The sequence below is a fragment of the Dinghuibacter sp. genome, from assembly GCF_035492835.1.
Classification (GTDB): Bacteria; Bacteroidota; Bacteroidia; order Chitinophagales; family Chitinophagaceae; genus Dinghuibacter.
In genome coordinates this window covers 1-45,935 of sequence record NZ_DATJIY010000165.1, presented here as the reverse complement: position 1 = coordinate 45,935, position 45,935 = coordinate 1, and the positions used below count along the sequence as shown (strand labels likewise).

Annotated in this window: 33 protein-coding genes; 15 read left to right on the top strand and 18 right to left on the bottom strand. The window is 57.9% G+C overall.

Annotated features, from left to right (window positions below; genetic code table 11):
• From galA to VL547_RS15610, 10 genes are all read right to left on the bottom strand, one after another.
• Positions 1-2,639, bottom strand: a 2,639-nt coding sequence (galA, locus tag VL547_RS15655) for a beta-galactosidase GalA (RefSeq protein WP_325579468.1), incomplete at its 3' end; no start/stop codon positions are given.
• Between the two features lie 5 nt (positions 2,640-2,644).
• Positions 2,645-5,116, bottom strand: a complete 2,472-nt coding sequence (locus tag VL547_RS15650) for a membrane or secreted protein (RefSeq protein WP_325579466.1) — start codon at positions 5,114-5,116, stop codon at positions 2,645-2,647.
• A 1-nt stretch (position 5,117) separates the two neighbouring features.
• Complete coding sequence (locus VL547_RS15645) at positions 5,118-6,650, bottom strand: RagB/SusD family nutrient uptake outer membrane protein (RefSeq protein ID WP_325579464.1); 1,533 nt, start codon at positions 6,648-6,650, stop codon at positions 5,118-5,120.
• 10 nt (positions 6,651-6,660) lie between these two features.
• Positions 6,661-9,747: a SusC/RagA family TonB-linked outer membrane protein gene (locus tag VL547_RS15640; protein WP_325579462.1), complete on the bottom strand. Its 3,087-nt coding sequence runs from the start codon at positions 9,745-9,747 to the stop codon at positions 6,661-6,663.
• Positions 9,748-9,910: 163 nt separating this feature from the next.
• Positions 9,911-10,750 (bottom strand): nucleotidyl transferase AbiEii/AbiGii toxin family protein, encoded by an 840-nt coding sequence (locus VL547_RS15635; protein ID WP_325579460.1) that lies wholly within the window; start codon positions 10,748-10,750, stop codon positions 9,911-9,913.
• An 11-nt stretch (positions 10,751-10,761) separates the two neighbouring features.
• On the bottom strand, positions 10,762-11,400 hold the full coding sequence (locus VL547_RS15630; protein WP_325579458.1) for a hypothetical protein: 639 nt from the start codon (positions 11,398-11,400) through the stop codon (positions 10,762-10,764).
• Positions 11,401-11,487: 87 nt separating this feature from the next.
• Positions 11,488-12,915, bottom strand: coding sequence for a RagB/SusD family nutrient uptake outer membrane protein (locus VL547_RS15625; protein WP_325579456.1), 1,428 nt, complete (start codon positions 12,913-12,915; stop codon positions 11,488-11,490).
• Positions 12,916-12,925: 10 nt separating this feature from the next.
• Positions 12,926-16,003, bottom strand: coding sequence for a TonB-dependent receptor (locus VL547_RS15620; protein WP_325579454.1), 3,078 nt, complete (start codon positions 16,001-16,003; stop codon positions 12,926-12,928).
• A gap of 22 nt (positions 16,004-16,025) precedes the next feature.
• A complete protein-coding gene (locus VL547_RS15615) occupies positions 16,026-17,198 on the bottom strand; it encodes an alginate lyase family protein (protein ID WP_325579452.1) in 1,173 nt (390 codons plus the stop codon).
• Positions 17,199-17,221: 23 nt separating this feature from the next.
• Positions 17,222-17,569: a cupin domain-containing protein gene (locus VL547_RS15610; protein ID WP_325579449.1), complete on the bottom strand. Its 348-nt coding sequence runs from the start codon at positions 17,567-17,569 to the stop codon at positions 17,222-17,224.
• A 176-nt stretch (positions 17,570-17,745) separates the two neighbouring features.
• Here VL547_RS15610 and VL547_RS15605 point away from each other — a divergent pair, with 176 nt between their 5' ends.
• From VL547_RS15605 to VL547_RS15565, 9 genes are all read left to right on the top strand, one after another.
• A complete protein-coding gene (locus VL547_RS15605; protein ID WP_325579447.1) occupies positions 17,746-18,759 on the top strand; it encodes a LacI family DNA-binding transcriptional regulator in 1,014 nt (337 codons plus the stop codon).
• A gap of 2 nt (positions 18,760-18,761) precedes the next feature.
• Positions 18,762-19,328 (top strand): hypothetical protein, encoded by a 567-nt coding sequence (locus tag VL547_RS15600; protein WP_325579445.1) that lies wholly within the window; start codon positions 18,762-18,764, stop codon positions 19,326-19,328.
• 90 nt (positions 19,329-19,418) lie between these two features.
• Positions 19,419-19,730, top strand: a complete 312-nt coding sequence (locus VL547_RS15595) for a hypothetical protein (protein WP_325579443.1) — start codon at positions 19,419-19,421, stop codon at positions 19,728-19,730.
• Positions 19,731-19,764: 34 nt separating this feature from the next.
• Positions 19,765-21,909, top strand: coding sequence for an ATP-binding protein (locus tag VL547_RS15590; protein WP_325579441.1), 2,145 nt, complete (start codon positions 19,765-19,767; stop codon positions 21,907-21,909).
• A gap of 9 nt (positions 21,910-21,918) precedes the next feature.
• Entirely contained in the window at positions 21,919-22,614 is a 696-nt protein-coding gene (locus VL547_RS15585) for a LytTR family DNA-binding domain-containing protein (RefSeq protein WP_325579439.1), read from the top strand.
• A 72-nt stretch (positions 22,615-22,686) separates the two neighbouring features.
• Positions 22,687-24,075: a TolC family protein gene (locus VL547_RS15580; RefSeq protein WP_325579437.1), complete on the top strand. Its 1,389-nt coding sequence runs from the start codon at positions 22,687-22,689 to the stop codon at positions 24,073-24,075.
• A gap of 10 nt (positions 24,076-24,085) precedes the next feature.
• Positions 24,086-27,238 (top strand): efflux RND transporter permease subunit, encoded by a 3,153-nt coding sequence (locus VL547_RS15575; RefSeq protein WP_325579434.1) that lies wholly within the window; start codon positions 24,086-24,088, stop codon positions 27,236-27,238.
• Position 27,239: 1 nt separating this feature from the next.
• On the top strand, positions 27,240-28,307 hold the full coding sequence (locus VL547_RS15570; protein ID WP_325579432.1) for an efflux RND transporter periplasmic adaptor subunit: 1,068 nt from the start codon (positions 27,240-27,242) through the stop codon (positions 28,305-28,307).
• A 9-nt stretch (positions 28,308-28,316) separates the two neighbouring features.
• The gene (locus VL547_RS15565; RefSeq protein WP_325579430.1) at positions 28,317-28,760 is read left to right on the top strand and encodes a hypothetical protein; all 444 of its coding nucleotides are present in this window, start codon (positions 28,317-28,319) and stop codon (positions 28,758-28,760) included.
• Here VL547_RS15565 and VL547_RS15560 read toward each other — a convergent pair.
• The 6 genes from VL547_RS15560 to VL547_RS15535 all read right to left on the bottom strand — a co-directional run bounded on the left by VL547_RS15560 (position 28,733) and on the right by VL547_RS15535 (position 35,398).
• A complete protein-coding gene (locus VL547_RS15560; protein WP_325579428.1) occupies positions 28,733-31,306 on the bottom strand; it encodes an alpha-L-rhamnosidase in 2,574 nt (857 codons plus the stop codon). The two genes, VL547_RS15565 and VL547_RS15560, sit on opposite strands and share 28 nt — an antisense overlap.
• Positions 31,307-31,640: 334 nt before the next feature.
• Positions 31,641-32,948 (bottom strand): DoxX family protein, encoded by a 1,308-nt coding sequence (locus tag VL547_RS15555; RefSeq protein ID WP_325579426.1) that lies wholly within the window; start codon positions 32,946-32,948, stop codon positions 31,641-31,643.
• Between the two features lie 136 nt (positions 32,949-33,084).
• Positions 33,085-33,348, bottom strand: a complete 264-nt coding sequence (locus VL547_RS15550) for a hypothetical protein (protein WP_325579424.1) — start codon at positions 33,346-33,348, stop codon at positions 33,085-33,087.
• A 43-nt stretch (positions 33,349-33,391) separates the two neighbouring features.
• Positions 33,392-34,264 carry a FecR family protein gene (locus VL547_RS15545; protein ID WP_325579422.1) on the bottom strand — a complete coding sequence of 291 codons (873 nt, stop codon included), beginning with the start codon at positions 34,262-34,264 and terminating at the stop codon, positions 33,392-33,394.
• A complete protein-coding gene (locus VL547_RS15540) occupies positions 34,257-34,844 on the bottom strand; it encodes an RNA polymerase sigma-70 factor (protein WP_325579421.1) in 588 nt (195 codons plus the stop codon). Before VL547_RS15540 ends, VL547_RS15545 begins: the two co-directional genes overlap by 8 nt.
• An 86-nt stretch (positions 34,845-34,930) precedes the next feature.
• Positions 34,931-35,398: a hypothetical protein gene (locus VL547_RS15535; RefSeq protein ID WP_325579419.1), complete on the bottom strand. Its 468-nt coding sequence runs from the start codon at positions 35,396-35,398 to the stop codon at positions 34,931-34,933.
• 47 nt (positions 35,399-35,445) lie between these two features.
• Between VL547_RS15535 and VL547_RS15530 the strand changes: the two genes are divergently transcribed.
• The 6 genes from VL547_RS15530 to VL547_RS15505 are packed head-to-tail and all read left to right on the top strand — an operon-like array spanning position 35,446 to position 45,324.
• The gene (locus VL547_RS15530) at positions 35,446-36,012 is read left to right on the top strand and encodes an RNA polymerase sigma-70 factor (RefSeq protein ID WP_325579417.1); all 567 of its coding nucleotides are present in this window, start codon (positions 35,446-35,448) and stop codon (positions 36,010-36,012) included.
• A 33-nt stretch (positions 36,013-36,045) separates the two neighbouring features.
• The gene (locus VL547_RS15525; RefSeq protein WP_325579415.1) at positions 36,046-37,188 is read left to right on the top strand and encodes a FecR family protein; all 1,143 of its coding nucleotides are present in this window, start codon (positions 36,046-36,048) and stop codon (positions 37,186-37,188) included.
• 58 nt (positions 37,189-37,246) lie between these two features.
• Positions 37,247-40,483 carry a SusC/RagA family TonB-linked outer membrane protein gene (locus tag VL547_RS15520; protein WP_325579413.1) on the top strand — a complete coding sequence of 1,079 codons (3,237 nt, stop codon included), beginning with the start codon at positions 37,247-37,249 and terminating at the stop codon, positions 40,481-40,483.
• A 20-nt stretch (positions 40,484-40,503) separates the two neighbouring features.
• The gene (locus VL547_RS15515) at positions 40,504-42,234 is read left to right on the top strand and encodes a RagB/SusD family nutrient uptake outer membrane protein (RefSeq protein ID WP_325579411.1); all 1,731 of its coding nucleotides are present in this window, start codon (positions 40,504-40,506) and stop codon (positions 42,232-42,234) included.
• A complete protein-coding gene (locus tag VL547_RS15510; protein ID WP_325579408.1) occupies positions 42,234-44,756 on the top strand; it encodes a TIM-barrel domain-containing protein in 2,523 nt (840 codons plus the stop codon). Before VL547_RS15515 ends, VL547_RS15510 begins: the two co-directional genes overlap by 1 nt.
• 13 nt (positions 44,757-44,769) lie before the next feature.
• Positions 44,770-45,324 carry a dihydrofolate reductase family protein gene (locus VL547_RS15505; RefSeq protein ID WP_325579406.1) on the top strand — a complete coding sequence of 185 codons (555 nt, stop codon included), beginning with the start codon at positions 44,770-44,772 and terminating at the stop codon, positions 45,322-45,324.
• A 95-nt stretch (positions 45,325-45,419) separates the two neighbouring features.
• Here the strand turns inward: VL547_RS15505 and VL547_RS15500 are convergent, their stop codons facing one another.
• Both VL547_RS15500 and VL547_RS15495 read right to left on the bottom strand, forming a co-directional pair.
• Entirely contained in the window at positions 45,420-45,800 is a 381-nt protein-coding gene (locus VL547_RS15500; RefSeq protein ID WP_325579404.1) for a Type 1 glutamine amidotransferase-like domain-containing protein, read from the bottom strand.
• Between the two features lie 8 nt (positions 45,801-45,808).
• Positions 45,809-45,935, bottom strand: a 127-nt coding sequence (locus VL547_RS15495) for a helix-turn-helix domain-containing protein (protein WP_325579470.1), incomplete at its 5' end; no start/stop codon positions are given.

Here is a 45,935-nt window from a genome sequence, read left to right as displayed (position 1 = left end):
CCCGGCGAATAACCGCTGTCGCGGGCAGGGTCGTTGAAGATGCGCAGGCGGATATAGTTAAAGCCGTGGTCCTTGAGGATCAGGATAGGGTCCTTGTCGACACCCTTGTCGGAAAAGTGCATGCCACGGGCCTCGAGCTGGGGGAGGAAGGAGATGTCGGCCCCAAGGATTTTTTCGGTCGCGATGGCGGGCGCGGGGCTGCTGGATATATATCGCGGGTCAGTGGTCAGGGTAGCTACGCTCCCGGGTGAGACGGTGAGGATGTCCGTAGTACCGGCGAAGAGCCCCACGGCCCGCGCCTCGAACCTGATGGCGCCGGGGTCGCCGGTGGACTGGACGATGACCTGGCAGTGACCGTTAAAGAGGCTGCGTTGCCAGGCGCCGTCGGCGCACTTATCGGGCTCGTGGCTGCTGGGATCGCCGTTACCGACGCCAATGATCTTACCGGGGCCGCTGATGAAGAAACGGATCATGTTGTCCGCGTCGGGGACCACGCGGCCTTCCTTGTCGACGACGCTGATATTGAGGACGGCGGCGTCTTTGCCGTCGGCGAGCATGGTCGTTTTGTACGGGGTCAGGACGACTTCCACAGGAGGACCGGTCGTCTCAACGCTTGTGCTGAAGGTGCGGCCTTTTTTATGCGCGATGGCTTCGAGGGAACCGGGGGCATAGTTGACGGACCACACGAGGTGGCCATCCCGGGGCATGTCCTTTTCGCCCAAACTGACGCCATTGAGAAAGAGCTCGACACTGTCGGCGTTGCTGTTGACCCACACGTCGATGGGCTTGCCACGGCGGTAACCCCAGTTCCAGTGCGGGGAGATATGGAGCACGTCCTTGTCGGTCCACCAGGATTGGTAGTAGTAATATATGTTTTTCGGAAAACCGCAGACGTCCATGAGGCCGAAGTGCGAATTGATGTTGGGCCAGCGGAAAGGCGTAGGCTCCCCGCGGTAGTCGAAACCCGTCCAGACAAAGGCGCCGGACCAGTAGTCGTTCACGGCGGCGAGCTTCCACCAGGTTTCAGCGGTGCTTGCCCAATAGGGCGCCGTCATGTCTTCGTCGGGGAGGTACCCACGGATACTGTCGCGTTCGTAGATCCCCCTTGTAGTAACGGTGCTGCCCATCTCGGTACCGATAATGGGCTGGTGGGGATGGTCGCGGTGATAGTCGGCTACGCCGTATTGCCGGTAGTTAAAGCCGCGGATGGGAATGACCTCGTTGATACCGGGGAACCAGTTGGCCATGTCCGCGGCATAGGTGCTGGTCCGCGTCGGATCGAGCTCCTGTTGTTTGGCCAGCAGGGTCTGGGCAATGCGCTTGCCGTTGCCGTTCGCCTGTACCCAGCCTTCTTCGTTCCCGATGGACCAAAGAAAAACGGACGGGTGGTTCCGGTCGCGCAGGATCAACCGTTCGAACTGGTCCAGGTATTCGGGGCTGCTGTTGAGCAGGCGGTTCTCGTCGAGGACCAGCATACCGAGGCTGTCGCAGGCATCCAGCAGGGCTTCGGAGGGCGCGTTGTGGCTGGTCCGGTAGGCGTTAGCGCCCATGTTCTTTAGCGTCCGGATGCGGTAGTATTGCATATAATCGGGTAGCGCGCTGCCGAGGCCCGCGTGGTCCTGGTGGTTGTCGGTACCGAGGATCTTTACGTGTTTTCCATTCAGGAAAAAGCCCTTGTCCGCGTCGAACGCCAGCGTCCGGAAACCGAAGCGGGCGCCGCGGCTGTCGAGCGTCTTGTCGCCGGAGGCGACTACGGAATAAACGCGATAGAGGTAGGGGTCTTCGAGCGACCAAAGGCGCGGCGAAGCGACAGTAATGGTTTGGCGCACGGTCTGACGACCGTTGACGTCAAGTGTTACCGGTACTGCCTTGGTCCGGCCCAATACGCGGCCGTTACGGTCGGTAATATAGGAGGACACCGTCGCGCGCGAAGCCGAAAGTCCCTGGTTTTCGACGGTCGTCTCCACGGTGACCGCGTCGCCGGCCGTATGGACGAAGAGGCCCCCGTCGGGGATGTGGACGTTGTCGTATTCATTGAGCCAGACGTGGCGGTAAATGCCGGCGCCCTCGTAGAACCAGCCTTCGTATTGGGAGGCGTCGACGCGGACGACGATGACGTTGTCCTTGTCAAAACGCAGGTAATCGGTGATGTCGTAGGATACGCCGAGATAGCCGCTGAGGTTGTTACCGAGGTAAAAGCCATTGACCCAGACGCGCGCGTCGCGGAATATCCCGTCGAATTGCAGTTGAAAACGGCGTCCCGAATCCTGGGCGGGCACGCTGAAGTGCTTACGGTACCAGCCGATGCTGGTTTCGGGGAACAGGCCGCCCACGGGTTTGTAGCCATGGGATTCCACGTCGAAGCTGGCGCTGTTGGCAAAAGGCAGCTCCACGGCCCAGTCGTGGGGCAGGTCGAGCGTGCGCCAGGTACTGTCGTTGAAACGGGCGTCGACGGCGGTACCACGGGCGCCCCCGGTCTTGGAGAAAATCGTGGCAACACCATAGTTGAAGTCCCTGGACGGGTCGCCGGCATAGCCAAAGTGGAACTTCCAGCCACCGTCGATATCGCGGTGCACTCTTTGGGCGGAACATAGGGCCGTGGTAAACAGTAAGCAGGCCAAAACGAGGATTCTGTTCATAGCATTTATTTTTTCTCAAGCCAGATGGAGGCGATTTCGAGATTGCCGCCTTCCGTGGATATTTGAACCTTTTCCATGTTGGAGAGCGAGAAAGGTGGAAATGAGCCAGCGGCTTTGAACCAAAGGGGCTGGAAGCCGGGGTAAGGCCGGGGCATCAGCCAGCAGGAGTCGGGCTGCCAGTTTTGCGGGACGAGGTCTTGCATGTCGCTGCCGAGGGTGATGTCGGTTCCGTAGGAAAAGCCATCGCCGTCGGTGAGGACAACGTGCGCACGACCGGTGCCGCGCGCCCGGATGACGAGCTGATCGAGCGTGGAGAGGTCGGGGAGGCGGCCTGTCGTTTTCTTCAGGAAATCATATTGCAAGCCCATCGTATGCGTCCCGGCGAGTTGAAGCACCAGGTGTTCGGGGATCTCACCCGTAATATACGCCGTTTGAAAGCCTCGCGCGAACCCGGGATAAACCCAGGCGTTGTGATCGGTCGTGGGGTCGAAAAGGGTCAACCGGGCGCCGGGAGCGGCGACATAGGTCGTCCAGGCTTCGTCGTGATGGTACTGCCAGGCAAAGGGGTTGCCGGGAACGTCGCCGGGGAACGCGGCGTAGGCGTTGCCCTTTTGCAGGATGATCCGGTAGGTCAACGCGCCGGGCGTGACGAGGGACGCGGGGACGGTCGCTGTGTAGTGCGTGGCGGAGCGGCGCTCCATGGGTATCCACGACGGTTGGCGACCGCCCAGGCGGCCGATTACGAGATAGGCGTGACCGGTGTCGAGACCGGCGACGTCGGCGTCGATCGTGAAAGGGTTGCCCGCCGTTATGGTTTGGTAGGGGTCGTGGCGGAGGAAAAGCGACGTGTCGTGCGGCTGCGGGGCGTAAAACCCGCCCGATTCCGCGGTTAAGTCCTGAAGAGGGGCGCCATGGCGGATCAGGACGTATGCACCGGGACGGATGTTTATGGTTCCATCACTGGCGCCGGTCGTCCTCATGATCCCGGCGTCGACGAACTTATAGACGTCGAAGTCGCGATCCAAACCGGGAAGGTCGATCGATATCGCATTCTCGTCCCATTGAACACGTATAGCTTCCCGGTCGGGGGAAGGGGGCCCGAACGGGTCGCGGAGGCGGATGATGTCGGGCATGACCTCGAGCGACCATTCCCCCGGGCTGATCCTGTCGAGGAAGTAGGCGCCGCTGCCCGTGTAATGGATGATGGGCGAGCTCCCGACGCCGGCGATGTGTTCCAGCGTTTTGGGGGCGATCGGCTGGGTTGAGGTGTTGTTGGTGTAGTAAAACTTTTTGGCAGTGTTCATTTCGCTGAGGTCCTCCCGGTAGCTCACGTGGAAGGCGTCGAATACCGTGTCGGCCGGATAGGCCCCATAGCTTTTGCCCCTCGGCACGGTATGGAAGACCTCCGAAGCGATCAGCAGGCTGATGGCCTTGCCGGGCGTATAGGGCAGGCTGCAATAGTGGGTCTGGTATTCGGTATTGGCGTACGCCAGGGCCATCGGGTCGTAGGCGAACTGGGTGGCCCATTGAAAACCGGCGGTCCGGAAACTGCGGGCCACGGCGGGGTACATATAGGACTTGAGGACGTCGGCGGTTTCGAATTCATACACCATCCGCGCCTTGTTCCGGAATTCGGGTATGGTGTCGAAGGGCACCCGGTACGTATCTACGTTGGGCAGGAAGTTGCCGGTCAGCTCGGCGCCGGACACTAACCCGGTGGGGTACCACTGGAAGCTATGCCCATCGACGGCAGCTTTTGCCACGGCGTCGGCGTAATAAGGCGACTGGGAAATGTTGTAGAAGAGGGGCTTTGTCCACCCCACGCTCCGGATGGCCGCGGCCAGGCGGTCGATGTACGCGGTAACGCCGCTCTTCGGGCCGCTGTGGCTGGGCTCGTTGTTGAGCTCGACGGCGATGATGTTCTCGTCGTCGGTGTAGGTATGGTGGGTGTAGGGGTTGACGTGACGGAACAATTGCTTCAGGTAGTTCTCCTGGGCGCGGATGGCGGTGTCGTTGGCGGTGGCTTTTGACTTTCCGTATACCCGGGAGAACCCCGGGGTGCGCTCGTCCCGTTCCGGGTAGCCGTTGCCCCAAAACGCGATCGGCGTCATGATGGTCATGATGTGCCGTTTTTCCAACTCGGCTATAAGGAAGTCAAAAAGCCTCAGGTGCTCGTTTTCCAGCAGGTTACCCAGGGAGTCGGTGATCTCGGTGTCCCATACGTGGACGCGGAAGGCGTCGAGACCCAGACGCGCCATGTGGTAGACGTCCGCGCGGATGGCGGCTTCGGGGTCTATGCCCAGGGCCTTGTGGGCGCGATAGGAGTAGGCGAAGGGAACAGTGTAGTTGACGCCGAAGAAGGCGGCTTCCTGCTGGGTTTTGGTCCAACGCAGGATGCCGCTTTTATCGACGTATACAAGTTGTGCATGTAGTTGCGTGCACAGCAGGAGGGTCAAGAGGAGAGGCGCGCGCTTCATATTAGTTGGTATACCCGGGGTTTTGCTGGATGATCCCGCGGCCTTGTAAAATTACACTTTCGGGTATAGGAAAAAGAACGTCGTAAGGTTGCGCATTTTTGCCCGCGGCGACGGCGGTGGATATATAAACGCCGGCGCGGATCAGGTCCTGGCGGCGGAGGCCTTCGCAGTATAATTCACGGCCGCGTTCGTCGAGGATGGCCTGACGGAGCTGGACCTGGGTCATCCCGGCAAAATCGCTCACCCCTGCCCTTTCGCGGACCTGGTTGACATAAGCGTAGGCGCCGGCCGGACCGGTTTGCTCGTTGATCGCCTCGGCCATAGACAGCAGCACGTCTGCATAACGGAAGACGACGACGTCCAGGTTCTGGCCCACCAGACCGGGTTGGACGGCGGTATACTTCAGCGGTATGGCGCCGGGCATGCCGTTGGACTCGTTTTTGACGACCCCGCTGGTGTTGGTATAGCTGCTAAGGATGGTCGTGAGCCGTTGGTCGCCGGCGTCATATTTGTTGTAAAAAGCCCACGGCATGAACTGGGTGATCCAACCCACGGCCCTGGGCGCGACCATCGGCTCGGCGGAGGCGAAGTCCTGCGGGAAAACTTCCTGTGGCCAGAAGTTGGGGGACGACTGGTTCGCCGGTACGCCATAGATGACTTCGGGGTTCGAGCCGGAGCCGCCGGAGGTATTGAAAATGGCGGCATAGGAGCCGGGGCCGGTCATCAGGGAATATACGCCCATGCTGATGATGTCCTGGGCGGCCGCCTGGGCCTGGGGCCACATTTTTTTCATCATATAAATCTTCAGGAGCAGCATTTTGGCGACCCCCTGCGACATGCGTCCCCAGTTGGCGGCGTCGCCGTTATAATCGACGGCCAGGTTGGGCATGGCCTGGTTGAGGTCGCCGATCATCTGGTTGACATAGGCCGTATCGCTGGGGCGCGCGGTTTCGGCGGTATCGGTGAGGGTGGCTTCGTTGACCTTGACATTGACCGGACCATAAAAGTCATAGAGCACGTACATCAACCACGCCCGGAGCGCCTGGGCCTCGGCGATGTATTGCTTCTTAACGGCGTCGGGTACCGCGGAGGAAGCCCCTATGGCGGTCATGATGTCGGTGGCTTTGGCGACGTAGCTGATCTTGGAGTAGGTCGCCTCGGCCCCGCTGGCGAGCGTCCAGGTGCTCGGGCCCCAGGTGTAGTTGACCAGTGGGCCGGTGTTGCCGTCGGTGGCGGTATTGGTCACTTCGTCGGTACCGACTTCAGACTTGGAAAAGTAGGTCTTGATGTCCGCGTTGTACAGGCCCGCGTACCAGGTGGGACCGGAGGTACCGGGGTCGTCGTTGCCCCAGTTGCTGGTAAAGGGGACGTACAGGGTCATGAGGGCGGCGTTGGCGTCGCCGGTCGATTGGTAGAAATTCTCGGGCGTCAGGGCCGAGTATTCCTTGGTGTCGAGCGCCTTCTTGCAGGCGGGAGCCAGCAGGCACGCAACAAGCAGCGCGCCACAAGCCGGGATATATGTGAGGAGTTTCATGGTATATGTTTTAAAAGGTGACGTCTATGCCTATGGTGCTGGAAAGGGCCTGGGGATAAGGGTTCGGCGTGCCCTGGGCTGCCAGCTCGGGGTCGTAGCCCTTGTAGTTGGTCCATATCCCGAGGTTCTGCACGCCCGCGTATATCCTCGCGGCCTGGATCACCTTTCTGGCGTGGAGGGTGTAACCCAGCATGATGTTGCTAAAGCGGAGGTAGTTGACATTCTGGTAAAAAAAGTTGTTTACACCCGAGGGGTTGTTGCCGTCATACGGGTTCTGGGCCACGCCCGGGTAGATGCCGTTCGGATTGGCGGCGGTCCAGACGTTTTTGATTCCCTGCACGGAGTTCTGGGCGCTGGTAGTGGCCATGCGGCCGGCCAGGTAAAAGCCGTTCGCCGCATAGTCGCTTTGGAGGTACATCCCCAGCTTGCCGTACAAAAAGACCGAGAGGTCGAAATTGCCGTAGTTGAAACGGTTGGTCAACCCGAAGCTCCAGGCCGGGGCGGAGTGCCCGAGCTTGACCACGTCCTTCGAGTCCAGCGTTTTGTCGCCGTTGATGTCCTGGTAGATGATGTTGCCCACGGTGGCGTTGGGCATATAGTTGGGGACGTCGCCGGCGCTTTTGATGATCCCTGCTGTCTTCCAGCCGTAGACCTCGTCCGTCCGGTCGTTCACCTTCTGATAAGGTTCGAGCTGTACGTAGGGGTCGCGGCTCAGCCAGCGGTTGACATAGTTGGAGATGTTGAACGAGGTCTCCCAGCGGAAGGTGCGGGAGACGATGTTCTTGGACGTGATAGAAAACTCCACGCCCTGGCTGCGCTGGGAACCGATGTTGACGTTCAGGTAGCTGACCGCGTTGTTGGCGGGCAGGGGAACCGAGTTGAGGAGGTGGATGCGGTCGTTGCGGAACAGGTCCACCGTACCGGTGATGCGGTTGTTGAACAGACCGTAGTCCAGCCCCAGGTTGGTCGACCGGATGGTCTCCCAGGTGAGGTTGGGGTTGGCCAGCTGGGACACCGACACGCTCGGATAAAAGGTGGCCGCGTTCCCGCTCCCGATCAGGAAGCTGCCGCCATCCGTGGAATAGAGGCTGAGCGCGTTCAACCCGGCGTCGTCACCCACGGTCCCGTACCCCGCGCGGAGCTTGAGCTCGGAGACCACCTTGGAATGTGACAGGAACGACTCCTGGCTGATCCGCCAGGCGCCGGAGGCGCCCCCGAAGATGCCATATTTCTTGTTGACCGCGAAGTCGCTCGACCCGTCCCGGCGGCTGTTGATGGTCAGGATGTACTTCGATTTATAGGAATAGTTCAGGCGCAGGAATTGCGAAATCTTGACCAGGTCCGGCGAATGGTAGGATTGCTCATAATTCTGGGCGACGTTGGTCCCCAGGCCGATGTCGTTGTAACCCAGCGCGTCGGTAAAGAACCCGACACCCTGCATCGACGTGCTGGTGTTAAAGCTTTTGTAGTACCCGCCCCCGCCGACGAGCGAAAAGTTGTGGTCTCCAAAGCTCTTGTTGTAAGTGGCATATCCCTCCGCGCTATAATTCTGGATCGACTGCGTGGAGAGCTGGGCGAGCCCGGTGGGATACAGGAAGTTCTGCGCTTTGGAAGGCAGGAAGAATTGCCGGTTGGAGCTGGTCTTATCGATCCCGCCGACCAGGTCCACCTTCAGGTTATCGAGGATCTTTATATCCAGGCTGGGCGCCGCCAGCACGCGGCCGGTCTGCAGCTTGTCCGCTATCGTAAGGAAAGCCGCGGGGTTCATGATCTCGGTGTTGAGGGTGTGCGTAAAATTCCCGGCGTCGTCGTAGACTCCGACCGCCGGCGAATAGGCGTACGCCGCCTGGAGGGCGTTGTACTTTTCTCCCTGGCCGCCGGCCCCGGAAGAGGCGTTGTTGCTGTTGATCTGGCTAAAGGTCACGTCGACGCCCAGCTTTACCCAGCTGTTGAGTTTTTGCTCGATGTTCGCGCGGCCGGTGTACCGGACGAAGTTGGAATTTTTGAGCAACGCCTGGTTGTTGTAATAGTTGAAGGACGTGAACACACGCGTCATGTCGTTCCCGTAGGTAACCGAAAGGTTGTGTTGGTCGATGCTCCCATGCCGCATCAGCATCTTGAGCCAGTCGGTGCCGCTACCAGCCGTGTCTATCTGCGCCTGGCTGAAGACGGGATTAAAGGTAGGTCCGGATGTGTTGCTCCCATACGGTCCCATCTTGTTGTTGTACAGATACTGATCGTAGTTCAGAGCGTTGACCTGTTTCTCAAAATCGGTTGCGTTGAGCAGGTGGTAGTAAGGCTTGGCGGTTTGGAGGGTATACCCGCCCTGGTATTCCGTGGTCACCACGCCGTTGGTCTTCGCCCGTTTGGTGGTGATCAGGATGACGCCGTTGGCCGCCGCCGATCCGTAGATGGCGGTGGCGCTGGCGTCCTTCAGGATCTCGATGGATTCGATGTCGTTGGGGTTGATGTTCTCCAGGGGGTCCCGGTCGATACCGCCGCTAAAGCCCAGCTCGTTGGAGCTGCCCCCGCTGGTGATCGCGGGTTCCGCGGCCTGGTTGTTAAACAGGGGAACCCCGTCGATGACGTACAGGGGATACCCCTGGCCCCGGATATTGATGTTCAATCCGCCTCCCGGCTGGGCCGTCCGCTGGTCTACGTTGAGACCGGCGGCCTGGCCCTGCAGGAGGTTGTTGATGGAAGTGCTGGCGGTCTTTGGAAGGTTTTCGGCCTTGATGGCAACGGTAGACCCGGTAATTTCCTTTTGTCGCTGGGTTCCGTACCCGACGACCACCACGTCGCCGAGGCTCGCGGTCAGGGATTGGAGGGTGACGGACATGTTACCGGTGGCCTTTTGCTCCAGCGCGGTGTAGCCGATGGAAGTGAACACCAGGACGTCGCCGGGGGCGGTTTTTAGCGTGAAGTTGCCGTTTTCGTTGGTGGAAGTTCCTACGTTCCTGCCTTTGACGGTTACCGTGACCCCGGCAAGAGCATGGTTGTTGGCGTCCGTGACCTGGCCCGAGGTGGTGCGCTCCTGCGCTTGCATACGCAGACACCATAGTAATATGGCCATTAGGACAAGCAATCGTTTTTTCATTGTGGCAGTTTTTATGTAATCGTTTACTGCCTCAAAAGTAGATTGCTTGAAAATCAGCGAATTGTCGTGGCGTTCTTTATTTTAGTTCGTTCGTGCAAAAATCGGGTGTACAAATGGGCTAAAAGTGTACGATAGAGCAAAAGTCCCATATTCCGAATTAGAGCTACCCGATCACCAACCGGTCGGCCAGGTCATGAAAATAGCGTGTTGACCAGATTGCCAATACTTTCTGATCGGGGATAAACCGGCTTATATCCGCCTTTACCCTGGACATGTCGACCGTGTCGATGCGTTCATCCAGCAATTCCCGGAATTCCGCGGACGTCAGCGGCGCCGCGGGCGACCAATCGCCACTATCTATTGCTCTTTGTCGAAGATGTTCCAGATGGAGCGGGGTGCCCCTGCGGATATACCATTCCAAGTCGAACCAATCCCTGCCCTTGACGTTAGCGCCCCATTTCCTGAACAAAAAGGCGTGCATTTTACCGGCAAACAGGTCCGGTAAGGAGAAGCATTTTATATAACAGGAAAATGGTTTTAGTAAAAGTTGCTCGTCCGTGATAAATCCCGAGGGTGGGCGTGTATCAATTTCTATCTTTATTTTGATTTTTGCAACCTGATCCAAGCCATTTTGAGGAATGACGCCTTCCAGTATCAGCTCTCTCCAAAGGGTTTCCGATTTCAGGAAAGCCGATTCTATATTATTTTGTTTGGTTTTGGTTTTTTCGCCGACCGAGACCTCCATGCCCAGCGCGGCAAATTCTAGTTTGATAGCGGACAGGTAATGGTCCAATGAAAAATGCTCATCTGGTTGGAGCAACGAAAAGTCCAGGTCTTCTGAAAACCTCGGAAGGTTATAGAACACACGCAATGCCGTTCCCCCGTAGAAAGCCGCTTTCTCGAAGAATCCAGATCTCGAGAGCGCAGCCAGCGCGGTGTCCTGCATGATTTCCCTCAAGGCCTGCATGGCCTGATCCTGATTCCTGGGGTCGTATTCTTCCATCCATTCCCTAATCATAGCGAGGCTATTGTTTCTATCATTTTTTCAAGGCTGTCGCTTTTAGGAGCATCGGCAAGCCATTGGCGGATAGCCGGTATATCCAATGCCTTTAGCTCCTCCTCTCCCATCCGCATATTGGACAGCAGCCAATCTTTTGCAGCGCTTTTGCTCCGAAAGACGAGTCCGGAAGTGGTAATCACTTTATCACACAATGCCTTTTCAGGCGAAGCGCCCATGACGAATTGCCGGTCGGTCAGTTTCCATTGCTGTATGCCAAAGGCGTAATAGGGTAAGGGTAACCTTGTATATGAAAACACGCCAACAGGTGTGGAAAACCTACGGGAGGCCTTTACGGTTACAGATGCGATTTCAAAGACCTGTTCTGGGATAAGACCATGATGAGATAAGGCGCTCTCCAGGGAGACATAGCTTGGTCCAAGGATGTGGTTGGCCAGTAGAAATGGTTCCGGGTTGTCCGCATCGAGCGCCGGGCCAGCGATATAGATCCCCCTTTTTACCGGCTGAAGCCATTGCAGACGAACAAGATCAAGCACCTTGTCATTGGGACGCTTATAGTCCCTTAGGAGCGACATCAGCCATTGATGGGTTATGGGCTGAGTCGATTGGCTTGTCAAATTCTGCCTGATATCCATATATGCAAATGTATAATTTTAATAGGATAATCGGGAAAAAATCGATTAACTTATTAAAATTATACATTTTGGTCGAAAGGGCCCGGATTAGTATCCGGGATTCTGGGTCAGGTTCGGGTTGACGTCCAGCTCGCTTTGGGGAAGGGGTAACAGGAGATGGTTGTTGTCGATGGTATAGCCCTGGGCGGCCTTGATGGATTGGTAGCGGCCGAGGCGGATGAGGTCCCAGCGGCGTTGGCCTTCGGCGCCGAGCTCCCAGTTGCGTTCGTTGACGAGGGCGGTGACGAAGTCGTCGGGGCCGGGGGTGGTGGTAAAGCTGAGGAGCTTGTCTGCGAGACCGGCGCGGGTCCGGACCTGGTTGATGCCGTTGAACTTGGTGGGGTCGGTGGGGTTAATGTCGTTCAGGGCCTCGGACTGCATGAGCAGGACGTCTGCGTAGCGGAGGACGATCCAGTTGTTGCGGCCGCTGGCGCCGGCTTTTACGCCGGGGTCGCGGTACTTGGATATCCAATGGAAGCCGCCGGAGTTGGTGCCGATGTCGACGTTGCGCCGGAGGGTGTCTTCGGGGTCGAAGGAGCTGTAATAGGAGTTCAGGCCGACGAGCGAGCCGTAGCCGCCGAACTGGGGCAGCGTGGTCGGGTCGAACATCCGGTTGGTCAGGTTGACGGGGTTGGGGGCGGCGCCGAACTGGATGCTGAAAATGCACTCGGGGCCGTTCTTGGTACTGACGTTAAAGATGCTGGCGTAGCTGGGCACCAGGGTTAGGACGGTGGGGTTGGCCTGGGAATAGGCGATGACCTTGTTGCACTCGGCCAGGGCGTTCTGGTGGTCCTGGGGGTCGGCAAAGCTGGTGCTGCCGCGCTGGAGGTAGACGCGGGCGAGCATGGCGGAGGCGGCCTCGCTCGACACCATGCCTACCTGGGCGCTGGGTATCTGGCCGAGGTGGACGCAATTGGTTTCGGCGTTCTGGAGGTCGGCGATGATTTGCTGGTAGACCTGGGCGGAGGGGGTGCGTTTGGGGAAAAGCGACACCGAGTCGGAATTGGGCCCGAGCACGAGGGGTACGTCTCCATACGCGCGGACCAGGTCGAAATAGGCCATGCCCCTTAGGAAGGTGGCGTTACCGACGATGTTGTTGCGCGCGTTTACGTCCATATTGATCCCAGGGACATAGGCAATCACGTCATTGGCGTTCTTGACGAGCTTGTAGATATTGGTCCACCAGTTGGTGACTTCGCTGTTGGTCCCGGTGTAGGTGCCGGCGTACAGGTCTCCCCTATCTCCCGAGATCGGGTTGGGATACCAGGCGTCCATGGGCTCGGCGATGATATAGACCGTCCGTTGGTAATAGGTCTGCGCCTGGAGGGGCGAAAAGGCGCCGTTGAGAGCGGATTGGGCGTCGGCGGCGGTTTTGTAGAAGTTGGAGGGCGTCAGGAAGCTGTGCGGGGTTTCGATCAGCTGTTTGTTACAGGCGACGCAGGACAGCAGCGCGATATAAAGGATGGCTTGCTTCATGTTTATTATTTTAAAATCCAAAGTGAACGCCCAACAAGTAGGTGCGGTAGTTCGGATAAGCGTTATAATCGGTCCCCAGGGAAAGGGAGTTGCTCGTCGGGAAAGAGTTGACCTCGGGGTCGTAACCGGGATATTTCGTGATGGTCAGCAGGTTCTGCACCGTCGCGTAGATCGTGGCCGATTTGAATACCGTGGTCACCTTTGGCAGCGGCAGCTCGTAGGAGAGCGTCACCGTCTTGAAACGGAGGAAGCTGCCGTTCTTGATCACGTCGCTGGTGATGCCGGTGCTCCTCCTCAGCGTGCTGCTGACCCGCGGCAGGGTGTTGCTGGTACCGGGGCCGGTCCAGCTTTCCGTTCCGACGTAGGCCAGCCGGTTGAAATTCGGCGAGCCGTTTTCGACCTCGTAGAGGTTCTCGTCGAGGATGTCGTTCCCATAGACGCCTTGTATAAAGACATTGAGGGTAAAACGACCGTAGCTCACGGTATTGGTCATCCCATAGATGAACTTGGGTAGCGCGTGGCCGATGATGGCCCTGTCGGAGCCATTGAGCAGGCTGTCCCCGTTCAGGTCCTTATAGATCGGGTCTCCCGGCTTGACCGCCTGTTTGGTGCCGCTCTCGTTGATCTGTTGCTGGGTCTGCCAGACGCCGCCGAATTCGTACCCATAGAACGAGCCGATCGGCTGGCCGACGAGCAGTATACCCGATTTGAAAGTGGCCGAAGGGAAGACGCTGCCGCTGAGGTCGCCGGCGTAGATTTGTTTGTTGCTCCCGAGGTTGAGCACCTTGTTCTTGTTGGTGGAGAAGTTCAGGGACGTGGTCCACTTGACGCGCCGCGATTCGACGTTGCGGGTCGTGATACCCAGCTCGAAACCCTGGTTCTGGACCGCGCCCGCATTCTCCAGGATGCTGGAGTAGCCGGAGGTCGACGGTATGGTAACGTTTAACAGCAGGTTCGAGGTCTTCTTATGATAGAAATCGCCGGTAAACACCACCCGGTTGTTCCAGAGCCCCAGGTCGACGCCCGCGTCGAAGGAAGCCGTGGACTCCCAGCTGAGGCTGGGATTCGGGATCCGGCTGGGCGATATACCGACTACGGGCGTTGGATTGACGCCCAGGGAATACGTATTGGTAGAATAGCTCGACAACGACTGGTAGTCCCCGATCTCCTGGTTGCCCGTCACGCCATAGCTGGTACGCAGCTTCAGGTCGCTGACCGACGTCCAGCGCTGGGCGAATTTTTCCTGTGAAACCCTCCAGGCGAAAGCGCCCGAGGGGAAATAGCCCCACTTGTTGTTCACGCCAAAACGAGACGAGCCGTCGCCGCGGAGGGTTGCCGTAAAGAGGTATTTATCCATGAGCCGGTAGTTCAACCGGCCGAACCAGGAAGACAGGGCATTGTCCTGGTAGGACGAATTGGGCGTTCCCGGCGTACCGACCCCCAGGTTGTTGTAGCTCTCGGCGTTGGTGGAGAGGTTGGTGATGCCCTCTCCGAAGCTCTTTTGATACCAGTGCTGCAAGGTAAAACCGCCTACGACGTTGACGGCGTGGATGCGGTGGAAGGTGCGGTCGTACGTCAGCGTATTTTCATTCAACCAGGAATAGTTCTGGCTGGAGCTTTGCGACGCCGAGCCGCCGTTGGCTGAAGCGACGTAGAGGTCTGTGGGCACGAACTGACGTTCCCCCCCGTTGGTGTAGTCGATGCCAAAGGTGGTCCTCAGGTGCAGACCCGGGATCACTTCATAGTCGCCGTAAACGTTGGCAAAGGTCCGGAGGTTGTAGACGCCGTCCCTGGCTTCGTTGGCGTAGGCCACCGGGTTGCCGATGGGCGAAACGATGGGGCCGGGTCCGTTGACGTACGTGTAGGCGCCCGTGCTGTCCCGCACACCGAGGATAGGGCTGAAGCGCACGGCGTCCCAAAGCACGCTGGGCGTGGTGCCGCCGCCGCTTGTGTTGACGGTGGGGGCGTTCTGGTAGTCGTAGGAAGCCTGTGAAGAGACGCCTACGTGAACCTTTCCCATATATTGATCGAGGTTGAAGTGTATGACACCCCGTTTGTAGTCCGAGGCGATGATGATTCCCTGCTGGTCGTAGTAGCTCATGCTGAGGTAGTACCGGCTGTTGTCGGTACCGCCGCTCATTCCTACGGACATATTGGAGGTCGGCGCGACGCGGAAAATCTGGTGTTGCCAGTTGGTCCCGGCGCCCATGGCGTCCACCTGGGCCTGCGTGTAGGGCAGCGGGATCGTCGTATTGTTGAGCTGGTTCTGCTGGGTTTGAAGCGTGACCAGGTAGTTGCCGAACTGGTTTGCATTCATCATCTTATATTGCTTCGCGACCTGCTGATCGCCGGTATAGGCGTCGATGGTAAGCGAGCGTCCGGGCCGGCCCCTTTTGGTGGTGATCATCACGACGCCGTTGGCGCCCCGGCTCCCGTAGATGGCTGTGGCGCTGGCGTCCTTCAACACGTCGATGGAGGCCACGTCCGAGGGGTTGATGTCGTTGATGGTCGCGCCGGCGAAACCGTCCACCACGTAGAGCGGCTCGCTGCTGGAGTTGATGGAGTTGGTCCCGCGGATACGGATGGAAAAGACCGTGCCGCCGGGCTGAGATTGGTTTTGGGATACCTGTACGCCGGGGACCTGTCCTTCGAGCATCTGGGAGGTCCCGATCACCGGCTCCTTGTCCACGTCCTTGACAGACACGGAAGAGATCGCGCCGGTCAGGTCCTTTTTACGCGTGGTGCCGTAACCCACGACGACCACGTCTTCCAGGCCTTTGGCTTCCTGCTTGAGGGTGATTTTGCCGGCGCTGGCGGCCTCGATCTCCAGGGTGGCGTACCCCACGGCGGAGACTATAAGGACCGCGCCTTTGTGTTTTACCTCAATGGCAAATGAGCCGTCGTTGCCCGCCAGGGCGCTGGCGTTCGATCCCTTGACCTGGATGGTCGCGCCGGGGATGGGGCTACCGGTGGCGGTCAGCACCACCCCGGATACTTTGTGGTCCGGCGTCCGGACTTGCGCGCGGTCTTGCGCGAAAACGGGCGCGCACAGCAGCGTCAACAACAATACGTGAAGAAGTTTTGGCATAGCAATCAATATTTAAAAAAAACTACAGAAGGTCGATCATCGGGTCGTCGGTTATTTTCTTTATGGCGTCGCCACAGGTCTGGCAGCCATAGTGCTGCCGGCTCCTGAGCAGGATGGGGACAGCGTCGTGGAAGTTGAAGGGATGGATCTGCGGACCCGTCCATTCTTTTGTTTGCTCGATATAGGGTTGGAGGGCGTCGAAGGCCTGTCGCAAGGTTTTACCGCCCGCGGTTTTCAGCGTCCAGAAGTCGGTGCCGAGTCCTTCCGACAGCTGGGCGATGACGTAGAAGGCGTTCAGGATAAAGACGGAATAGTGCAGTGAAGTGGTGCGCTTCAGCTCCTCGGGGAAGAGACCGTCGGTGTTCATCTGGGTGTCGAGGCGTCCTTCGGCGCGCGCGATTATCCGGCGCGCGTCGCTGGTGTCGCCCACGTATAGCGCCATCGACAGGTCCTGGGCGTCGAACCAGACGCTGTGGTTATTCCCTCCGTGCATTTCGGCGACGCCCAGGGGGTTGGTGTACATCCAGGTCCGGAAAGTTTTGAACCAACCTTGTAACGCGGCGTGGTCGGCGGCGGTAAAGGATCTCGAGGTTTGCAGGAGGTCGAGGCCGTCGATGAGGAATATAAAGTTCCGGGTCTCGATCAATCCGTACTGGCGGCCCGGCGTAACCCCCTTGACCGCCTGCCCGTAGTTCAGGTTCGGGTTCATACGGGTAGCGGTGTCCAGGAACCAGACGCGGACCAGCTCCGCGGCTTTTTTCGCGTATTTTTCGTCGCGGGTAAAATACCAGGCCAGGCCAAGGGTATATACATTGGAACAGAGGTCTACGATGTGGTCTTTGTCCTGGTACTGCTTGACCTCGGGGTTGACGTCCCCGTCCCTGTTGATATACGGCAAACCGCCAGGCTTGGAGGGATCGGGCCAGAAATAGGGCGCGATACTCATATAGTCGTGCTTGTCACCGCTGGGGGGCATGCCGTCTTTTTGCATCACGCTCACGGGTCCCCAGGAAAGGAGACCGTCGCCTTCGGCCTTCAGACGCCGGATAGCGGCTTCGTCCGGGCGACGCCTGTGCGTTTGCAGTACAGCCGGGTCGATCTTGACGATGTCGGATTTCGACAACAGCTGCATCTGGGCGCGCCCTTCGCAGACGGCGGCGCAACACGATAATATGGCAAATAGCGTCCTTTTCATCAGCAATCGTATGGTATTATAAACTAGATCAGGAAGTCCTCCCGGTTCGGGCTAAAAGCGTCTATCAACATCCCATCCTCTATACACACCGCTCCATGCAGTTTCTCCGGGGCTACATAATAGGCGTCGCCGGCCTTCAGGATTTGTTTGGTCCCGTCCAGCTCGATCTCGAAAACACCGCTGTCGACAAAAGTAATCTGGGAATGGGGGTGCCGGTGCAGGGCGCCTACGCCCCCGCTTTTGAAACGGACCTTGACCAGCATCAGCCGGTCGTCATACGCCAGTATCTTCCGTTGAACCCCTTCACCTGCGCTTTCCCAGGGCAAGCTTTCGTCGTTGATAAAACCTTTAATCAGGCCGTTTAGCATCATAGGTCAATATTAAATTGCCGCCGTGGGGTTTGGGTGCGGGGCCTCGTTTTATTTTTTCTAATATTATGGCAGCTTCTTTAATGACATTTTAATTTGAGTGGGCATTTTGTGTCGTATTTTTGATAATATTTAACCGGTAACGTTACCGGTAACGCTTCCGGCGCATATATTTGCCCATGCAAAAACCGGCTACCATAAAAGATATTGCTTTACGGCTGGGGTTGTCGATCTCGACGGTTTCCCGGGCCATGCGGAACGCCCCGGACATCAGTCCGGAAACCAAACAAGCCGTCCTGCTCTTGTCCGAGGAGCTCCACTATCAACCCAACCGGCTTGCCCTCAGCCTCCGGCAAAAGCAGACGCACACCATCGGCGTCATCGCGCCCAACCTGGACTATGTCCTGTCGACCATGATCCGCGGTATCGACGAGGTCGCACTGGAAGCCGGGTATACGGTCATGGTCTGCCAAAGCAACGAGTCCTTCGGCAGGGAAATCCTGAACACGGGGCGGTTGCTCGACAGCCTGGTGGATGGTTTTATCGTATCGGTGTCGAGCGAGACAAAAATTTTCGACCACCTCAAGAAAATCCAGGCCAGGGGTTTGCCCATGGTGGTGTTCGACCGCGTCACGCCGCAGCTCAGCGCGCCCAGCGTCCGGCTCGACAATGAGGAAGGCGGATACCTGGCGACGGAACACCTGCTCGACCAGGGGTACAAACGCATCGCCATGCTGGCGGGCCCCGCCAACCTAGGGGTCAGCAACACCCGCGTGGAGGGATACCTGCGGTCGCTGAAACGCCGCGGGGTAGCCATCGACAAAAAACTGGTCATCCACTGCGACTTCAATCAGGACTACGCTTACTATGCGACCCAGGAGCTGCTGGCGCAACGCCGCCGGCCCGACGCCATCTTTACCATCAGCGACCGCATGGCGCTGGGAGCCATGCTGGCGATCAAGGAAAAGGGGCTGTCGATGCCGCAGGACATCGGCCTGGTGGGTTTTAACAACGAACCCGTGATGCGGCTGCTGACGCCGGCGATTTCCAGCGTGGACATGCCCTCCTTTGAACTGGGAAAGGCGGCGGCAAAACTATTTATCGAGGTGATGCACAACAACGAGGATATGCGGATGGTGGAGGAGGTGCTCAAACCCCGGTTGATCGTAAGGGAGTCATCAAAAAGATTGTAGATATGAAACCCATTACCAAAAACGACGTAGAAGGAGTCAGGGGCGAGATCTATCACATGATCATCTTCGCCATGGCCTGGGTACTGATCGGCGAGTACGCCATCAATTTTGCGGACTATGCGCTGACCGGCGGGATCGTCCTGGCCATCGTGGTGGCCCTGACGCTGGTGTCCGAGAACCTGTATGGCAGGGAGGACGACCTGCCGGATGTAGCGGCGCCGGGACGGCGACGCGCGCGTAACTATGCCCTCATCTTCATCTTCGAGGGTATCGCCATTATGGTCACCTGGGTAGCCTTGCTGCGTTTGGGTTATGAGACCTGGGTCATACCGGCCTTCGCCGGGGTCGCCGGGTTGCACTTCATCCCGCTGGCGGCCGTAGTCCGGCAGGGCTCCTATTACATACTTGGGATCTGGATCATGGCGGTGGCTGCCGCGGGATTTTTCCGGATGCGGTCGGGCGTTATGCCGGACTACCAGGTCGAGTGCCTCATAGCGTACGGGTGTACGCTTGGCGCGGTCGTGGACGCGGGGTGGATCGTGCTGCGGACCTATCGGCGGCTAAAGTAGACCCTCCGGCGACGGGTTTTGCCGATTCACCGATTGCGGAAAATGGCCGGTTCGCAACGATGATAGCTTTAGGGTACCAAAAACACAGTTATGGAACCCAAAGTTCTTTCCCTTCCCAAACACCACGGGACCTTCATCGGCACCGACCTAATGCTCAACGTCGGTCTGAAAGAATCTTTTATCCGCGGATTCGTAGGCATTTTTGTCCTGGTGCCGCTGTTCGGCCTGATAGACCACAGGGTACTGTGGTTCGGGTCGCCGGTGATCGCCTATTTATATGTGAGCGCCCTCTCACACTTTTGCGTGATTCGCTATATGTGGCGGCACTGGGTCAAACACGAGAAGGACCCGCTGCTGAAGGACCTGCCGGCGGACCTGTATGTTCCCGGCCGGGCGGCCTAAGCAGGCCCCAGACCAGCACTAAAAATTCAAAACGATGGCGACATACCAGGGCCCGGGGTTTTTGGTACATTTAATGACGATGACCAACAACCGGTTTGTCTATTTTATACTTGGCGCCTTTATCGCCAGCGCCTTGCTGTTATTTGCGCTCCAGTACAATTCACGCAAAGGCATACGGCGGCTGATCGAAGGCAACGAGCAGCTGGCGGACGAATTAAGGGCCGGCAATGCCCTCCGCCAGGCGGAACGGGACATTCTTTCCAGCGAAAGCAGGATAAGGGCGTCGGTAGCTACCCGGGATACGAGCTACCTGGTGGGTGTGGACGATTTGGTGGCGGAGGCCGTGGTCAACCTGGACACGCTACGCCGGGTATTCAAAGACGACAGCATCCGTTTTTACCTGGACGGCCTGGCCGTGCTGAGCAAACGGAAGGAGGCGCTGTCCCACGAGCTGCTATCGGAATACCGCTCCGGCGGCCGGTTCCCCGTGGACATACTCGCCACCAGCCCGCTGGCAAAACGGGACTCCAACCGGATAGACCTCCTGACGCGGAATATCTACCGCAAGCGCCAGCGGTCATTGACCGAGCTGCAGCAGTCCATCACCGAGGACGGGCGGCAGGTGCAACGCCTGGAGGTGCTGCTGGTGATCGTGGGCGTGGTCAGCGGGGGCATATTCTTTTGGTTTATCGTCAACCGGATCATGCACCAGAACCGGGTGATCCGGCAGCTCGATGCGTCCGAAAAGGTCAAGGAGAACTTCCTTGCCAACATGAGTCACGAGATACGCACGCCATTGAACGGTATACTGGGTTTTACGGCGCTCCTGAAGAACGAAAACAAGGATGCGGCGCTGGCGGAGTTTATAGATTCGATCGACCGGTCGGGTGAAAACCTACTGGCGATCGTAAACGACATCCTGGATATTTCAAAGATCGAAGCAGGTATGATCCGTATCGAAAGCGTCCCGTTCAGCCTGCGGAACATGCTCGGCTCGGTGAAGGTCATGTTCGGCAACCGAATACGGGAAAAGGGGCTGGAGCTTCGCATGACCGTCGATGAGACGCTGCCCGACCTCTTTGACGGGGACCTGATGAGGCTTACCCAAATCCTGGTGAATTTGCTCGGGAACGCAGTGAAGTTCACGGAAAAGGGGCATATCGACCTGGACGTCTTTGGCAGTCCGGGGGGCGGCGGCGGTTTGCTGCTGCACTTCACGGTCAGCGATACCGGCATCGGCATTGAAAAGAGCAAGCTGCCCCTCGTCTTCGACCGCTTCCAACAGGCTGAAAGCTCCACAGCCCGGCGGTATGGAGGCACTGGTCTTGGCCTGTCCATCGTCAGGGACCTGGTGACCTTGCAAAAAGGACACATCGAGGTGGACAGCGAACCGGGGAAGGGGACGCGGTTTTACTTCACCATACCCTACGCGCTGCACCGGGAACCCCTGGCGGAAAAAGCGATGGCTGAAGTCGAGGAACGGCATTTCCACCCGGCCCGGTTGCTCGTCGTCGAGGACAACGCCATGAACCAAAACCTCCTGCGCCACCTGCTGACCGGGTGGCAGTTCTCTTTTGACATCGTGGGTGGGGCGATGGAAGCGATCCGCGCCCTGGTAAACGGCTCGTACCATCTCGTCCTGATGGACATCCAAATGCCGGAGATGGACGGCTATGCGGCGACCCGTTATATCCGGCGCGAGCTCCGTCTCGATATTCCCATCGTCGCCATGACGGCGCACGCGATGGCGGGGGAAAGGGAAAAATGCCTGGCCGCCGGCATGAACGAATACTTGTCAAAACCCTTGCGGGAAAAAGACCTCTACGACATGATCGTCCGCTTCGCGCAGGAATTCCGGTACATCGACCTGGGTTATATGAAAGAGGTCAGCAAGGGCAACCGGGAATACGAAACCCTGGTCACGGAACAGTTTATCAGCGAGACGCCGGGCGACCTGGACGCGTTGGCCAGCGGTGATGTCCAGGCACGCCGGCGCACGGCCCACCACATGAAGAACAACCTGGCCGTCATGGGGTTGCTGGAAAGGCTACAGCCCGACCTGGACGCCCTTGAATACGAGGAGCTGACGGAATCTCAAGCCGCCGCCCACATCGACGCCGTCCGGGTGGCTTGCCTGGGCGCGCTGGAGGAAGCCCGCCGGCTGATGGGTTTTCCCTAAATTTATGGCATGAATGTGCTGATCGTAGACGACAACAAAATTGCGCGGGCGACGCTCCGGCAGCTTGCTTCGCAGATCGGCGACCTGACCGTGGCTGCCGAGTGCGCCGGCGCCATGGAAGCCTATAATTTCCTCCAGACGGCCCCGGTAGACCTCCTGCTGCTCGACATCGAAATGCCCGGGATAACGGGTTTGGAGCTGACGCAAAACCTGGGCGACAAACGTCCGATCATCGTCTTCATCACTTCCAAGCGGGACTACGCGGTAGAGGCGTACGAGCTGAACGTCGCCGATTATATCATCAAGCCGGTGACGCCCGCGCGCTTTGTCCGGGCGATCGAAAAAGTCCGGGACCTCCTGGACAGCGGCAGCGAGGATACCAACGTCCTCGACGACGAGTTCATTTTTATCCGGGACTCGACGATCGTCCGGCGTTTAAAGCTGGACCATATCCTGTACGCGGAGGCGATGGGCGACTACGTCAAGCTGTTCACCAAAGAAAAATTCTACGCGGTGCACAATACCTTGAAGGCGCTGGAAGAAAGGCTCCCGCCGTCGAAGTTCCTGCGGACCCATCGTTCCTATATGGTCGCCATCGACAAGATCGACACGATCCAGGACGGCGCCATCGTCATCGAGGGCAAGCCCATCCCGGTGGCAGATGCGTATCGCGCGAAACTCAACGACCGGATGAATATCTTTTAGCTCCGGCTACACTTTTTGCCCGCTCACCGATTGGCGCCTTTCCCGCCCTTGCCGTCGCGATAGTTTTGGGGCATGCGACGGACATTACTTCTTTTACTGCTCTTAGGGCCATTGGGGCTGGCCGCCCAGGACACCGCCATTGTGCTGACCTTGCCGCGGGCGCTGGGCATCGCGCGGGCGAACTATGCCGGTCTCCGGGAAAAACGCGCGTACGCGGAGGCTTCCGCGCGGGAATTACAGGCGGACAGGCGGGACGGGCTGCCGGACGCAACGCTGGGGATCGAACAAGCTTTCGGGACGTTGAACGGCCTCAATGGACTCTCCTCCGGTCAGCCGGGGCTGACGACGCTGACCAACGGACCCGTTGTCACTACGCAAAACTGGAATGCTGCGTTCGGGGCGTTGTATGTGTCGAACATCGACTGGAACATCTATTCTTTCGGGTTGCAAAGGGCGCACGTCGCGGTGGGCGCCGCACAGTACCGGCAAGACCAGGAGGACCTCCGGCAGTCGGTCTTTCAGCAGGAGGTGCGGGTCGCGGGCGCGTATCTATCCTTGCTGGCGGCACAGCGCGTGCGCATGGCGATGGAAGACAACCTGGCGCGTGCGCTGGACCTGCGGGAGGTTATCCTCGCACGGACGCTCAATGGGTTGAACCCCGGCGTCGACAGCTCCATCGCCGACGCGGAGGTTTCCCAGGCGCGGCTGTCGCTCATCGACGCACAGAACTACGAGGACGTCCGGGCAAATGAACTGGCCACCGGGATGGGTGTCGCGCCGCAGAAGTTCGCGCTGGATACGTCCTTCTCGCTCGGGCTGCCGCCGGATACGCTGGGCGCCGTCGCCGACGTCTCGGGTAATCCGGTGTTGCAATTTCTCAGCGCGCGCATCGGCACCAGTGATAAGCTGGCCGGTTATATACATAAATCGGGGCTCCCGCGGATTTCGCTGTTTGGCGTCGGACAGGAGCGCGGATCGGGTTTTGGTTCGAACTATTCGAATGACCCGGGGGATGTCTCGTCGGATTACCTCCAGGGTGTGAACCCCTACCGAACGAACTATCTGCTGGGTATAGGGCTTACCTGGAACCTGACCGGGCTCTCCCGTGTCAAGGCCCGGACCGCGGCGCAACGCTTCCGTTCGGAGGCGCTGGCGAGCGATTACGACCTGGCGCAAAGCAAGCTGCTCAACCAGCTGGCGCTCTCAGACCGGCAGATCGGCCACGCGCTGGCCAGGTACCGGGAAACTCCGGTCCAGCTGCGATCGGCGTCCGACGCCTACGGACAAAAGAAAGCCTTATACGAAAACGGGTTGAACACGATCGTGGACGTCACCCAGACGCTCTACCTTCTCAACCGCGCGGAAATAGACCGGGACATCGCCTGTAACGCCGTCTGGCAGGCCATCCTGTTCAAAGCCGGGACCGCCGGCGACCTGAACCTCTTTTTAAAACAACTCTAAACTTAAGGGTATGAACCTCATTTCTTCCGCCTTGCGTAAGCCGATCTCGGTGATCGTATTGGTCTCCGCGTTGGTCCTTTTTGGCGTGGTGGCGGTTACGCGGATCAACATCGACATCTTTCCCCAACTGGACATACCCACCATATATGTATCGCAGCCGTATGGCGGGATGTCGCCGCAGCAAATGGAAGGTTTCGTGGCAACCAATTACCAGAACCTGTATCTCTATGTCAGCGGGATCAAGTCCATCGAAACCAACAACGTACTGGGGTTGAGCCTGCTCAAGCTCAGCTTCTACAGCGGCACCAATATGGCCCAGGCCGCGGCGGAAGTCACGTCGCTGACCAACCGTGCTTTTGCCGAAATGCCGCCGGGCACTCCGCCGCCGATCATCATCCGTTTTGACGCCTCGACCTTGCCCGTCGGTCAGCTCACCCTGAGCAGTCCCATCCGGAGCAACAACGAGCTACAGGACCTGGCCAGCGTATGGGTACGGCCCGGTTTTGCGCAGGTGCCCGGCCTTTCTTCACCCCCACCCATCGGCGGTAACGTCCGCACGGTAGTCGTCAAGGTGGACCCGGTGCTTATGCGCAGCCACAACGTGACACCCGACCAGATCACCGCGGCCATCAAGGACAATAACCATATTTCTCCGGCGGGGACCGTCAATATCGGCAAGACCAGCTACCTGACGCCCGCCAACACGGTGCTACCCGCCATCCCGGACTTTGGGAACATCCCGGTCCTGTACCAGAACGGCGCCACCATCTATGTAAAGGATGTGGCGACGGTGGAAGACGGCGCCGACGTGACGTCGGGCTTTGCCTATATCGACGGGAAGCGTTCGATTTATATCCCGATCATCAAAAACGCCAATGCCTCCACCTGGTCGGTCGTCCAGGCGTTGAAAAAGGCGATCCCGCACATGCAAAACCTTTTGCCGCCCGACGTGACGCTGAAATATGTCTTCGACCAGAGCGTCTATGTCATCGACTCGGTGAGGAGCCTGATCCTGGAAGGTGTCATCGGGGCCCTTCTCACGTCCCTGATGGTGCTATTGTTCCTTAAGGATTGGCGGAGCGCCCTGATCGTCGTGGTCAACATCCCCATCTCCGTCATCACGAGCACCCTGCTCCTGAAGCTCTGTGGTCAAACGATCAATATCATGACCCTGGGCGGCCTGGCCCTGGCGATCGGCGTACTGGTGGACGAGTCCACGGTGACGATCGAAAACATCCACCGGCACCAGGAAATGGGCAAGACCCGGGCCCGCGCCATAGCGGACGCGTGTCATGAAATCGCGCTCCCCAAGCTGCTGATCCTGTTGTGTACCCTCGCTGTTTTCGCGCCGGCCTTCTTTATGACCGGGGTACCCCAGGGGATGTTCCTTCCGTTGTCCATGGCCGTGGGCTTTTCGATGATACCGGCGTACCTGTTGTCTCAGACGCTGGTGCCGGTGTTGTCCAACTGGATACTCCGGCAACGGGAGGTAGTGAAACACGGCGGTGGCGGGTTCGAACGGTTCAAGGACAGGGTCGTTTTGGTTTTGCGCAGCGCCATGAAACGTTCGAGGACCATTATAGCGCTCTATTTTGCCGGCGCCTTCGGCCTCGTTTTGTGGTTCGCGTCGTCGATCGGCAAGGACATCCTGCCCGCGGCGAACGACGGCCAGTTCCAGGTGCGGCTAAGGGCGCCGGAAGGGTCCCGGCTGGAGCACACGGAGGCCACGCTGCTCGGCGCACAGCAGGTACTCTATAGGTTGGTGGGCGGCCGGCAAAACGTGGACATCGTTTCGGCCTTCGCGGGGCAACAGCCCTCCTCCTTCCCCACCCTGCCGATCATCCTCTTCACCAGCGGGTCGAATGAAATCCTGATGCAGGTAGCGATGAAATCGTCTTTTCACATGGACGTCGACGAGCTGGAAGAGCGCTACCGCCGGGCCATGGCCGCAGCCATGCCTGATGTGACGCTCTCGTTCGAGCCGATCGACATGACCGACAAGATCATGAGTCAGGGCGCGGCCACCCCCATAGAGGTCGCGGTAAAAGGACCCGACCTGAATGCCAGCGAGTCGTACGCGGAGAAAGTAATGGCGGCGCTGCGGCGCGTGCCTTTCCTGCGGGATATAGCCTTGAAGGAACAATTGCACAACCCCGCGATCCGGGTCGATATCGACCGTGACAAAGTGAAGCAATTCGGGTTGACGATGGCGGACGTGTCGAGCTCGCTGACAGAGGCCACCTCTTCCAGCCGCTATACCGAAAAGATGTTATGGCTAAACCAGCAGAACGCCAATTCCTACGAGGTACAGGTCGAAGTGCCGCAGACGGACCTGGTCGCGATCGATGACCTGGCCGGGATCCCGGTGCGCCCCAACAGCGCGCGGCCCCTGCTGGGGGACGTGGCCACGCTGACCCAGGACCAGGTGGTAGGAGAATACGACCGCCAGGGAGCGACACGGTTTTTATCGATCGGAGCCAACATCTATGGCAAAGACCTGGGGTCCGCAGCCTCCGCGGTCCGGGCCGTGCTCGCGTCGGTGGGCGCGCCGCCCCGGGGTGTTTCCGTGGAAACCCGCGGGCTTACCAGCTTGCTGACGGATACGCTCGACAGCCTCCAGACCGGCCTCCTGATCACGGTAGTGGTGCTCCTGCTCCTGCTGGCGGCGAATTATCAATCGTTCAGCCTCGCGCTCGTCGTCGTCACGGCTATCCCGGCGGTGCTGGCGGGGTCCCTGGCGATGTTGCTGGCCACGGGTTCGACGTTGAACCTGCAGTCCTATATGGGGATCATCATGTCGGTCGGGGTTTCGGTCGCCAACGCGATCCTCCTGGTGACCAATGCCGAGGAAATCCGTAAGTCGGGCGCCGACGCCGCGGAGGCGGCGATCCAGGCGGCGGAGCTCCGGCTCCGGCCGATCCTGATGACCAGCATTTCGATGGTGGTGGGAATGATCCCCATGGCTTCCGGTTTTGGCGAAGGCGCCCAGAGCGCACCGCTCGGCCGCGCGGTCATCGGCGGGCTCATAGCCTCCACGCTGGCGTCCCTGCTCATCCTGCCGTTGATTTTTTACCGGGTGCACCGGAAAGCGTCGGTGACATCGGTTTCACTCGATCCGGACGACCCGGAGAGCATATTGTTCGACAAGGTAAATCATGCGTAATATGAAACAGTTTATTCCCCTTCTTTTCCTTTTGGCCGCTTGCGGGCATGGGTCCGTGGTCGCGCCGGCTGCTGTGAAAGACAGCGTCTTCGTACAAACATTTCCCTTGAGCAAGGGGCAGCTGACCACTGCCATGAGCCTGCCCGGCCAGTTGCTGCCATTCCAAACGGTCGACCTGTATGCAAAGGTCCCCAGTTTTGTCAAGGATATGTATGTGGACGTAGGCAGCAAGGTTCAACGCGGGCAATTGCTGGCGACGCTCGAGGCGCCCGAGCTACAGGCGTCCCGCTCCGCGTCCGAGTCCCTGTTACACACGCAGGAGGCCCTCTACCGGGCCAGCAAGGCGACCTACGACCGGCTCTATGCCACGAGCAGGATACCGGGTACGATCTCCCCGAACGAGCTGGAGATCGCGCTTGGTAAGATGGGCTCGGACAGCGCCAACCTGGCCGCCGCGCGGTCCAAATACCAGGAAGCGACGGACCTGCAGTCCTACCTCGAGGTCCGGGCGCCCTTCGACGGCATCATCAGCGCGCGGAATACCTATCCAGGGGCGTACGCGGGTCAAGGCGTGGCCACCCCGCTGATGACCCTACAGGAGCAGGCGCGCCTGCGGCTCGTTATCGATGTACCGGAGGTGGCTACCGCCTACTTCCGGAACAAGGATACGGTGCGCTTCACCGTATCGACCCTTCCGGGACGCACTTTTTCGGCGGTCGTTACCCGGATGGCGGGCGCCGTCGATCCGTCGCTGCGGACGGAAAATATCCAGATGGACGTCGTCAATTCCCATGGGGAACTTTTGCCGGGGATGTTTGCGCAGGTATCGTCCAACCTGGTAGGTTCACCGGATGTGTTCGTCGTGCCGCTGTCCGCGGTGACGGGAAACTCGAGGGACATCTTCGTGATCCGGGTGCGGCGGGGGGTTACCGAATGGGTGCCCGTCCAGAAAGGCCGCACCTCCGGAGGTAAGGTCGAGGTCTACGGGGACCTGGCGACGGGGGATAGCCTTATTGCCACAGCCACGGATGAATTAAAGCAGGGCACCCCGGTATTCGTAAAACAATAAATCCTTTTTATGAAATATCTACTTGTTTGCTGCTGCTGTTTTTTTGCGGCCTGCGGCCGCGCACCGGAGGCGCCACCCGCGTATACGCCCGGGTTCGGAGAACTGATGCTCAACATCCAAATCCATCACGCCAAGTTGTGGTTCGCCGGGGACAGCGCCAACTGGCCGCTCGCGGAATATGAAGAAAGTCTTATACGGAGCGGGTTTAAAAAACTGTCGCTGTATCATGGAGCATCGGCGGACGGGCGGTTTTTGCCGATGATCGTGGGGCCGTTGGACAGCATCGATGCGGCCATATCGCTCAAGGACCCTTCGGCTTTTCATAGGGGCTTTCTCTTGCTGACGACCACCTGCAATAATTGCCATGTGGTCACGTCTCACGGGTTCAATGCGATCACGGTGCCCGTGGCGCCGCCGATCGGCAATCAACGGTATTCGGTCCCTGCGAAATGATAGGTACCGGAAGCCAGGCGTCGCTCCGGTTGGTTGGGCAGCTTCAGGATGGCTTCGGCGCCGGGTGGTATGGTGGCGTCGTATTCCCAACCGTCGGCGTTGTTGGTCCAGGAGGATTTTATCGGGCCGTAGGGGCAGTCGTGTTCGCAGCTGAAGTTTTTGACGGTTTGGATGATGTGCGGTTCGAGGAGTATTCGCTTGAAGCCCGGCATCGTGGGGTCGGGGCGGATGCCGCCCAGGGCCTTGTACATCCAGGCCCCGATTTCGCCAAACATGATATGGTTCCGGGAGATGTCGGTTTTGGCCTCCATCGGCCAGTTCTCCTGGAGGGTCGTCAACCCGTTGACGATCCAGTAGCCCCAGGAGGGTTCGGTGGTGGCGCTGGCCAGCCGGTACGCCAGAACGGGGTAGCCGTTTTCGGACAGGGCATTGAGAATGGTCTTGGTACCCAGGAGACCGACGTCGAGCTTGACGCTGTCGGCGTTGACGCGGTCGGCTAATTTCGCCGCGGTTTTTGCAATCAGGCTGTTTGGCACCAAGCCGCGGTACAGCGCGGTGCTGAGCTCGGTCTGGAAGCCCTGGTCGTAGTTGCCGGTAGCGGGGTCGAGCCATTTTTTATTGAAGGCATCCTTGATGTGGGTAGCGAGGCTGTCGTAGTTATCGCCTTTCCGCCGCAGGATTTTTGATATGTCCGCGAGGATTTTGGCGTCGGTATAATAAAAGGCGGTCGACGTGAAGGGCACCGGCGTCTGCGACTTCACGGGTATCCAGTCGCCCAGGCCCCAGGTGCAGATGCCGTCGGGGAAAAGGGTGGCGATGTGGTCGACGTATCGTTTGATGGCGTCGTAGTTCTGGGAGAGGATGGTCGTGTCGCCATAAAAAAGGTACACCGTCCAGGGTATGATCGCCACCGAGCTGGTCCAGTCCGGACCGTTGCCCCATTCGTATCCCCAGCCGTCGGAGGGGATGATGCTCGGGAGCACGCCGTTGGGCTGTTGTTCGTCCCGGTGATCGGCCAGCCATTTCTCGTATACCGTGATACCGTCGAAGCTATAAAGACCGGTTTCGACCGCGGTGTGGGCGTCGCCGGTCCAGCCGTTCTTTTCCCGTTGCGGACAGTCGGTGGGATAACCAAAGAGGTTGGACAGGTAGGAGTTGTTCGTGGCGGCCCAGACCTTCTGGAGGATGGAGTCGGAGGTGGCTATCTTACCTGCCCGGGGCACGTCGGAGTGCATGAAGTAGGCCTTCAGGCCTTCTATGCGTATGGGTTTGTCCGACTTTACTTCCACATATTGAAAGCCCTTATAGTTGAAAGCCGGGCTGAAGGTTTCGCGACCCGTGCCCTTGCAGATGTATATGTCCGTTTGGAACGGGTCGGTGTTGTCGTGCGGGCGGTAATGGACGTTGATATTTGATTGATCGACGTGACCGGTGGGGTAGATGCGTTCGCCGTGGGTGAGGGTAATGGTGGTGCCTTTTTCGGCGTTTAGCGTTATTTCGGAGACGCCCGCGATGTTCCTGTGCAGGTCGAAGACCACATCCGTGTCGCTGAAGCGTTTGCTGACTTCCGCGTTTAGCGTGTCTTCGCGGCGGATGGGGACCATGGCCTCGGATACGATGTTCCTCGAGGGCGCGTCGGCGTATTCCGGTTCGCGCCAGGCGGTGTCGGCGTAGGAGATTTCATTCCATCCGGGGATTTCTTTATTGGCGTCATAGTGTTCGCCGGTATAGATGCTGTTGAATATCCGCGGGCCGAGGGTCGTCCGCCATTCCTTGCCGGTGGAGATCGTCTCGACCGAACCGTCGGTATAGGTCAGCCGGAGGTCCATGTCGAAGGACGGTCTGGCCCGCCAGGGGGCCTTGTCGAAATACCACACCGCGGTTGACTGGAGGTTGTACCAGCCGTTGCCGAGCTCGACGCCGATGGCGTTTTTGCCGTCTACGATGTCCCGGGTGACGTCGTAGGTGACGTAAAGGTTCCGGCGGTCAAAACGGGTGTACATGGGGTCGAGGGCGTGGTCGCCGATGCGGTGGCCGTTGATGTACAGCTGGTAAAGGCCGGCCACGGCGATGTATGCCCTCGCTTCTTTTATGGGTTTGGCGGCGTTAAAGGTCCTCCGGAAAAGCCCGGCGGGTTTGAGGGCGATATTCCGGCTGTCGGTAATCCAGTTGCCCTTCCAGTGGGACTCGCCCATCATGCCGGTTTCGAAGGTCGAGGTGCTTATCGTTTGGGGCCGGCCGTTCTTGTCCCAGGCTTGGACGGTCCAATAGTATTTGGTAAAGGGCCTTAAAGGGCTTCCCTCGTAGGAAATGAGCTGGGCGCCCGAGGCGATCTTTCCGGAGTACCAGACGGCCCCCTGGTCGGTGCGCACGGTGATGCTATAGGCGGATTGGTCGCCTTTATCCAATTGCCAGGACAGACGCGGGTGTGGGGCGTCTATGCCCAAAGGGGCTATCAGGTGTTCGCATTGGAGGTTGGTTTGAGCATCGGCGGCCCCTGTGAGGGCTACGCCAATGGCCAGGACGATACAGGTGCGCAATGACATGGGATAAAGCTAAGGAAGCCGCGCTTAACAACTCTACCGGTCTCTCCTGTTTTTGTCAATTCCATACTACACGGCCTAGACTATCGTCGATCCTTTTTTCAACGACTCACGCTTGGCCCGCTCCGTTTTCAGGCGGAAATTTGTCCCGGTTAAGGCGCAATCATATCCCATAAGAATCCGTATCCTCTTGAAAGGCCGGCCAAAGGAACTGAGGCCGCATGGAATGCCGGCCTTGGAGCAGCCCCTTGAAGAGCCAATGTTATTTAGCGTGGACAGGAGAAAGAAGAGAAGGAACCGGTTAACCGGTTCTTTTCTTTTTATATGGGTTGCGCGCTTAGCGGTTTAGCGGATATTCATTTACCCAATGAAACCCGCGGTTCACCAGCAGGAACCTGTTTTCATCCAGCTTAAGGAGGCGTATGCTCACCGTGTCACCACTCATGATACCGGACAGAGCCAGGCCGAGGGAATCCTGGCGGATGTCCATCAGGGCTTTTTGCGCGGTATCCCCGCGGGGATAGAGGGTAACGTGGCTGAAGGCGCTGTCGGGCTTAAAGACGTAGGTTTTCATACTGTCGTTTGTATAGAAAACGGTGGCAAAACCGTCGAAGTCGACCGTCATCCTTTTCCAGCGGGCGGAGTCGGTTATCAGCAGGGGGACGTCCTGGCCGTTGCGGGTCCAGGCCGTCACGTTGTATATCCCATAGTAGTGCGGCCTGGCGCCCTTGTACTTGCTTTTAGCGACATAGTTCAATACCGGCTCCAGGAGCGCCAGGAGCGTCAGGACCAGAGCGATGGGCTTGATCACCCGGCGGGTGCGGCGAAGCCAGCGGCTGGGCAGCGCCGCTTTTTCCCGGCGGGGCTCCGTCGTTTGGCGTCCGAGAAGGACTTTCCATAAACGGGGCATGTCCGGCGCCAGGAGGAAGAGGGTCATCAGGAGCAGGGTCGAGGAGAACAGCTTTACCGGTACGTCAAAAGAGAAATTGATCGCTACCACGTTGACGAGCACCGGCACGAGGATCACCGCCCCCAGCGTGGTCGTCCGCCGGAAAAACAACAATACGCCGCCGACCAGCTCGCCCCAACCGGTAAAGGCGCTAAAACCCGCGGAATATCCGACAAAGGACCAGGCCAGGCCCATGGGAGACTTGTATCCGAAGGGCTGCACCAATTGATACAGGAAAGGGGACGGCATTTGCAGGTGATATATCTTATACAAACCATAGAGGACCATCATATAGCCCAAATAATACCGGACGATAACCCGCAGCCAGTAGTACATCGCCTCGTAGTTCCTGCGCCTCCGGTCGGCAATGCCCCAGGCCACTGTTCCCACCACGGCAAAGACCAGGAGTACCAGATAGATGACATAGTTGTAGGTGGTATCTCCGCTGCCGTTTTCAAAGACGGTAATGGGCGTGCCAAGCTTTAGCACGTGTGCGCCCGTCCAAACCCCGATCGCATGCAAGCCATCCCGGTATACCCCGGACAGCCAGTCGCTTGCGCCATACAACCATTTTGTCCAACCGCCGAGGGCCCCCCAATCAGCCGTTTCGTTGAGCGGGAAAGGGCACACATATAGCACGAAAAAGCAGAAAAAGAACCGAAAGGTCCATTTTTGGGTGGTTGTCCAGACAGGCATAGATCAAAAGATAAGAAAAAAAAGCCCCGCATAAATATGCCGGGCGTTTTGCTTACTCTTAATCCAGTCAGGTTTTTACATAGGGTTACGATTGCAGGTAACGAATTTATTTGGCGTTATTGGGCGTTATTCGGGATTATTTAGCGCACCATCGTTCGAATTGGAAATTGTAGCCGATGTCGATATACCGGATGATTTTCCGGGTGTCGGGGTCCGGGGAAGAGGCGCCCGCAGGTTTGAGGCCGATCACGAAATAGTGCTGGTCTTCCTTTACGACTTCGTATATGTCGTCGGCGGCATTTTGTTGGCGGCCTTCCCTTTGATAACGGATGGCGTCGCCCACCACGACCAGCTCCCCTGGATGCAAGGGTTTCCACATCAGGTCTTTAAGCATATTCATACGACGGATTTCACTATTAAGACAGAAATAACGGGCGCGCCGACTAGTTCCCGGGCGGCTTTTTTTCAAAAACATAGGCGCCATCCACGAGCTCGCACTTCAGGTTCAAGGTGGCGCAGATGTCATCGATGGCGTCGTTGATGGTTTTGCCGTCCAGGTCTATGGTTAGCTTTTCCTGACCCAGAGCAGGGTCTTCCAGATACATTCTTTTCCTGGTGTGCTGCTCCAGGGCGCTCAGGACATCGAAGAGGGAGGCGTCGGCGAAACGCAGGACCGCCTTGCGTCTCATGGGTGCGGGGGCGGCGGTCTCGCGGAACGTCGGGAACCCGGTGGGGGGTGTTATCAGGCACATCGATCCACCTCTGGCGACGTCCCTGGTAAGACTATCCCTTTTGGAGAAAAAAGCGACCTTTCCGGAGGTGACGGACACGTGGATGCTGTCTGTTGTTTTTTCCACGGTGAAGCTGGTGGCGATATCCCGGACCTGGGCCAGGTCCATGTCCACGATAAAAGGCCGGGCGTCCTGGTGAGCCACGGTGAAACGGGCCCGGCCGCTTTTTAGTACCACGGTCCGGTTCAGGGTGTTGTAACCCTCCGCTATTTCCAGCTCCGACCTGGGTTCCAGGACTACTACGGATCCATCCGCCAGTGGAATCGCTTTTTGCCCGGCGATGGCCGTCTCAAAGTGCCGAACCGGCCGTTTGCCCTCGAAATAACCCCAGCAGGCGGCGCCGATCGCGAGCACGACGGTGGCGGCAATGCTGACATAAAGGCCTATTCTGGGTGGGGGCGCGATTTTCCTTCGCAGCAACCGCCACGCCTCGTCCTCGTCGGCGCTCTCAAATACGAGATAGTCGTCTGAAAGGGTCCAAACCAGCCCCCATTCCTCGTCATCATATGTTTGCTTTTCATCCATGCAGTACATATAAGACAAAAAAACAGCGCCACAGGACTAGACCAAAGACAAAAAAAATCAGGATTTTACTCAGCAGTTTCAGCGCGTACGCGATATGGTTCTTTACGGTATAGGCCGAAATACCCAGCTCTTCGGCGATCTGGTGGTGATCCAGGTCCTCGAACCGGCTCATTTTAAAAACCCGTTTGCATTGCCCGGGCAAAGCCTCGATCGCCCGGTACAGCCTGGCCCTTAGCTCATCCTCCTCCAGCGTACCGGGCGCCGACGTCTCCGTGGGACCCGTCGGCAGCATGGCCATGCGTTTTTTGTGGGTCTTGAGCCGGGCGACCTCGTTGAGGCTCCGGTTTACCACGGCGCGGTGAAGATAGGACTTCAGTGAAGCGTCGATGTCCATCGACGCCCCATCTTCCCATATCTTCATAAAAACGTCGTTGACAAGCTCCCGGGCGAGACCGGCATCCCTTACGATCCTGAAGGACGCCATCAACAGGAACCGGTAGTTTTCCCTGAAATAGCGTTCAAAAGCCGGCACGTCTTTCCGTTGAATCGCTCGCCAGACTTTTTCTTCTTCAGGGTTCATGCTATGGCCCGGGTATGGTGGGGTTATAGCGACAATATACGCAATTCTCCGCCGTTCGGCCTCCTAATCGGGACGTGGAGGTTTTACTACACGCTCCTCGACGCCCAATAGTAACAACCGACAGAGATACCCACCACGATGACGATCCCCACCAGGGCGGCCAGCAACGCCCTGCCCACTGGGTAAAGTACGCCGCCGTCGTCGATGTGCTGTTTGATCGCGGCACTTTGGAACTTCCGGGAAAAAAACCGGGCGATCACCAGGGAAATGATCGTATATAAATAGCCCGGGATCTGATTCAGCACCGGGATATATCCCAGCAGGAGCAAAAAGAGGATCAGGACGACGGCGACCGCCCAGGTCCACTTCGCCTTTTCCGGCTGGCCGAGGTTCCTGAAGTTCTCGGCCATCAGGAAAGCGCCTGGGAGCGGGCCGCCCAGGAAAGTGGCCAGGAAGATGGCCCATTCGCGGTTGAGTTTGTAGGGGGGAGCCAGAGATAAGAGATGGTCTTCCATGGGATAAATATAGGACTTCCGGCAATTTTGTACTTTCATGTAAAGATTATTCCTTGAAGCGGCGCGAACTGCATTCATATAACGATGTGGCTCTATTCTCAGAAATGGCGTTGGGCAACGAAGAAGCCTTTGACGTATTCTTTTACCGCTACCATACCAAAGTTTACTATTTTATCCTGCATATCGTTAAGGAAGAAGAAGTTGCCGAAGAGCTGATCCACGACGTCTTCCTCAAAATATGGTTGAACCGGAAGGGGCTGCAGCCCATCGAAAATCCGGGTAATTATCTTTTTGTAGTCGCAAAAAACCACGCCTTGCATTACCTGGAAAAACCTGCCGTCAAGCGGCAACCGCTGGAGGCCCTTTCCTTCCCGGACAAATCGACCCCCGAAGACCAGCTGCTGCTCAAGGAAAGCCTGGCCCTGATCGCGGCGGCGGTCCGGGAGCTGCCGGACCAGCAACGGCTGGTATTTCAGCTGAGCAGCCAGCAGGGGCTGAGCCGGGATGAGATCGCCAGCAGGCTCAACGTATCCCCCCATACCGTGAAGAATCACCTGGGATCCGCCCGCAAAAGCATACAACAGTATATGCAGAACCACGGTAAAATAACGGGGGCCATCCTGATCGCCCATATTTTTTTTAGCGCCCACTAGTACACGGACATATTTTTCCGGTCCCTTATAAACATGGGCATCTCCAGGGCAAGACTAGACTATCTGCTGAATCGCTACAGGACCGGTCAGGCTTCGCAGGAAGAACTGCAGGAGCTGGGCGTGCTGTTGCAAGAGGACTGGGATCAGATCGATCCACGCCAACCTGCCGACCACATCAACTGGCGACAGATGCTGGAAGCCATCAAACAAAAAGACAGACGGGAAGCGCCCGTGCGCGGTCTGAACCGTTCGGGCTGGCTCAGGGTTGCCGCGGCCGTATTGTTGTTGACAGGCGCCGGCACGGTGGCGTATTTGTATAAAAAACGCCCCGTAAAACACACGGTGGCCTATAAAACGCATACGCAGCCGATTGTGCCCGGCGGGAACAAAGCCGTCCTTACGCTGTCCGGCGGACGACAGATCATCCTCGACAGCACGGCCAGCGATACGGTCCTTACCGAGGGCGCCGACGTCGTTGCCAATGCGAACGGGGGCCTGGCCTATAGCCGTAGCACCGTGACGGACACGGGCGTGGTCTATAATACGTTGAGCACCCCGAGGGGTGGGCAATACCGGCTGACCCTGCCCGACGGCACCAAAGTCTGGCTGAACGCCGCCTCCTCCATCGAATACCCCACCGCCTTCAAGGGCAAGGACCGGACGGTCACGGTTACGGGAGAAACCTATTTCGAAGTCGCCAAAAGCGCACGTCAGCCCTTTATAGTCCGGTATGGCAACATGGCCGTCACCGTCCTGGGGACCAGCTTCAACGTCAACGCCTACCCGGACGAGACGGGTATCAGGACGTCGCTCATCGAGGGCAGCGTCAGGGTCAGCCGGGGTGACAATACGACCCTGCTGACACCGGGCCAGCAAGCCATAGTGGACACAGGGCAGGCCATCCGGGTCGCCCGCATGTCCAACCCCGCGTTGGTCATCGCCTGGAAGAACGGGTATTTCTCCTTTGAAAAAGCGGACATACCAACTGTTATGCGACAGCTGGCCCGTTGGTACAATTTCGATGTCGTCTACGAGAACGGCGCGGTACCCACCGATGCCTTCTGGGGCGACCTGAAACGCGACGCAAACCTGTCAGACATCTTCGCCGTACTGGCGAAATCGGGGATACACTTCACGATCGATGGTAACAAAGTAACGGTTCTCAACAAACATTAAATAAACACTTCTTCACCCTCCGGCCATCCGGAGACACTTCACTAAAACGATTTTGCATATGAAATGGATCCAACTGATTCTGCTTGTCTGCTATTTGCAGGTAAGAGCTGGAGGTAATGCGCAAAACATTACGTATTCCGGGAAAAATGTCCCCCTAAAAACGATATTCCAGGAGATCAAAAATCAAACGGGATATACCATTTTCTGCAACTACAGTTTATTGGAGAACGCCCACGACGTATCGATCTCCGTAAAAAACGCCTCGGTACAGGAGACGCTGAAGCAGGCCCTGAAAAACCAGAACCTGGATTATTCCATCCAAGGGACGATGATCGTCATTACGCCGAAGGCCAGCGCGCCACCTGGCCGTCCCGCCGATACGGCTGCGGTTGTAGCCCCGGATCGTGAAGTCACCGGCGAGGTCGTCAACGAAAAACAAGAGCCGGTGGCTGACGTGTCCATCGAGTTTAAAGGGGGCAACTCCGGTGGCAGCAAAGCCGATAGTAATGGCACCTTCCGAATCCGGGTTCCGGTGGGGGTAAGCACGCTGGTGTTCTCCCATATCGGCTACGCGACCCAGGAGGTCGATATCGCCGGGAAAAGCCACCTCAGGGTTGTCCTGGTGAGCTCGGTCAAATCGATCGCCGACGTGACGATCGTAAACATCGGTTATGGCACGCTCGACCAAAGGGAGGTTTCCAGCGCGATTACGCATGTCGCGGCGAAGGACCTGCTGACGGGTAACAATAACAGCGTATTGATGGCCATCAACGGGAAAGTAGCGGGCCTGACGGTCGATAACACCTCGGTGGCCGATCCAAACTCGACACCGACATTGCAGCTGAGGGGCGTCTCTTCATATGGCGCCGGGCTGACACCGCTATTCGTCGTGGACGGTATTGCGGGGGCCAACGTCGACAACATCAACCAGAACGACATTGCGTCAGTAGACGTCCTGAAGGGCGGCGCCGCCGCCGCGATTTATGGTACCCGTGGCGCCAACGGTGTGATCCTGATCACGACCAAACGGGGCGCTACCCAGGAACCGCACACGCTGTACGACTTTTTCGTCGCGACGGATCACATGAACAACAAGCCCAAGCTGCTGACGGCCCAGCAGTACATAGCCGACAGCGTCGGGCCCAATGCCGGGGGCAACACAGACTGGCTAAAGGCCCTGACGAGGAATTCGATATCCTACAAGCATACCTTGCAGGTCTCCGGCGGGAACAACAGGACCAATTACCTGGTTTCGGCGGACTACGCCAGCGCTCAAGGGGTCGACCTCCGGGCTTCCAAGCAGCAATATGGCGCGGATGCCAACCTGCACCACAGCACCGCCAACAACCTCTTTTCTTTTGATTTCAAGGTCGCGCCCCGGTACGCCAACACCAATACGTCGAACCAAAACGAATTCGACGAGGCGCTCATCCTCAATCCTACGCAGCCCATTTACGATTCCACGGGACATTACAATTTCATCCCGAACGCGGGTCTGGGGCTTAACAACCCGGTGGAGGACGCCAAAAACGTCCTTTCCCAGCAAGAGATCAAGGAGCTCGACATCGCGGGAGCCGCCCAGATGAATATACTCCACAACCTGAATACCCGGATATCCTTTAGCGAGACGAGCTTCGACATGAAATCCCTGGCGTTCACCCCCTCTACGATCACGTATGTGTTAACGCAAAATGGCGGGAACGGGCTGAATGTCGCGTCACAGAACCTGGACGACAGGGATACCAAGAATGTGGAATGGACCAACAACTACTGGCTCAATATCAAGCAGCATTCGCTGAAACTGCTCGCCGGCTATTCATTCGTCATGGACAACGAGCAGCAACTGGGTGCGTCCAACAAAGGGTTCCCTTTCGATGCCTATACCTGGAACAACCTGGGCGCCGGCACCTACGACCTTACCGGTACGACGCCTGTCAGCTCTTATCAACAGCAGGATAAGCTGATCGCCTTCTTCGGCCGGTTGAACTACGACTACGACAAACGGTATTTCCTCATGGCCAGCCTCCGGCACGAGGGTTCCAGCCGGTTCGGATACGGGAACCAGTGGGGTAATTTCCCGGGTATCTCCGGCGCGTGGATGATCACCAACGAGAAATTCATGAAGATGCGGCCCTCCTGGCTCAACACGCTAAAGCTCCGGGCCGACTACGGCGTGACGGGCAACCAGAACTTCGCCAACTACCAGGCCCTGCAAACCTATGGTAGCTTCGACTACACACTGTATAGCGGCCAGGTCTATTACGGGCTGGGCCCCCTCTCCAATGCGAACCCCTACCTGCATTGGGAAACCGCCCACAGCTTTAACGTCGGGGTAGACTTTGACCTCTTCAATGCCCGGTTGTCGGGTAGCGTCAACTACTTCAGGACCCAGAATAAGGACCTCCTGGCCTCCCTACCCGCTTCCATTCCTCCGAACCTCCAGAACAACACGGAAGTGAACGTAGGCTCGATGAAAAATTCGGGTATCGAGCTCCAGGCGACCGTCGGTGTTATCCGCGAACGGAATTTCTCGTATGACATCAGCGTCACCGCAGCGACGCTTTCGAACAAGCTGGTCTCCCTTTCCAATCAGACCTACTACGGCGGCACCTACATCGATGGACCCGGTTTTAACGCCCCCGGCACTCCCGGCTCCGTACAACGGTTACTGGTGGGAGAAAGGGTGGGTGATTTCTATACCCTCCATGCTACCGGCGTCAATAGCGCGGGACAATTGCTGGTGTATAGCCCTACCCAGAAGGCTATCGTAACCGCCGACCAGGCGAGCACCGCTGACCGGCAGTTAGAAGGCAACGGCCTGGCAAAATATACGGCGAGCATGAACAACTCGTTCCGGTACAAGAATTTCGACCTGAGCGTTTTCCTGCGGGGCGCCTTTGGATACAAGCTGTTCAATACCCAAGCCTTCTACCTCGGTCAGCCGGGCAGAAAAGGAGCTGGCTTTAACCTTCTCCAGTCCGCCTATGACGGGAGCAAGTATTCCAAGATCACCGACGACAAATCCGCTTATATCCTATCGGATTATTTCCTGGAACCCGGTGGCTTTGTAAAGATCGACAACGCCTCGCTCGGCTATACCAAACAGATAGGATCGAAGTTCATCAAGTCCGTCAGGGTCTATGCTACCGGTAGGAACTTATACACTTTCACCCGGTTCAAAGGCGGCGACCCCAGCCTCGTGCCTCAAACAGGCCTGTGGCCCGGCGCGACGACGTCGTTGAGCTATTACCCGTCGACCAGGGAACTGCTCTTTGGCGCACAAATCAATTTCTAGTCCTTTTTAAAACGATTGTAATGAAACGCATATATATTTTCGGGCTTTGTGTTCTCGGTTTGGGTCTTGGTCTCGGTTGCACCAAGCTCACCGAACTACCCTATAACGCCGTAACGGCTTCGCAGGCGCTCAATACCCAAAGCGACGTCATCTCCGACTTTTTGCGGCCCTTCGGTCACGGTTACTGGACCGTACAAGGCACGCCGTTCCAGGCCCAGGAAATCACCACCGATGAACTGATGACCGCCAATCGCCTGGGGAACTGGGCAAACGGGGGGTATGGCGCGCGTCTGCACTACCATACATGGACGATCCTCGACCTGAGCGATAACCTATGGACCGCCTTTTACCAGGGAGCTTCACTAGCCACCAACTCCCTGCAGGACATGGAAAGCCTCGACAACCCGGACAAGTTGAAAAGCCTGGGCCTTACCGAGGCCCAGCTACAGGACTTCGAGGCCGAGCTCAGGACGATGCGGGCATGGTTCCACCTCCGGGCGCTCGATGCGTTCCGGAATATCATCCTGGTGAAAATGGTCAAGGACTCCTCCGTCGCCGGTCCGCAGGTCTCGCCGCAGGAGGCATCGGATTGGATCGAGTCGGAACTGAAGGCGGCGATCCCCAACCTGCCCACCCGGCAAAGCCTGGGCGCCAACTGGATGGGCCGGTGGACGCAAGCCGGCGCGGCCGCCTTGCTGGCACGGCTGTACCTGAACTCCAAGGTATATACCGGGGTCGACCGGTTTTCCGACTGTGACACGCTGTGCAAAAGCATCATCGCCGGGAACTATGGCAGCTACAGCCTCGACCCTACCTGGTACGCGCCCTTCGACTATACCAATTCACAGAATTCCGAAGTCATCTTCGGTTTCAACGCCAATGGCGTCAACGCCGGCGACAACCACCACTGGCACTATACCAACGACATGTACTGGTGGATGATGTCCTACCAGGTGCCGAACTATTTCGGGTTCAGCGACTGGGGCTCGTCCAACTGCGAATATTCCCTGACGCCGGGCAGGAGCGTGGACAGCATCGAGTATGCATTTTCCTTGGGCAAGCCCTTTGTGAAGTTTCAGCGATATCCCGACGACCTTCGGTTGAAATTATACAAGAACCTGGGGAACAGCACTCGTGAAGGCATGTTCTTGTATGGTTACCTGCCCTACACCAACTCATCTGGTCACCCGGATACGGTGCGGGACGGTCAGTCCACCAACACGCCGCTCTTCTTCCGGGACCAGGTCGGTATGTTCCTGACGGCCCGCCCCGGCACCCGCATAGCCGATACCGTGTCGAATATCAACCACGCCGATTTTTCATCGGGTATCATACCGGTGAAATATCCCTGGTATCCTTCCAGCGATCCGAACAGGATCACCTCCAGCTATGCCGAAATACGGTACTCAGAGATCTACTATATGGAGGCCGAATGCGAATACCGGGCGGGGAATAAAGCCAACGCCGCGACATTGCTGAACGCGGTGCGGCAGCGCAACTATCCTGTGGGCTCACCCAGCTTATATGCGGCTGACGGCCACCAGCTGACGGACCAGGAAATGCTGGATGAATGGGGGCGCGAGTTCCTCGTCGAGGGGCGTCGTCGTACGGATCTGATCCGTTGGGGTGTATTCACTACGGGTACTTGGTGGGACAAGACGCCGGATGCGGACGACCACTTGAATATTTTCCCGTTTGGGCAGACGACGATGCAATTGATCAAGACCATAAAGCAAAATCCAGGATACTGATGCTCAAGTTTCTGCCGTTGGTTTTTATTATAACGACCCTTAAAGCACAGGACCGGTCGCTGCCTTCACCGGCTGCCGTCGTTAAAAGCGGCGCGTTTGCGCGGTTTACGGTACTGACGTCCCAGACGATCCGGATGGAATGGGACAGCACGGGCAGGTTCAACGACTACGCTTCGCTGGTGGTCGTCAACCGGAACCTGCCTGTGCCCCGTTTCACCACTTCGGCTTCGGGAGGGTGGCTGACCATAAAGACTCCCTCGCTGGAGCTCCGTTATAAGGAGAACTCCGGCAAATTTTCCGCCGCTAACCTCTCTATACGGTATTTGAAAGATTTCGCTTTTACCTGGGCGCCCGGTATGGCCCAAAAGGGCAACCTTAAGGGTACGTCCCGCACCCTCGATGGCATGGACGGCGATTCGAGCCGGTATTCCAAAAAGCCTTTGTCGCTGGAAGACGGGTTGTTGTCAAAGGACGGCTGGTATTTTCTGGACGACTCGAAGTCGTTGTTGTTTGACCGGTCCGATTGGGCCTGGGTTAAGGAACGCCCGGATACTGCCGCGCAGGATTGGTATTTTATGGGGTATGGGCATGACTACAAGTCGGCGTTGTACGACTTTACGCTGATTGCCGGAAAAGTGCCGCTGCCGCCCCGTTATGCGTTTGGGTACTGGTGGTCGCGTTATTGGCGGTACTCGGACAATGAGCTGCGGGACCTGGTATTTAACTTTAAGCGTTTCGACATCCCACTGGACGTGCTGGTCATCGACATGGACTGGCACAAGAACCTCAATAACGATGGATGGACGGGGTGGACCTTTGATGACGCGCTTTTCACATCGCCGTCGCAGTTCCTGTCGTGGGCGGCTTCCGCCGGTTTGAAGATTACGATGAATCTGCACCCGTCATCGGGGATTGCGCCCCTGGAACCATCCTATTCCGCGTTTGCGCATGCGATGCATTTCGACACCGCCGGTTCCCGGACGATTCCCTACCTGGGATCGGATAAAAAATTCATGAAAACCCTATTCGACACCGTGCTCCACCCCTATGAACGACAGGGCGTGGGCTTCTGGTGGCTGGACTGGCAACAATGGGGGCACGACAAAGCCATACCGGCCTTGAGCAATACGTGGTGGCTGAATTACGTCTTTTTTACCGAAATGGAGCGCACGTCTCCTTACCGGCCTTTGTTGTATCACCGCTGGGGCGGGTTGGGCAACCACCGTTACCAGGTCGGTTTCTCAGGCGACACCTATATTACCTGGAAGTCCTTGGAGTATCAACCTTACTTTACCAATACCGCCTCCAATGTCTTGTACGACTACTGGAGCCACGACATCGGCGGGCACCAGGCCGCTTACCGCGACCAGGGTATCGACCCGGAGCTGTATGTCCGGTGGATGCAGTATGGCGCCCTGAGCCCGATCTTCCGTACCCATTCGAGTAAGAACCCGAGGATGAACAAGGAGCTGTGGAATTTCACCGGCCCGGTTTTCAATGCGCTTACGGGCGCCGTACGATTACGGTATACGCTGGCGCCCTATATCTATACGATGGCGCGGAAGACCTATGACTCGGGGGTGGCGCTGTGCCGGCCGATGTATTATTCCTTTGGGACTTTTGATGAGGCTTATGAATTTACCAGGGAATACCAGTTCGGGGACGACATGCTCGTCGCGCCCATCGGGGCGCCCATGGTGGATGGGGCTTCCACGGTCCGCGTCTGGCTCCCGGGCGGTAACGATTGGTATGAATGGAACACGGGTACGCTCTTGAAAGGGGGGCAGACCGTATCGCGTAAATTTTCGCTGACGGAATATCCCATGTATGTCAAGGCGGGCGCCATCGTGCCGATGTATCCCGCTGTTTCTTCTTTGAAAGAGGCCCCTCGTCAAACGATCATCGGGGTATTCCCCGGAGGGGCTTTTGCTTCCGCGGCTATTTATGAAGACGCGGGGGATAGCAAGGATTATGACAGGCACTATGCAGTTACACGCGTGACGTCGTCCCGTACGGCCAGGACGCTTCGGATAACCGTCTTGCCGAGAACGGGGTCTTTTGCCGGGATGGCGGCCGTCAAGGACTATCAGGTGAAGTTGATCGGATCGGAGATGCCGGTGTCCGTGTCGGTCGATGGCAAGGCGCTCTCCGGGTGGAAGTATGAAGGAAGCTCGCTGAGCGTAATCATCGATGTGCCGGGCGTGGTTTGTGCGCGCGGGGCGTCGGTTACCGTGCGGTATAGCCTGTCGGACTCCGTCGACGTCAACAATGGACTGGTCGAAAAGATGAAGACCTTGTCGGAGGCCACGCTGGCACTGAAATACCGGAATGCGGACCTGCTCATACCCGTGTCTGTCGGGAGCGCGGAAGAGTTGAACCGGGCGCTCGAATATTATCCCACGCGGTTTTATTCCCTTATCAGGGACTTTGACCGGAATTTCGCGCATATCCCCGAAAATGTGAAGGGTATGCGGCTATCGCAGGCGGATGAGGCGTGGTATTTGAAGACGTTGGGCTTTTGAGTACTTTTAATATATGAGAAAGCTGATCTACTCCATCAATACCACGCTGGACGGTTGCTGCGACCACACCAGGCAAACAGGCAGCGACGACATACTCGATTATTTTGCCGCCCTTTTGCGCGACGCCGGAACGCTGCTCTATGGACGCATAACTTATCAATTGATGGTCCCTTTTTGGCCGGATGTCGCCAAAAACCGATCCGGACAGACCGCGGCGGCCAATGGTTTCGCCGAGGCATTTGACGCGGTACCTTCCAAGGTTGTTTTCTCCCGGACATTGGACAGCCTCGAAGGCGCCCGTGTCGTCCGGGGAGACCTCCGGGAAGAAATACTCAAGCTCAAGCAGGAGCCGGGGAAGGATATCTCTGCCGGCGGCATCGATCTCGCTTCGCAGCTCATGGAGCTCGACCTGATCGATGAGTACCGGTTCGTGGTTCGGCCGGCGCTCGTGGGGGACGGGAGGCGGTTGCTGGAGGGGATTAGTCTGCCGAAGACCTTGCAGCTGAAGTTTGTGGATGCGACAGTGTTACAGTCGGGGAGCGTAGCGCTGAAATATGTGAAAAATTAAACCTGGCGCGGGCGGGACTGCCAGTGCGGCGGCGCCGCCGCCTACCATGACGAAGAAGCTGGACCATTGGTCGGGCATGGGTTCTGCTTTTAGGGTTATTTTTTCGGTAGTACGAGCCCAGGGCCTTCCGGGTTGCCGGGGGTAAAAAGCGCCCAGCGACCCTCGGAGATGATGTCTATCTGGTTGTCGACGACTTTGACTGCAGACTCATCGTCAATGGCATACACAGGCGTGGGGGTCATCTTTTCCGCCCATATTCTTGCGTTAGTGTCGGTTGCGTCGGGGAATTCGGGGTTGCAGAAATGGGGGATTATCGCGAAATCGACCAGCCCTGCTCCGTGGGCAGTGAGGTGGGGATATATCGCCGTCGGGATGAACAGCGCGTTGGATTCTTCGATGGGTTTGCCCAAAAGGTCGAGGAGCGCGTTGTGGATGCCCGGGTTGCTGATGCCGCTGGAGGTGAGGAGGAATTTCATTTCTCTTATCAATTAAATGACGCCCTGAATTCCAGCGGAGTCATATTGGTCTTGATTTTGAAAAGCCGGCTAAGGGACTGGGAATGTTCGAAGCCAAGTTTGTAGGCGATTTCCGCAACCGACAAATTGGTGATC

Excerpts from the sequence above, each read along its gene's own strand:
- VL547_RS15650 (WP_325579466.1), bottom strand. The coding sequence starts at position 5,116 with ATGAAGCGCGCGCCTCTCCTCTTGACCCTCCTGCTGTGCACGCAACTA.
- VL547_RS15645 (WP_325579464.1), bottom strand. The coding sequence starts at position 6,650 with ATGAAACTCCTCACATATATCCCGGCTTGTGGCGCGCTGCTTGTTGCG.
- VL547_RS15640 (WP_325579462.1), bottom strand. The coding sequence starts at position 9,747 with ATGAAAAAACGATTGCTTGTCCTAATGGCCATATTACTATGGTGTCTG.
- VL547_RS15635 (WP_325579460.1), bottom strand. The coding sequence starts at position 10,750 with ATGGAAGAATACGACCCCAGGAATCAGGATCAGGCCATGCAGGCCTTG.
- VL547_RS15630 (WP_325579458.1), bottom strand. The coding sequence starts at position 11,400 with ATGGATATCAGGCAGAATTTGACAAGCCAATCGACTCAGCCCATAACC.
- VL547_RS15625 (WP_325579456.1), bottom strand. The coding sequence starts at position 12,915 with ATGAAGCAAGCCATCCTTTATATCGCGCTGCTGTCCTGCGTCGCCTGT.
- VL547_RS15620 (WP_325579454.1), bottom strand. The coding sequence starts at position 16,003 with ATGCCAAAACTTCTTCACGTATTGTTGTTGACGCTGCTGTGCGCGCCC.
- VL547_RS15615 (WP_325579452.1), bottom strand. The coding sequence starts at position 17,198 with ATGAAAAGGACGCTATTTGCCATATTATCGTGTTGCGCCGCCGTCTGC.
- VL547_RS15610 (WP_325579449.1), bottom strand. The coding sequence starts at position 17,569 with ATGATGCTAAACGGCCTGATTAAAGGTTTTATCAACGACGAAAGCTTG.
- VL547_RS15605 (WP_325579447.1), top strand. The coding sequence starts at position 17,746 with ATGCAAAAACCGGCTACCATAAAAGATATTGCTTTACGGCTGGGGTTG.
- VL547_RS15600 (WP_325579445.1), top strand. The coding sequence starts at position 18,762 with ATGAAACCCATTACCAAAAACGACGTAGAAGGAGTCAGGGGCGAGATC.
- VL547_RS15595 (WP_325579443.1), top strand. The coding sequence starts at position 19,419 with ATGGAACCCAAAGTTCTTTCCCTTCCCAAACACCACGGGACCTTCATC.
- VL547_RS15590 (WP_325579441.1), top strand. The coding sequence starts at position 19,765 with ATGGCGACATACCAGGGCCCGGGGTTTTTGGTACATTTAATGACGATG.
- VL547_RS15585 (WP_325579439.1), top strand. The coding sequence starts at position 21,919 with ATGAATGTGCTGATCGTAGACGACAACAAAATTGCGCGGGCGACGCTC.
- VL547_RS15580 (WP_325579437.1), top strand. The coding sequence starts at position 22,687 with ATGCGACGGACATTACTTCTTTTACTGCTCTTAGGGCCATTGGGGCTG.
- VL547_RS15575 (WP_325579434.1), top strand. The coding sequence starts at position 24,086 with ATGAACCTCATTTCTTCCGCCTTGCGTAAGCCGATCTCGGTGATCGTA.
- VL547_RS15570 (WP_325579432.1), top strand. The coding sequence starts at position 27,240 with ATGAAACAGTTTATTCCCCTTCTTTTCCTTTTGGCCGCTTGCGGGCAT.
- VL547_RS15565 (WP_325579430.1), top strand. The coding sequence starts at position 28,317 with ATGAAATATCTACTTGTTTGCTGCTGCTGTTTTTTTGCGGCCTGCGGC.
- VL547_RS15560 (WP_325579428.1), bottom strand. The coding sequence starts at position 31,306 with ATGTCATTGCGCACCTGTATCGTCCTGGCCATTGGCGTAGCCCTCACA.
- VL547_RS15555 (WP_325579426.1), bottom strand. The coding sequence starts at position 32,948 with ATGCCTGTCTGGACAACCACCCAAAAATGGACCTTTCGGTTCTTTTTC.
- VL547_RS15550 (WP_325579424.1), bottom strand. The coding sequence starts at position 33,348 with ATGAATATGCTTAAAGACCTGATGTGGAAACCCTTGCATCCAGGGGAG.
- VL547_RS15545 (WP_325579422.1), bottom strand. The coding sequence starts at position 34,264 with ATGGATGAAAAGCAAACATATGATGACGAGGAATGGGGGCTGGTTTGG.
- VL547_RS15540 (WP_325579421.1), bottom strand. The coding sequence starts at position 34,844 with ATGAACCCTGAAGAAGAAAAAGTCTGGCGAGCGATTCAACGGAAAGAC.
- VL547_RS15535 (WP_325579419.1), bottom strand. The coding sequence starts at position 35,398 with ATGAAAGTACAAAATTGCCGGAAGTCCTATATTTATCCCATGGAAGAC.
- VL547_RS15525 (WP_325579415.1), top strand. The coding sequence starts at position 36,046 with ATGGGCATCTCCAGGGCAAGACTAGACTATCTGCTGAATCGCTACAGG.
- VL547_RS15520 (WP_325579413.1), top strand. The coding sequence starts at position 37,247 with ATGAAATGGATCCAACTGATTCTGCTTGTCTGCTATTTGCAGGTAAGA.
- VL547_RS15515 (WP_325579411.1), top strand. The coding sequence starts at position 40,504 with ATGAAACGCATATATATTTTCGGGCTTTGTGTTCTCGGTTTGGGTCTT.
- VL547_RS15510 (WP_325579408.1), top strand. The coding sequence starts at position 42,234 with ATGCTCAAGTTTCTGCCGTTGGTTTTTATTATAACGACCCTTAAAGCA.
- VL547_RS15505 (WP_325579406.1), top strand. The coding sequence starts at position 44,770 with ATGAGAAAGCTGATCTACTCCATCAATACCACGCTGGACGGTTGCTGC.
- VL547_RS15500 (WP_325579404.1), bottom strand. The coding sequence starts at position 45,800 with ATGAAATTCCTCCTCACCTCCAGCGGCATCAGCAACCCGGGCATCCAC.